This is a genomic window from Vibrio sinus (assembly GCF_023634645.1).
Taxonomy (GTDB): Bacteria; Pseudomonadota; Gammaproteobacteria; order Enterobacterales; family Vibrionaceae; genus Vibrio; species Vibrio sinus.
In genome coordinates, this window is the sequence record NZ_JAMKMR010000011.1 from 1 (window position 1) to 57,671 (window position 57,671).

At 43.3% G+C, this 57,671-nt stretch carries 51 protein-coding genes and 1 pseudogene (1 of these 52 running past the window's edge); 35 read left to right on the forward strand and 17 right to left on the reverse strand.

Translation table 11 applies throughout. The annotated features are described in order from the left end of the window. Nucleotides 1-76: 76 nt before the first annotated feature. From M9194_RS12525 to M9194_RS12535, 3 genes are all read left to right on the forward strand, one after another. A complete protein-coding gene (locus M9194_RS12525; RefSeq protein WP_250612989.1) occupies nt 77-931 on the forward strand; it encodes an AraC family transcriptional regulator in 855 nt (284 codons plus the stop codon). Nucleotides 932-976: 45 nt separating this feature from the next. Continuing rightward, entirely contained in the window at nt 977-1,183 is a 207-nt protein-coding gene (locus M9194_RS12530; RefSeq protein ID WP_250612990.1) for a hypothetical protein, read from the forward strand. Nucleotides 1,184-1,788: 605 nt separating this feature from the next. Next, complete coding sequence (locus M9194_RS12535) at nt 1,789-2,562, forward strand: substrate-binding periplasmic protein (RefSeq protein WP_250612991.1); 774 nt, start codon at nt 1,789-1,791, stop codon at nt 2,560-2,562. Nucleotides 2,563-2,635: 73 nt separating this feature from the next. On the opposite strand, the gene M9194_RS12540 is transcribed toward M9194_RS12535, so the two are convergent. Further along, complete coding sequence (locus tag M9194_RS12540; protein ID WP_250612992.1) at nt 2,636-2,908, reverse strand: hypothetical protein; 273 nt, start codon at nt 2,906-2,908, stop codon at nt 2,636-2,638. 466 nt (nt 2,909-3,374) lie between these two features. On the opposite strand from M9194_RS12540, the gene M9194_RS12545 reads away from it, so the two are divergent. Further along, a complete protein-coding gene (locus M9194_RS12545; protein WP_250612994.1) occupies nt 3,375-3,965 on the forward strand; it encodes a class I SAM-dependent methyltransferase in 591 nt (196 codons plus the stop codon). A 79-nt stretch (nt 3,966-4,044) separates the two neighbouring features. On the opposite strand, the gene M9194_RS12550 is transcribed toward M9194_RS12545, so the two are convergent. Next, nucleotides 4,045-5,025: a threonine/serine dehydratase gene (locus tag M9194_RS12550; protein ID WP_250612995.1), complete on the reverse strand. Its 981-nt coding sequence runs from the start codon at nt 5,023-5,025 to the stop codon at nt 4,045-4,047. 329 nt (nt 5,026-5,354) lie between these two features. On the opposite strand from M9194_RS12550, the gene M9194_RS12555 reads away from it, so the two are divergent. Beyond that, nucleotides 5,355-5,630, forward strand: coding sequence for a putative quinol monooxygenase (locus tag M9194_RS12555; protein WP_250612997.1), 276 nt, complete (start codon nt 5,355-5,357; stop codon nt 5,628-5,630). 50 nt (nt 5,631-5,680) lie between these two features. On the opposite strand, the gene M9194_RS12560 is transcribed toward M9194_RS12555, so the two are convergent. Then, nucleotides 5,681-6,010, reverse strand: a complete 330-nt coding sequence (locus M9194_RS12560; protein ID WP_250612999.1) for a YnfA family protein — start codon at nt 6,008-6,010, stop codon at nt 5,681-5,683. Nucleotides 6,011-6,266: 256 nt separating this feature from the next. Between M9194_RS12560 and M9194_RS12565 the strand changes: the two genes are divergently transcribed. The 3 genes from M9194_RS12565 to cfa all read left to right on the forward strand — a co-directional run bounded on the left by M9194_RS12565 (nt 6,267) and on the right by cfa (nt 9,172). Further along, nucleotides 6,267-6,887, forward strand: coding sequence for a LysE family translocator (locus M9194_RS12565; protein ID WP_250613150.1), 621 nt, complete (start codon nt 6,267-6,269; stop codon nt 6,885-6,887). Nucleotides 6,888-7,001: 114 nt separating this feature from the next. Next, nucleotides 7,002-7,379, forward strand: coding sequence for a response regulator (locus M9194_RS12570; protein ID WP_250613000.1), 378 nt, complete (start codon nt 7,002-7,004; stop codon nt 7,377-7,379). 650 nt (nt 7,380-8,029) lie between these two features. Then, on the forward strand, nt 8,030-9,172 hold the full coding sequence (gene cfa, locus M9194_RS12575) for a cyclopropane fatty acyl phospholipid synthase (protein WP_250613001.1): 1,143 nt from the start codon (nt 8,030-8,032) through the stop codon (nt 9,170-9,172). 52 nt (nt 9,173-9,224) lie between these two features. Here the strand turns inward: cfa and M9194_RS12580 are convergent, their stop codons facing one another. Together M9194_RS12580 and M9194_RS12585 are read right to left on the reverse strand one after the other, a co-directional pair. Continuing rightward, a complete protein-coding gene (locus M9194_RS12580) occupies nt 9,225-10,289 on the reverse strand; it encodes a nickel/cobalt transporter (protein WP_250613003.1) in 1,065 nt (354 codons plus the stop codon). Then, nucleotides 10,273-10,959: a DUF1007 family protein gene (locus M9194_RS12585; RefSeq protein WP_431769408.1), complete on the reverse strand. Its 687-nt coding sequence runs from the start codon at nt 10,957-10,959 to the stop codon at nt 10,273-10,275. The genes M9194_RS12580 and M9194_RS12585 overlap by 17 nt, the downstream gene beginning before the upstream one ends. Before the next feature lie 359 nt (nt 10,960-11,318). On the opposite strand from M9194_RS12585, the gene M9194_RS12590 reads away from it, so the two are divergent. The 14 genes from M9194_RS12590 (at nt 11,319) to M9194_RS12655 (ending at nt 31,473) form a co-directional block, all read left to right on the forward strand. Next, nucleotides 11,319-12,401, forward strand: coding sequence for an efflux RND transporter periplasmic adaptor subunit (locus M9194_RS12590; protein ID WP_250613007.1), 1,083 nt, complete (start codon nt 11,319-11,321; stop codon nt 12,399-12,401). Next, nucleotides 12,398-15,508 carry an efflux RND transporter permease subunit gene (locus tag M9194_RS12595; RefSeq protein WP_250613008.1) on the forward strand — a complete coding sequence of 1,037 codons (3,111 nt, stop codon included), beginning with the start codon at nt 12,398-12,400 and terminating at the stop codon, nt 15,506-15,508. The genes M9194_RS12590 and M9194_RS12595 overlap by 4 nt, the downstream gene beginning before the upstream one ends. A 616-nt stretch (nt 15,509-16,124) precedes the next feature. Continuing rightward, a complete protein-coding gene (locus M9194_RS12600; RefSeq protein ID WP_250613009.1) occupies nt 16,125-17,756 on the forward strand; it encodes an ABC transporter substrate-binding protein in 1,632 nt (543 codons plus the stop codon). Between the two features lie 104 nt (nt 17,757-17,860). Continuing rightward, a complete protein-coding gene (gene oppB, locus M9194_RS12605; RefSeq protein ID WP_250613011.1) occupies nt 17,861-18,781 on the forward strand; it encodes an oligopeptide ABC transporter permease OppB in 921 nt (306 codons plus the stop codon). Between the two features lie 16 nt (nt 18,782-18,797). Further along, nucleotides 18,798-19,700, forward strand: coding sequence for an oligopeptide ABC transporter permease OppC (gene oppC / locus M9194_RS12610; RefSeq protein WP_250613151.1), 903 nt, complete (start codon nt 18,798-18,800; stop codon nt 19,698-19,700). Nucleotides 19,701-19,717: 17 nt separating this feature from the next. Further along, nucleotides 19,718-20,689, forward strand: a complete 972-nt coding sequence (locus M9194_RS12615; RefSeq protein WP_250613152.1) for an ABC transporter ATP-binding protein — start codon at nt 19,718-19,720, stop codon at nt 20,687-20,689. Then, the gene (gene oppF / locus M9194_RS12620) at nt 20,686-21,678 is read left to right on the forward strand and encodes a murein tripeptide/oligopeptide ABC transporter ATP binding protein OppF (protein ID WP_250613012.1); all 993 of its coding nucleotides are present in this window, start codon (nt 20,686-20,688) and stop codon (nt 21,676-21,678) included. The genes M9194_RS12615 and oppF (M9194_RS12620) overlap by 4 nt, the downstream gene beginning before the upstream one ends. Before the next feature lie 674 nt (nt 21,679-22,352). Further along, nucleotides 22,353-23,981, forward strand: coding sequence for an ABC transporter substrate-binding protein (locus M9194_RS12625; RefSeq protein WP_250613014.1), 1,629 nt, complete (start codon nt 22,353-22,355; stop codon nt 23,979-23,981). Between the two features lie 772 nt (nt 23,982-24,753). Next, entirely contained in the window at nt 24,754-26,385 is a 1,632-nt protein-coding gene (locus M9194_RS12630) for a peptide ABC transporter substrate-binding protein (protein ID WP_250613015.1), read from the forward strand. A gap of 132 nt (nt 26,386-26,517) precedes the next feature. Further along, entirely contained in the window at nt 26,518-27,438 is a 921-nt protein-coding gene (oppB, locus tag M9194_RS12635; RefSeq protein WP_250613016.1) for an oligopeptide ABC transporter permease OppB, read from the forward strand. Between the two features lie 15 nt (nt 27,439-27,453). Next, nucleotides 27,454-28,356 (forward strand): oligopeptide ABC transporter permease OppC, encoded by a 903-nt coding sequence (oppC, locus tag M9194_RS12640; protein WP_250613018.1) that lies wholly within the window; start codon nt 27,454-27,456, stop codon nt 28,354-28,356. 17 nt (nt 28,357-28,373) lie between these two features. Beyond that, nucleotides 28,374-29,345 carry an ABC transporter ATP-binding protein gene (locus tag M9194_RS12645; RefSeq protein ID WP_250613153.1) on the forward strand — a complete coding sequence of 324 codons (972 nt, stop codon included), beginning with the start codon at nt 28,374-28,376 and terminating at the stop codon, nt 29,343-29,345. Then, nucleotides 29,342-30,334 (forward strand): murein tripeptide/oligopeptide ABC transporter ATP binding protein OppF, encoded by a 993-nt coding sequence (gene oppF / locus M9194_RS12650; protein WP_250613020.1) that lies wholly within the window; start codon nt 29,342-29,344, stop codon nt 30,332-30,334. Before M9194_RS12645 ends, oppF (M9194_RS12650) begins: the two co-directional genes overlap by 4 nt. Nucleotides 30,335-30,525: 191 nt before the next feature. Continuing rightward, nucleotides 30,526-31,473, forward strand: a complete 948-nt coding sequence (locus M9194_RS12655; protein WP_250613021.1) for a glutathione S-transferase family protein — start codon at nt 30,526-30,528, stop codon at nt 31,471-31,473. A gap of 71 nt (nt 31,474-31,544) precedes the next feature. Here the strand turns inward: M9194_RS12655 and pta are convergent, their stop codons facing one another. Both pta and M9194_RS12665 read right to left on the reverse strand, forming a co-directional pair. After that, nucleotides 31,545-33,695 carry a phosphate acetyltransferase gene (pta, locus tag M9194_RS12660; protein ID WP_250613023.1) on the reverse strand — a complete coding sequence of 717 codons (2,151 nt, stop codon included), beginning with the start codon at nt 33,693-33,695 and terminating at the stop codon, nt 31,545-31,547. Between the two features lie 125 nt (nt 33,696-33,820). Continuing rightward, nucleotides 33,821-35,020: an acetate kinase gene (locus M9194_RS12665; RefSeq protein WP_250613025.1), complete on the reverse strand. Its 1,200-nt coding sequence runs from the start codon at nt 35,018-35,020 to the stop codon at nt 33,821-33,823. Nucleotides 35,021-35,383: 363 nt separating this feature from the next. Between M9194_RS12665 and yfbV the strand changes: the two genes are divergently transcribed. After that, entirely contained in the window at nt 35,384-35,836 is a 453-nt protein-coding gene (yfbV, locus tag M9194_RS12670; protein WP_250613026.1) for a terminus macrodomain insulation protein YfbV, read from the forward strand. A gap of 112 nt (nt 35,837-35,948) precedes the next feature. On the opposite strand, the gene ald is transcribed toward yfbV, so the two are convergent. Further along, nucleotides 35,949-37,073, reverse strand: a complete 1,125-nt coding sequence (ald, locus tag M9194_RS12675; RefSeq protein ID WP_250613028.1) for an alanine dehydrogenase — start codon at nt 37,071-37,073, stop codon at nt 35,949-35,951. 156 nt (nt 37,074-37,229) lie between these two features. On the opposite strand from ald, the gene lrp reads away from it, so the two are divergent. After that, nucleotides 37,230-37,724 (forward strand): leucine-responsive transcriptional regulator Lrp, encoded by a 495-nt coding sequence (gene lrp, locus M9194_RS12680; RefSeq protein ID WP_250613030.1) that lies wholly within the window; start codon nt 37,230-37,232, stop codon nt 37,722-37,724. A gap of 240 nt (nt 37,725-37,964) precedes the next feature. Next, complete coding sequence (locus tag M9194_RS12685; protein ID WP_250613031.1) at nt 37,965-40,829, forward strand: DNA translocase FtsK; 2,865 nt, start codon at nt 37,965-37,967, stop codon at nt 40,827-40,829. A 63-nt stretch (nt 40,830-40,892) separates the two neighbouring features. On the opposite strand, the gene dsbB is transcribed toward M9194_RS12685, so the two are convergent. Continuing rightward, nucleotides 40,893-41,426 carry a disulfide bond formation protein DsbB gene (dsbB, locus tag M9194_RS12690; protein WP_250613033.1) on the reverse strand — a complete coding sequence of 178 codons (534 nt, stop codon included), beginning with the start codon at nt 41,424-41,426 and terminating at the stop codon, nt 40,893-40,895. An 81-nt stretch (nt 41,427-41,507) separates the two neighbouring features. Then, the gene (nhaB, locus tag M9194_RS12695) at nt 41,508-43,097 is read right to left on the reverse strand and encodes a Na(+)/H(+) antiporter NhaB (protein WP_250613034.1); all 1,590 of its coding nucleotides are present in this window, start codon (nt 43,095-43,097) and stop codon (nt 41,508-41,510) included. Between the two features lie 750 nt (nt 43,098-43,847). Between nhaB and fadR the strand changes: the two genes are divergently transcribed. Continuing rightward, on the forward strand, nt 43,848-44,687 hold the full coding sequence (gene fadR, locus M9194_RS12700) for a fatty acid metabolism transcriptional regulator FadR (RefSeq protein ID WP_250613036.1): 840 nt from the start codon (nt 43,848-43,850) through the stop codon (nt 44,685-44,687). An 88-nt stretch (nt 44,688-44,775) separates the two neighbouring features. Here the strand turns inward: fadR and M9194_RS12705 are convergent, their stop codons facing one another. Beyond that, complete coding sequence (locus M9194_RS12705) at nt 44,776-45,945, reverse strand: Card1-like endonuclease domain-containing protein (RefSeq protein WP_250613038.1); 1,170 nt, start codon at nt 45,943-45,945, stop codon at nt 44,776-44,778. Nucleotides 45,946-46,235: 290 nt separating this feature from the next. Between M9194_RS12705 and hinT the strand changes: the two genes are divergently transcribed. The 7 genes from hinT (at nt 46,236) to M9194_RS12740 (ending at nt 52,413) form a co-directional block, all read left to right on the forward strand. Next, complete coding sequence (gene hinT / locus M9194_RS12710) at nt 46,236-46,586, forward strand: purine nucleoside phosphoramidase (RefSeq protein WP_250613039.1); 351 nt, start codon at nt 46,236-46,238, stop codon at nt 46,584-46,586. Between the two features lie 159 nt (nt 46,587-46,745). Continuing rightward, complete coding sequence (locus M9194_RS12715; protein ID WP_250613041.1) at nt 46,746-48,143, forward strand: COG3014 family protein; 1,398 nt, start codon at nt 46,746-46,748, stop codon at nt 48,141-48,143. Further along, nucleotides 48,140-48,529, forward strand: coding sequence for a YcfL family putative periplasmic lipoprotein (locus M9194_RS12720; RefSeq protein ID WP_250613043.1), 390 nt, complete (start codon nt 48,140-48,142; stop codon nt 48,527-48,529). Before M9194_RS12715 ends, M9194_RS12720 begins: the two co-directional genes overlap by 4 nt. A 73-nt stretch (nt 48,530-48,602) precedes the next feature. Further along, nucleotides 48,603-49,193 (forward strand): penicillin-binding protein activator LpoB, encoded by a 591-nt coding sequence (lpoB, locus tag M9194_RS12725; RefSeq protein WP_250613045.1) that lies wholly within the window; start codon nt 48,603-48,605, stop codon nt 49,191-49,193. Between the two features lie 26 nt (nt 49,194-49,219). Then, complete coding sequence (locus M9194_RS12730; RefSeq protein ID WP_250613047.1) at nt 49,220-50,077, forward strand: phosphotransferase; 858 nt, start codon at nt 49,220-49,222, stop codon at nt 50,075-50,077. Between the two features lie 96 nt (nt 50,078-50,173). After that, nucleotides 50,174-50,713 (forward strand): alpha/beta hydrolase YcfP, encoded by a 540-nt coding sequence (gene ycfP / locus M9194_RS12735; RefSeq protein ID WP_250613048.1) that lies wholly within the window; start codon nt 50,174-50,176, stop codon nt 50,711-50,713. A 410-nt stretch (nt 50,714-51,123) separates the two neighbouring features. Beyond that, a complete protein-coding gene (locus M9194_RS12740; protein WP_250613049.1) occupies nt 51,124-52,413 on the forward strand; it encodes an NAD(P)/FAD-dependent oxidoreductase in 1,290 nt (429 codons plus the stop codon). Between the two features lie 302 nt (nt 52,414-52,715). On the opposite strand, the gene M9194_RS12745 is transcribed toward M9194_RS12740, so the two are convergent. From M9194_RS12745 to M9194_RS12755, 3 genes are read right to left on the reverse strand one after another with little or no spacing between them, the layout of a single operon-like run. Continuing rightward, nucleotides 52,716-53,024, reverse strand: coding sequence for a hypothetical protein (locus tag M9194_RS12745; RefSeq protein WP_250613050.1), 309 nt, complete (start codon nt 53,022-53,024; stop codon nt 52,716-52,718). Further along, on the reverse strand, nt 53,021-53,332 hold the full coding sequence (locus M9194_RS12750) for a hypothetical protein (protein ID WP_250613051.1): 312 nt from the start codon (nt 53,330-53,332) through the stop codon (nt 53,021-53,023). The genes M9194_RS12745 and M9194_RS12750 overlap by 4 nt, the downstream gene beginning before the upstream one ends. Before the next feature lie 11 nt (nt 53,333-53,343). Continuing rightward, the gene (locus M9194_RS12755) at nt 53,344-53,769 is read right to left on the reverse strand and encodes a hypothetical protein (RefSeq protein WP_250613052.1); all 426 of its coding nucleotides are present in this window, start codon (nt 53,767-53,769) and stop codon (nt 53,344-53,346) included. Between the two features lie 197 nt (nt 53,770-53,966). Between M9194_RS12755 and M9194_RS12760 the strand changes: the two are divergent. Then, a pseudogene (locus tag M9194_RS12760) lies at nt 53,967-54,551 on the forward strand (darcynin family protein); the annotation flags it as partial. A 92-nt stretch (nt 54,552-54,643) separates the two neighbouring features. Further along, nucleotides 54,644-55,009, forward strand: a complete 366-nt coding sequence (locus M9194_RS12770) for an MmcQ/YjbR family DNA-binding protein (RefSeq protein ID WP_250613053.1) — start codon at nt 54,644-54,646, stop codon at nt 55,007-55,009. 50 nt (nt 55,010-55,059) lie between these two features. Here M9194_RS12770 and M9194_RS12775 read toward each other — a convergent pair whose 3' ends face one another. From M9194_RS12775 to mfd, 3 genes are all read right to left on the reverse strand, one after another. Then, the gene (locus M9194_RS12775) at nt 55,060-55,608 is read right to left on the reverse strand and encodes a GNAT family N-acetyltransferase (RefSeq protein WP_250613155.1); all 549 of its coding nucleotides are present in this window, start codon (nt 55,606-55,608) and stop codon (nt 55,060-55,062) included. 172 nt (nt 55,609-55,780) lie between these two features. After that, nucleotides 55,781-56,560 (reverse strand): peptidoglycan binding protein CsiV, encoded by a 780-nt coding sequence (locus M9194_RS12780; protein WP_250613054.1) that lies wholly within the window; start codon nt 56,558-56,560, stop codon nt 55,781-55,783. Nucleotides 56,561-56,610: 50 nt separating this feature from the next. Then, nucleotides 56,611-57,671, reverse strand: partial view of a transcription-repair coupling factor gene (mfd, locus tag M9194_RS12785; protein ID WP_250613055.1) — the 3' portion only. 2,404 nt of this gene lie beyond the right edge of the window; only the last 1,061 of its 3,465 coding nucleotides appear in the window; the start codon falls outside the window, past its right edge — the gene reads right to left on this strand; the stop codon is at nt 56,611-56,613.

The window sequence follows — 57,671 nt, forward strand, 5'->3', positions numbered from 1 at the left end:
GCAATTTCAATCAAGAAAGCCATCACTTGCCCGTCTAGTATAGAGGCCAGATACAAATAAATCCGAAGGTAATATTTTGAATAGCCATGAAAAGCGCATCATAAGGGTATGTGATTATATTGACTCACACCTCGACCAAGACCTTTCTCTAGAGCTATTGAGTAATGTGTCCGCGTTTTCAAAATATCATTTTCATCGGTTATTTAAGGCATTCACAGGGTTAAGCTCGATGCAATATGTATTACTTGCGCGCATGAAACGAGCCTCGTTAAGCCTAGCGTTTAACAAAGATCAAAGCGTCCTTGATATTGCTCTGCAAGCTCACTTCGATAGCGCTGAAGCGTTTTCGCGGGCATTTTCCCGCACTTTTAAGCAATCGCCATCCCAATTTAGACGTTGTCCAAACTGGGAAAATTGGCACCGCACATATGATTTTGCTTTACAGGACAAAGAAATGATGAATTTAGATGTAAAGATAGTGATGTTTGATAAACGTCAAGTCGCATTACTTAGGCACCAAGGTACTGAAAGCCAAGTTTTTCAAACCGCAGAAAGGTTCGTGGAGTGGGCAACACAAAACCCTTTAAAAAAAGCGAGTCAAAAAAGGGAGATATATACCGTTACCCATAGTGAGCGTTCAGATCTTGGTGATGAAATGCAACTCGATATCTGCGGCACTCATGAGGGAGAGGTTTCGCCTAATCAATATGGCGTGGTTAAATCGTATATCCCTGAAGGGCGGTGTGCGGTTGTGAGACATACAGGCAGCTACGAAAGCGCGGGGAAAACTTGTCAGGAGATGTACCGATCTTGGTTACCGACGAGCCATGAAGAGTTGCGAGACTTTCCCTGTTTCTTCCATTACTTGAATTTTGCTCATGAAGTAGATGAATGTGAATTGATTACAGATATATATTTACCTATTAAGTGAGCAGTTTATACCTAGGATTTTCGATATTAATTTAGAGGTGATATTATGAACTATAAAAAACTATTAGGATCTACAATTGGCATTGGTTTCGGTGTGTCTGGGCTATTTGCGAGCCTATTCTCATGGCAAACAGGAATTAATTCAGGAGCAATGATAGGATACAGTGGTGGTTTATCAATTGTATTAGCGTTTTTATTTTCACGTGTCGCGGTTAAACTTTCGCGTCAATGTCAATATAGCGGTGAGCAGTAATACAACTTCAAATGATTAGACTTCATTGAGTTCCCAAGGATGGGAGCGAATACCCCAGACATCAATTCCAAGCGTTTTTTAATACCTATGAGAGCTCTATTGATACGAGAGCTGTAAGTTGCCAATAATTCTATCAAACGTTGGCAGGCTTGTGTTAGCTGGACCATATAACTATCTCAAAGCTTCATCAGGGCGAGTACCATACCACATGACATGCGATTGATGAGAAGCGTTTTATATTGATTATTTGAAAAAGTCTTTCCCGAAATAAAAGCTTAATATACGAAAATTTAACATCTACTATTATCCCGCATGAGTTTTCCGCATCAATGCTATGCACTTTTTCTTTTTGATCTGAAGAGTTCATAGCACGGCACTTTCTTGGTCAGAGTGCCGTACATAGCCAACTAACATTTTCCTTATATTTCTAAGGAGTGCGCCTGTTGCATGGCCTCACGCTGTTTATAGTGGGGCTTCTTTTTTTATCAGCTCTCAATATACCAAATGCTCGTCATTACGTTGCTTTCTGCCTGGCAATGGGTTTGCTATGTGAACATTCTCGCTCTACATTCTATATTGAATGAATGTTTACATGGAGGTGGGGTATGAAAGCGTGGTGTTGGCCATTTGTCTTGCTGCTTTCTTTCCCGAGCTTTTCTCAGACGATTAACCTAGGTTCCATTGAGTATCTACCGTATTACGGCCCGCAGTTAGAAAATAATGGTGTGGTCAGTGAATTGATTCAAGCTTCGTTTGAACAACAAAATATCAAGAGCAATATAGAATTTTTTCCTTGGGTCAGGTTGCTAAAAATGACACGAGAAGCGAAGGTAGATGCGATGTTCACGGTTTGGTGTACGTCAGAAAGAGCACGTGACTTTCTATACTCCCAATCTTTGTTTCCAAATGAAGTGGTATTTTTTAAACGAAAATCACTGCCGATTACTTTCCATTCAATGAAAGACTTACGTTCTTACCGAATAGGGTATGTTTTTGGCTATGCCTATGCAGATTCATTCTATCAAGAGCCTGGGCTCAAGCTTATCAAAGGGTATTCTGACCAGGAAAATGTCATCAAGTTACTAGAAGGTAAGGTTGATCTTGTGGTTTTAGATAAGTATCAAGGGCGTTATTTGATCAAGAAGCTCGCTCCCAATGGAGCACACTTATACGACAACCTGCCCAAGCCGTTATCGGTGGATCAGCAATACCTAATGGTGTCTAAAAAGCATGAAGAGGCTGAAAAGATTATTGACATGTTTAACCAAGGATTAATTGAGATAAAACGAAATGGTGAGTTCGCAGCGCTACTGAAAAAACACCAAATCAATCTCAATGAGAAATACTGGAAAAAAGGGGAAGAGTGTAACCCAAACTGAGTCTAATTTAGAATAGATACCCACTAACTTGGGCGGTTAGGTAGAAAAAACGAGTATGTAAAACTAGATAGTGCTAAATGTCTGATTCAGACACCTTACCCCAGTCTTTTAAGATGTCACGAACCACATCAATGGGTATGTACTTAGCATCAATACACTCATCATTTTCATCGCACAGAGCTAAAAAGAAAGGAGTAATGCCTTTATCTCGCTTAGTGATAAGCCATTGATACAAAGCCGACTGACGATCAATATTGTCTGATGAGGCTAAACTGACGCCTTCTCCATTCTCTTCTTTCTTAATTATCTTCAAGGTGAATTTTTTGTTTTTATGTTTGTTTGACATAAGCGTCCACCGCTATCTACCTGATCTTTAATATGTTGGCACAAAATTGACCAATTGACAGAATGACTCATTGAGTTGGTGATACTCGTCTCAGTAACTGGGTATACTTGTGAAAATCTCGGTCTATCTCAGTGGCGGTATACAATGACCGAGAGTGGGTGTGATGAATGGATGCTGAGACAGCAAGATATCAATATGTGTATATTTATTTATCGTTTATTTTTAACAGCGAACCCTGACAGTTTCTATTATTCATCTTCAGTTCATTGACGCCGTAATAGGATGTTTCCAAATAATATTGAATAGATTCAATACCGCTGAGTTTATTAACCAATATATGACTTTTCGATGACCGTAAATACTTCAAATCACTGATATGGTTAATTTAATATCGTCTATTAATTATCTAATCAGTCTTGTATTTCGGTATACGAAATATATGCCACAAATATAATAAGGAAGCAAAATGTCTTTTCAATCTTATACTATGTTTCTTAGAGCTTTTGCTACCAATCCGAAATCGGTTGGAGCCTTGCTGCCAAGTGCACCAGCATTGTCACAGGGAATGACAAAGCATTTAAATTTCCTGCCAAATGATCTTGTTGTAGAGCTCGGCCCTGGTACAGGTAGCTTTACTCGCTACATTTTGGCAAAGCTCGCCACTTCTAGCCAGTATTTGGGTGTGGAGGTTAACCCCAGATTTACCCGAGAACTCAAAAAACAGTTCCCGTATGCCGACTTTGCCTGTGCGCGCGCAGAAGAGCTTGAAAAGATTTTGATGCTACATGGACATACTACTAAAATCGATCATTTAATCTCCGGATTACCCTTTGCGTCTTTGCCTGCGGAAGTGACGACTAAGATTATTGATTCAGTTTCATCAGCGAGTAATGAGCAAGCTACGTTCACCACATTTCAATATTTACATGCGTATTACTTTGAAAATGCCAAACAGTTTCGTCAGCAAATGGAGTCAAAGTATGGTCCGTGTGTCAGAATCCGTTGGGTGATGATGAACCTATTTCCAGCAGCAGTCATCACTTGGCGAAAAGCTTGAGATAGTGATGTGGATACGCACTTAACTTGCCACTAGCCCAAGATAAAATAGGGCTAGTGACTCTGTAAAAATTGAGTATTTAAAGTGATATAACTTCGTGGAATTTTTGCTCAGGAATATTCCCACCACATAGAATAACAACCACGTTCTTCCCTTGGTACTTGGTACTGGTCTTTAATAAGCTAGCAAGCGCCACACCAGCTGCTCCTTCAATGATCCAGCCGTGATGGTCATAGACAAGTTTCATTGCTTGAGCAATCTCACTTTCGGTAACAGTGACTGTTACATCGATAACTTGCTGGCAAATTGGAAGAGTAATAGCACCGCTATCTAGTCCACCAGCGGTACCATCAGAGAGCGTTTCTTTTTCTTTCACTTCGACAACTTTGCCTGCTTTCATGCACTCAAGCATGGTTGGCGCGCTCTGAGGCCAACAACCCACAATAGTAGGGGAGTCTGATTTTGATTTAAATGTGCAACCCAGACCGCCAATCATTCCGCCTCCGCCGACACTCGCAAAGATGGTATCTACCTCTGGTAACTGTTGGTCGATCTCTACGGCCAAGGTCCCTTGCCCTGCCATGACATTTAAATCATTATATGGGCTGATATATGTCCGGCCTTGCGTTTTTGCATCGTGAGCGGCGGCTTGTTCGGCTTTTTCTGTCGCTCCCTCAACTTTTATTAATTGCGCCCCACAATCAACGATTTTCTTCTCTTTTGCTGCGTTTATGGTAGTAGGGACATAAATCGTTACCGGAATACTTAAAGCCTGAGCCGCTTTTGCTGTGGCTGCTCCATGGTTCCCAGAACTCGCGGTCAGAACGCCTTTTTGCTTATTGTCGCTGCTTAGACTTAGCATCGCAGCGGTTGCGCCGCGGATCTTAAAGCTCCCTGTGTTTTGCAGGTGCTCGCATTTTAAATAGACTTGGCATTGGCAACGCTCTGATAAGTGTTCAGAAAATACAAGTGGTGTATCAATAACCCCTTGTTGGTTATAAAACGTAGCTGGATTTAACGAGGCGGTAGTGCTGGCTATTTCTTCTATGCTGACTGTCATGATGCGGCCCTAGAGCAACTTAAAAATTTTGGAAGTTCATTATAGCGTAACACATAGACTTTAATGAATTTTTTATACTAAAAAATCTTAATTTTAGGTCGCTATATCAGGTAATAGCTTGTTAGACATACTCTTTTACAAATTGAAGCAATGTCTTAATTATTAACCATTGTGTGAGTATGCATATGAATATAGAGTGTAGTTTCACTCCTGTAGAAAACTTATGTTGTGTTTATAGCTAGTGCGGTGAGCGAGCTTCCCCCTAATTCGCTTACCGCATATTTTTTGTTACTCTGAGTATCGATTGAGATGCAAAGAGAGCTTATTTCATGAACGGTGTTGTACTTAAAGGCTATATTCTCGTTTCTGACCATGACTTACCAAATGTGCTTGAAGAGCTGCCAAACCATATTGCTCTGACCGAGCAAGAAGAGGGTTGTATTGTGTTCAGAGTAACGCGAAGTAAACAGAATCCAAATCGATTTGATGTTTATGAAGAGTTTACTGATATGTCAGCACTTGAAGAGCACAATGAGAGAATTCGTACTTCATCTTGGGGAAAAGTTACCCTTGATGTAAAAAGGTATTATAAAATTCTCTCATAGAAAAGTGGGTCACAATATACCCAGTCAATACTTGGGTATATTTTCAATAACTATTTATTGCCAAAGTAAATAATGGCGACGCCAAATAAGATCACCAAGCCACCAGTAATATCCCATCGAGATGGCATCACTCGCTCAATTCCCCATAGCCAAAGAATTGCTGTCACGACATATATTCCACCATACATAGCGTAGGTCCGACCAGCGTCATCGGGATGGAGTGTTAGCAGCCAAGAAAATACGGTTAGACTGAGTGCTGCGGGCAATAGTAGCCATACTGACTTATTTTGATTAAGCCATAAATAAGGAAGGTAGCATCCAATTATTTCCGCAATAGCCGTAAGGAAAAATAAGCCTATAAAATACGTACTTTTTATCATATATCAAACAAGATAAGGAAGTTAGGCGCAAACAATATAATGGCTTAAGGTTTCCTGTCAATTTTTAATTATTCTCATTCTCAAATAAAATATTAAGGGCTTGATGTACCTGAGGTAAAGTCATACGCTTGGTTGAAGTGCTGCCATAATTTATTAACTAAATCTTGAGCAAATAGTAACAATTCAGATAGTATGATACGTCGGTCTGTTAATTTGGGCACATCCCCAAAGTGAACTTGGATTACGTATTATGCTTATCAGCACAGCCACGCTCGGTATCTTTATCCCCACGTTCTTTTTTGTTTCAGCGACGCCTGGAATGTGTATGACATTATCGATGACACTGGGTATGTCTGTCGGGGTCAGACGTACCCTATGGATGATGATTGGTGAACTGATAGGGGTAGGTCTAGTGGCCATTGCTGCTGTGTCTGGCGCGGCCACTATTATGCTACTGTATCCAATGGTGTTCACCATAATGAAAGTGGTCGGTGGTATTTATCTTATTTATCTTGGTGTCCAATTATGGCAATCAAAAGGTAAAATGGCCGTCTCTTCTAGTAATGACACGAGCTTTAATAAGTCACGATATGAATTGGCGTTGCAAGGATTTATGACCGCCACTACCAATCCCAAAGGGTGGGCGTTCTTTGTCGCTTTACTCCCACCTTTTATAAGTGCTAGTACTCATGTTGTCCCTCAAGTTGCTAGCTTGGTCGTCATTATTCTCATTTTGGAGTTTAGCTGTTTGATGCTCTACGCTCTGGGTGGTCGTTATTTAAGCCAGTTTTTGCATCGCAGTGGCAATGTCAGATTTATCAATCGAATAGCCGGTACTCTGATGATAGGTGTCGGCATCTGGCTTGCGTTTGTATAAACTGTTGTGGCATTTTCCCACCTCATTCAAAACTTTTATCTATACTATTTAGGTACCGCTAATCCATAAGGTTTAGATTGCATATCCTGATGGTTTGTTTATGGTGAGGAACGGATGACACAACGTGCTTTGGTCGTGGATGACGATCGCTATATACGCCAATATGTTCTCGCTCTCTTAGAAGGAGAGTTTGGCGATCAGCTGTCGATTTCTACCTGCTGTAATGGCAAGGAAGCGTTAGAATGTTTGGCTAGCCAATCATATAACTTAGTGATTACCGATGTGATGATGCCAGAAATGGATGGCTATCAACTCATCGAACGCATACGCTTAAATCACGACTTGCCGACAATCGCTATATCCGCTGGATTTCGAAATGCTGATCCTCAATCTGTACTGAATATGGCTGACTCTTTAGGTGCGGACGCCATTGTGAGTAAAGAATACCTTGGTCAGGATTTGGTAAATACCGCCCGTCTTTTTCTAGGCTAGTTTTCTCAATACATTTGATTTAAGAAAACTTACAAATTAAGCAATAATGCTCATATCTAAGGTTTTATTTTTATCAATTACTTAAGTTAATATATTAATATTCCATGGAAGTATTTGTAATTTTTAATAACAAATACTTTAGTGTATATAACTTCTAATCAATTTTCTGTTGAATATAATGGCCGAATCTGTATAGATTTAATTGTTCAGTTTTTTATTTGATTCTATCATGGAATTACCTTGAATATTAATGGCTTACTAATTGTTGCAGATCTTCGAACAGTCTTTTCCAGATTTTCGGTTTTTATCCGGCAACTAGTTTAGTAAGCTCATTATTCAGTATGGTGCTCAATTAAATTTAATAATGGGTGGTATATGTACAAGAGGATTGTACCATATGAAATTACCGTTAATGATTATATATTTTTTCATTGTTTTCATGCGGTAAACTTTGCATAAATATTTCTTCAGTTGTTATAAATGGGATGATGTTCTTTTTATAAGTCATCATAGCCATATAGGCTGCTAGGTAAATTTATTTAGCCGAAGTAGGTAAGGATACACATTTTATTTTAGTCAGTTGTACTGCTAGATCTCTTAAAAATATTTTTATAAATCAAATATATAATAGCTGTAGCAAAGGGGTTAATATGACTACAAACGTGCTCAACTTACCTACTGATAAGTGGGAGTCTGTGATATTAGAATTGCTTTCCGATTCTCCAATCCAAATTAATGGTCCGAAGAAACACGATATTCAGGTGATAAACCCAGACTTTTATCAGCGTGTACTTGTTGATGGTTCCATAGGTTTAGGGGAAAGCTACATGGATGGTTGGTGGCAGTGCGCTGATTTGGATCAAATGTTTTATTACCTATTAAAGTACGAACTAGACGAAAAAAGGCCAGTGCGGCTAAGTGATACTTTCTTTGTTCTGAAATCCCGCCTTTTCAACATGCAAAGTAAAAAGCGTGCGTGGATGGTTGGTGAAGAGCATTATGATCTGGGTAATGATTTGTTCCAAGGTATGCTTGACCCATATATGCAATATTCATGTGGTTATTGGAAAGATGCCGATAATTTAGATTCTGCGCAAGAAGATAAGCTAAGGTTAATTTGCGAGAAGCTGCAGCTCAAGCCCGGTGAAACTTTGCTTGATATCGGTTGTGGTTGGGGTGGTCTCAGTGAATTTGCCGCTAAAAACTATGGTGTTAGTGTCACAGGGGTAACGATTTCTAAAGAGCAGCAGCAATATGGTATGGAGCGATGCAAAGACCTGCATGTGGATCTTAGATTGTGTGATTACCGAGACCTGGACGAACAATTTGATAAAATCGTTTCGGTTGGCATGTTCGAGCATGTGGGGCCCAAAAACTATAAAGCCTATTTCGATGTCGTGTCACGTTGTTTAAAACCTAACGGTTTATTTTTGCTGCATACTATTGGCGGCAACGAGACGATGGTGAATGTTGACCCGTGGATTAATAAGTATATTTTCCCTAACGGCGTGCTGCCATCAATTGAGCAGATCAGCCAAGTGAGTCAAAGTTCTTTGGTTATGGAAGACTGGCATAATTTTGGTCCAGATTACGATAAAACATTAATGGCTTGGAAAGCGAGATTCCAGCAAATCTGGCCGGAGATAAAGCATAACTACTCTCCTAGATTTTATCGCATGTTTGACTATTATTTGTGTTCTTGCGCAGGGGCATTTAGAGCGAGAAATATTCAGCTCTGGCAGGTTCTATTTAGTAAAGATGGAGTCGAGGGTGGCATTCGAGTGCCTCGATAAAGCAGGTATACAAGGGGTTAGCTTGAGCTAGCCCCTTAGTTTTCGTGTGGTATCAAGACAGAATCGGTGACATTCCATAGACGGGGACTTGCATGAGTAATAAACCAAACAAGACTAACAAGGTCCCACCTAAAAGCTGCAAGATCACCGCACCTGTTGAGGTCGAATGAGTACTTGCTCCTAAGTATTTCGCCACCACTTTTTTGCCTGAAATCGTCATCAATGCAATGGTCGATGTGGTTAATGCTGTACCGATTGACATGACAAACGCGCTAATGACCCCAAGCCAGTATGCGCCGACCACGTTGGCAAATAGTAGTGCCAGAATCGCACCAGTGCAGGGGCGAATACCTATGCTTACGATGATGCCTATGTACTCTCGTAGGCTGGATGCGTTGTTGATGTCTTCAGCGCTGGCGAAGTGGGTATGCCCACAACCACAATGACCGTTTTCGTCGTGTTGGTGGACATGTGTTTTGCTCACCGATTGCACTGGAGATAAACCCACTTCGCTATCATTATCAAGTTTGCTAAATGATTGGAATGGCCCATTTTCAACCGCTAAATCGGCAGTTTGAACTTTAATTTTAAACCTTTGCCATAGCTGTTTAGTACTGCGATAAACAATAATAGCGCCCAATATGGCCATGGCGTAGAAGCTTAAGCTCATAAAACGGTTGGCTTCACTATTGACTTCTCTCATGGTGGAGTTGAACAGCATCAACAATACGCTAACGAGAACAATGGCAACAATGGCCTGAAGAAAAGCGGATAGGATGGTCAGGACTAAGCTAACTTTTACTTTCGTCGGGTGGGTAGCAAGATAAGTCGTGACGATCATTTTACCATGCCCAGGGCCGATGGAATGCAGTGCACCATATAGAAAACTGAACCCTGCTAAATAAAGCCCAGCAGTCACACTGTGTGCTTTTGCTTGATAGAGCAAATCAGTCAATTGCATGTTGATTTCACGTTGCCATTGAATACTGCTAAGCAAGATCAGAGGCCAAGCTTTCCATAGCGCAAAGCCAATCCCGCCGAGAATAATAAACGCAATAGCGGCGCTTAGATAATAACGCAATCGAGAAGCATGAACGGTGTCATTTTTTATTATCATCTACCTTCTCCTTAGCTTGATTTTTAGAATCTTGCGATACATTACAGTGGAACTTTACGGTTTGGGTAAACAATTGACCTAACGTATTGTCTGGATCTGCATCCGGTGGTAGAGACATCGCATAGCTGACTTCTTCAGGGGTCGGATGGGCGGGGATGAGTTTGAACGAGCAGGTTTTGGCGAGCGCTGGTGCGAGTACGATATCACTGGCTTTGTCCCAGGTCATATCCATATAGTAAGTGGGTTCAAAAACGTGCAAAACAATTGAGTCAGCCGTTACTTTTTTGGGATGCGCTAATGGTAGCTCAAAGCTCAGGGTTGCTTTTGGGCCTTTCTTCGTGAGCTTGCCATTTTTGGCTACCAGATATTTGATTGGCGTATTGTGATCGTAAAAATACGTGTAGTAGTGGCTATTTAACAAGTTCTTCATGACAGAATCGGCCACTTTTTGCATGGTTGCTTTCTGGTGTGCTGGCGACATGTCTTCGCCATCAAACATATAAGCTGTGGTCATAGGGTCGAATGTCCACTCTTGCTTAAATCCAGTAATGGTATCTTTTGTTCCTTGCACATAAGTTTTCATGTCTACCCAGGAATGTGGGTGTGCATAACTGTGTAAAGGTGACAGCAATAACAACAAAGGTACGTATTTAATTGAGCGTGGTTTCAATGAAGTATAGCTTGGTAAGCGGAATCGCTGAAAAAGGTTTATCCCCATTTGAATGGTCTAACTCCGTTTTAGGTAAGGAAGCGGCTGATATTCTTAATTTGTCGCCAAGTGTTACAGTATTACATTAGCATTATTTTGCAAAGCAAAAACAATGTCAGTTATTCATAGCATTATTTGATAAACCTATCTATCTCGCTGAAACTCGCATCTCGAAGTAATTTGGGTATAAGCTAAGCTAGAAATTCTCGTCTGTAGCTGCAAATGTAAAGGAAAGTAAAAAAGGGAGAATATTAATTTCAACATGCGATAATTCTTCGCCTATTGAACCATTTGCTGAATTTATTTTCGGGATTTTCGTTATGAGACCTAAAAAGCTTGCTTTGTGTTTAAGTGCCATTGTGATTCTCACGGCAGCTGGTGTGAGCTATCGTTATATCGGAGAAACAAGTCCATCACGCCACCTAAGTGCGGCACAAGTAGAAACTCAGCCGATTAGCACTCGTACTCTCTATGATCAGGAATCTGGCTACGGCTCTATTTTATCGAAAGATTATGTCACGCTGACCAGTTTACAGACCAACAGAATTACTAGCATAAAGTTCTATGGTGGTGAAACTGTTAAGAAAGGGCAGGTGTTGTTAACTCAAGATACGCGCACAGCTCAGGCGCAAGTCGCTCAAGATCAAGCCCAACTCACACAAGCTAAAAATGAATGGACCCGTCAGTCCAATTTACGCGACAAAGGACTCATTTCTCAAAGCGACTACGATGACAGCTACAGTAGTTACAAACAAGCTAAAGCATTATTAGAACAAGATACGGCGCTTTTATCAGAACTTACCATTAAAGCGCCATTCTCTGGCGTCATTAGTAGCACAGATTTTCATGTCGGTGATCTTCTCAACTCTGGCACGACAATCGCTACACTTTACGATCCAGATAACCTAACGGTTCAATATCAGCTTCCTGCATCAGCTCGCGCTGAATATAAAGTCGGTCAACAAGTCGAAGTGCAATCGGAGTTAAACCCAAACAATAAAGCGATGGGTAAAGTGACGTATATTGCGCCGAGTATTGACACTGGACTCATTACCTTAAAAGCCGAAATGAAGGCGGGATCAGATTTTAAGCCAGGACAAAATGTCAAAGTGACCCAGCAAACCAAGGTTATGACGAATCAGGTAACAATTCCTACCGGGAGCCTGCTGACTAACCTCGGAGGAAACCAAGCTTATATCGTCGAAAATGGTAAGGCGGTCTTGCGCGATGTAAAAGTTGGCAACTTTTATAATGGTTACGTGCAAATACTTTCGGGATTGCAAGCCGGTGAGGCGTTGGTGACCAATGGACAAGATTATTTGCACACCGACGAGCCAGTGATTGTGAACAATAGTGGACATGTCCTAAGCAAAAGCTCGAAAGCACCGGGAGTTCAACAATGAAATTGACCGAACTCTGCATACGCCGTCCGGTTCTTTGCACGGTGCTTTGGCTTATTCCGGTATTTATCGGGATTTTGATGGTACAAAAGTTGTCACTGCGGTATACCCCTCAGCTTGCTCAGTCAAAAATCCAAATATCAGCAAAAGACAGCGCCCTTGCTGCGCAAAATATGATGACGGAAGTGTTGATTCCAATTCAAGATGAAATTGCTGGTACCGAAGGCATCGCTCATATGACGGCGACGGCCAGACGGGGCAAAGGTGACATTACAATTGATGTTGCCGATGGGGTAGATGATGCGGGTATTGATACCTTAGTAAGTGAAATCAATAACGATATCTCCAACATTTCCAGCACATTGCCGGATAACCTTTCGCCGACCGTGAGTAAGTCTGACGATCAAGGTATGCCTGCTATGCTTATTGGCTTAACGCCTGGGCCAAATCAGGCGCAATACGAATTCCGCCAGTACGGGATTAATACCTTACTCCCTCGCCTCGAACAGCTTCCTTCTGCTGGATCGGTTGATGTCGCCCCCAGTTCTTCGCAGTCGGTTTTGATTACGTTAAACCCGGATAAAATTCAAAGGTATGGCTTGGATCTTAATACCGTCATTGACAAAGTGAGTGATATCGATGATGTCACCGCAATCAGTGGCACCACTTCAGGTGACAAGAGCCAATATCAGCTGATATCAAGTGGGGCTATCGACAGTTTAAATAGCATCCGAGATATTGTTGTGGCGCAGTACGACGCTCAGCCAGTTCGGTTATCAGAGATTGCAAAAGTGACTATTGGTACGCCTGGTAACCAGCCAGATGTAGAGCCGCTGATCGATTTTTCTAAGAAAAACGCCATGCTGTTTGTATTGAACCCTCAATACACTGCGACAGCAAACGCGCTTGTTCTATCCAATCAAGTGCATGACTTGCTGAAAAATATTCAGTTACCAAGCGGCATGAAAGCGAGCATCTTATTGGATAAGTCAGATTTTATTAAGAGCTCACTACATGATGTCTATCTGGCTATTGGCTTAGCGGTGGTATTAGTTGCTGGTGTGATTTGGCTATTTTTAGGCAATCTACGGATAGCCTTGATTCCGGTGGTGACGATTCCGGTATGTTTGGCATGCTCCTTTGTTATTATGAAGTTGGCAGGCTTTAGTATTAACTCTCTCACGTTACTGGCGATGCTGCTGGCAGTTGGGTTGGTTGTTGATGATGCGATAGTAGTGACGGAGAATGTGCATCGGCAACTCAAATATCAATCTTCGATTCGCAAAGCGACCGTGATTGCATGTCGGCAAATTGGCTTCGCGATTATTGCCACCACTCTGACCTTAGCGGCTGTTTACATCCCTGTCGGGTTAGTAGACGGTATTACAGGAGAGTTGTTTAAACAGTTTGCCTTTACGTTAGCAGGAACGGTAATCATCTCAGGTATGGTAGCACTAACTTTATCACCAATGATGTGCAGTAATATGCTCAATCATAAACCCGCTGGACGTTTTGAAGTTTGGATAAACTCAAAGCTAGACGCTCTGGCAGATGCTTACCATAGCGTGCTTCGCTATAGCATAGACTATCGCAAGACGACGCTGGTTTTATTGATCGCTATTTTTGCTACTAGTTACTGGCCCTTGACTCGCAGCCCTTCGGAAATGATTCCAGCGGAAGACTCAGGACAAATTTTCATGTTCCAGCCTTTGTCTGGCGGCACGGATGATGCCGCTGAGCAAAAGATGATAGATACCATGAGTGCAAGGTTAAATAAGATACCCGGTATTGAGCACGTCGCTATTCTCGCGAGTACGGATTTTATACGCGGGTTTATCACACTAAAACCATGGAGCGATAGAACTCATAGCGCCACACAAATCAGTGAAATGATCGACACTGCTCTTCGTCAAGGGGGCAATATGGTGTTCACTGGCGTCATTCCTGCTGTGGATACCGGGAGTGGCAGTAAAGGGAACAGTGGTGGTATTGATATCAATGTTACCAGCTCAGCGAGCTATCAGATGTTGTCAAAGCAGATGGCTGTTGTAGCACGTAAACTCAGTGAATCGCCTATGTTCTCTCACGTAAGGAACGCACTGAGGTTTGATGAAAACCAGTTCCGAATTACGATCAATCGTGTTGCCGCTTCGCAGTATGGCGTGTCGATGAAAGATATCCAGGATGTACTGAAAGTCTCATTAAGTGGCAAAACATTTGATAATGATATGAGCTATCAAGGAGTGAATTACTCTTTATACGTGCAAATGTTAAAGAGCTACACTGAGATACCGTCTTCACTAAAAAATCTCAAGATTAAAAATGACGATGGAAAGCTTATCCCGCTTGGACAGTTGATTAGTATAAAAAGTGAAGTCGGCCCACATTCGATAGAACAATACGATCGCGCGACGTCGGCATCACTGTCTATACGACTCGCTAATGGTGTGAGTATGGGGCAGGGTATCGCAGAGGTGAATAAACTGTTGCCACAGATCATGCCTGCAGGTGCAAGTTATCACTACATTAATGACGCTGAGCAATATCTTCAAACCAATCACCAAATGCTGTTTGTTTTTGCTGCTGCCTTGATTTTTATCTACATGGTGTTGAGCGCGCAGTTTGAAAGCATTGTTGATGCGTTTGTTGTGATGCTGTCACTTCCGATAACCTTATCCGCAGCGCTCTGGGTATTATACTTCAGTGATTATTCACTCAACGTGTACTCAGAAATAGGCCTAGTCACCCTCATTGGATTGATATGTAAACACGGAATATTGATCACTGAATTTGCCAACGAGCTTAGAAGAGAGGGCAAGTCACCAAGAGAAGCGATACTCACAGCGACCAAAACTCGGCTTCGCCCTATTTTAATGACCTCTTTGACCATGATTTTAGGGGCTGTCCCACTGATAGTTGAAACAGGACCTGGCGCTGTTTCTATGGGATCGCTAGGTATTATCATTATCTCTGGAATGGCAATTGGTATTGTTGACCCATTATTCGTGGTGCCATGTATCTACTTAATGGTACAGAAGTTTAAAAAGCCAATGAAAAGTGACGATCAAGAGGAACCCTTGCCGTCAGTAACGTCACCGAAATCGATTTAACACATAATAAAGTGACTGAGTTTGCCCATTGTTGATATCAGCAATGGGCTTTTTGTTTCGGCCACTCACACTGCATTCCATCCCACCCCTTGAAATCACTAGGGTCTGTTTTCAGCCCTGCTTATCTTGCCTCCTGCACCCAGCCTAATTCCTTAGAAACACACAAACAGAACATTGTTCTGTTATTGATGACCTCAAATTTCGTACTTTTGCTGGGTGAGTAAACCCACAGTAATCAACTTTATTAGTTTTTAGTGTTAACTATAGGTTGTAAATTGGTTTAAAGTGTTGTTTTTTGATAGCTTTATAGATTATGTAAAACTATAAGCCAGCTCGAAACATATTTTTAGATTATGTTACTATTTTTTTGGCATAGAGTAGCGAATTTCGCTTGTTTGTTTCAAATTACGTGGAATTCTGCATCTTTTTGCTACATTTTTATGGCAAATTAGCACAATGATTGGTAACGTTTGCCGTCATCTTTGTGAGGTTTTAGATTTTTATGCTTATTTTTAGGTCTAATTAAATCTAAATCACTAGAGCCGTTCTAGTAGCCCTTGTTAAAAAAATTTACAAAGAATTCATGGATGCAATACATAAGACTGGAGTCAAAAATATGTATAAAAATAAAATAACCAAAGCCCTCCTACTAGGAGCGAGCTTGGCAGTGGCAGCTGCGTCGACGGCGTCGTATGCAGCGAATGTTCCAGATGGAACTAAGCTTTCTAAAGTACAGGAATTGGTTCGTGGTAATGGTGCTGAAGTGGCGTCCATCGATCCACAAAAAACAGAAGGTGTACCTGAATCCAACGTAATTCGTGATCTTCTTGAAGGATTAGTCAACCAAGATGCAGACGGAAATACCATCCCCGGTGTTGCTGAATCATGGGAAACAAAAGACAACAAAACCTATATTTTCCATCTACGTAAAGATGCCAAGTGGTCCAATGGCGATCCTGTGACCGCAGAAGACTTCGTTTACACTTTCCAACGTGCTGTTGATCCAAACACTGCCTCTCCATATTCTTGGTATTTAGAAATGACCACCATGGTCAATGCAGCAGATATCATTAAAGGCAAAAAGGATAAAAGCACTCTGGGTGTTAAAGCAGTTGATGATCACACACTGCAAATCGATCTAGAAACACCGCTTCCTTATTTCGTAAAAATGATGGGACATACCACGGTTAAACCTGTTCATCGCGCTACGGTTGAAAAGTGGGGTGAAGAATGGACTAAACCAGAACACTTTGTTGGTAATGGTGCGTACGTTCCAGAAAAATGGGTCGTGAACGAGCGTCTAGTGCTGAAACGCAACCCTAACTATTGGGATAACGAGCATACGGTAATTGATAAAGTAACGTATTTGCCGATTGAAAACCAAGTTGCCGAAATGAACCGCTTTCTCGCGGGTGAGTTACAAATGACAAACGAAGTGCCGATTGAACACTTTAGACGTCTAAAGAAAGAACATCCTGAAGATTTGAAGATATCAGGTAATCTGTGTTCGTACTATTATGGCTTTAACACTGCCAGAAAACCTTTTGACGATGTACGAATTCGTAAGGCGTTATCTTATGCCATCGATAGAAACATCATTACAAAAGCTATCCTAGGCCAAGGCCAGCTTCCTGCTTACAACTTTACCCCAGAAATTGTCGCAGGCTTTACTCCGGTTACCCCTGAATATGGAAAGTGGTCCGAGAAAGAGAGAATCGCGAAGGCGAAAGAACTGCTAAAAGAAGCGGGGTACGACAAGTCTAACCCTCTATCCATCACTCTGCTTTACAACACATCAGAAAACCACAAAAAAATCGCTACCGCGATTCAATCCATGTGGAAAAAAGCCTTGGGCGTCAATGTTACTCTAGAGAACCAAGAGTGGAAGACATTCCTAGATACACGCCGTGAAGGTAACTTCGACGTGACTCGTGCGGGTTGGTGTGGTGACTATAATGAAGCGTCTACGTTCCTTAACCTGATGATGTCGAATAATGGTAACAACGATTCGAAGTATCACAATCCTCAGTACGACAAAGTGATGAATGATGCGATGATCGTTAAAACGGATGAAGAGCGTGACGAGCTATACAACCAAGCTGAAGCCATGCTTGCACGTGATATGCCAATTGCACCGATCTATCAATACGTTCGAGTTCGCCTAGTGTCACCAACGGTAGGTGGTTATCCGATGCACAATGCAGAAGATAAAGTCTATTCGAAAGATCTTTATATCAAAGCTAAATAACCACAACACAAAACCAATAATAAATTAAAGCGGCCTGCATGACTTGGGATACCAAGCGTGCAGAGCCAGCATCATTTAATGTCACAGACTGAAAGAGTGAGTTTATGTTTAAATTCATAGCAAAAAGGATTTTGGAAGCGATACCTACCATGCTGGTGTTAATTACCATTTCCTTCTTTTTAATGCGTTTCGCGCCAGGTAACCCTTTCTCAACAGAACGCCCATTGCCACCTGAGGTAATGGCGAACATCAACGCCAAATATGGCTTAGACAAACCCGTTTGGCAGCAATACACCACGTATTTGACCAACATCATTACCGGTGACTTTGGTCCTTCTTTTAAATATAAAGATTATACGGTGAATGAGCTTATCTCATCGGCACTGCCTGTGTCGGTCAAAATTGGCTTTGCCGCGTTTATTTTTACCGTTGTAATGGGGGTCGGTGTAGGAACCTTAGCCGCGTTGAAACAAAATACCTGGCTTGACTACTGGATAATGGCGTCTGCAATGCTCGGGGTCGTGATGCCCTCATTTGTATTAGCGCCTGTATTAATTTATCTCTTCTCTATTAACTTGGGCTGGTTTCCCGCTGGTGGCTGGCTAGATGGTTCGTTTAAATACATGGCGTTGCCAGTACTTGGCATGTCTCTACTCTATGTCGCGACGTTTGCTCGTATTACCCGCGGCTCGATGATTGAAACCCTAAACAGTAACTTTATTCGTACCGCTCGAGCGAAAGGAATGAGTTACCCCTATATCATTGTCAAACATGCACTGAAACCAGCGCTTTTGCCCGTTGTTTCCTACATGGGGCCAGCGTTTGTGGGCATTATTACCGGGTCCGTTGTCATTGAAACCATTTTTGGTTTGCCAGGCATTGGTAAGTTATTCGTGAATGCAGCATTTAACCGTGACTACTCGTTAGTAATGGGAGTGACCATCCTCATCGGCTTCTTGTTTATTTTGTTTAATGCGGTTGTCGACGTGCTGTTGGCGTATATCGATCCGAAGATCCGCTATTAGGTTGGGGTAAATGAGTATGTTAGCGAAAAAAGAAAGCTTAGAAGCGATTGAAAAGTTCTCCGAAAGTTTGGAGATTGAGGGTCGAAGCTTATGGCAAGATGCACGCATTCGTTTTATGCGTAACAAAGCGGCGATGCTGAGCTTGTTCATTCTTATATTAATGACGTTGGCTGTTATCTTTTTGCCAATGATTGCCCCTTATACCTATGACGATACAGATTGGTATGCGATGCATGCTGCGCCATCAATGGAGCATTATTTTGGCACAGATAGCTTAGGCCGTGACCTGTACGTACGTACCTTAGTGGGCGGTCGAATTTCACTCATGGTCGGTATTTTAGGGGCACTAGTCGCAGTGTTAATCGGGACACTTTACGGCGCAGCATCTGGCTTTATTGGTGGGCGCACTGATAGAGCAATGATGCGTGTCTTGGAAATTTTATACGCTATCCCGTTTATGTTTTTGGTTATTGTACTGGTAACGTTTTTTGGCCGAAACATCATTCTTATCTTCGTGGCGATTGGTGCTATTGCTTGGCTTGATATGGCGCGAATTGTTCGTGGTCAAACCCTGAGCTTGCGCAGTAAAGAGTTTATTGAAGCGGCGCATGTTTGCGGGGTGAGTAAGTGGCGGATAATCACCCGTCATATTGTCCCTAACGTGCTCGGTATTGTGGCAGTGTACTCGACACTTTTGATACCCAGTATGATTTTGACCGAATCTTTCCTTTCCTTCTTAGGCCTAGGTGTACAAGAGCCGATGACCAGTTGGGGCGCGTTGCTTCAAGAAGGGGCGAACACGATGGAAGTAGCGATATGGCAGTTGGCTTTCCCGGCGGCCTTTATGATCGTGACTTTGTTCTGCTTTAACTATGTCGGCGATGGCTTGCGCGATGCGCTTGATCCAAAAGATAGATAATAAGAAAGGAAGTAATGATGAGTTTATTAGATGTCAAAGATCTGCGTGTCGAATTTACCACCCATGACGGGATTGTCACCGCAGTCAACGATTTAAATTTCTCCCTAGACCAAGGGGAAACCTTAGGGATTGTCGGCGAGTCTGGCTCGGGCAAATCTCAAACGGTGTTCGCCCTCATGGGCCTGCTGGCTAAAAACGGCATCATCAGTGGCAGCGCCACTTTTGAAGGCAAAGAAATCCTCAACCTGCCAGAGAAGGCGCTCAATAAAGTGCGCGCTGAGCAAATTGCGATGATCTTCCAAGATCCGATGACCTCACTCAACCCCTACATGAAGGTGAGCGACCAATTGATGGAAGTGTTGATGCTACACAAAGGCATGGGTAAATCGGAAGCGTTTGAAGAATCGGTTCGCATGCTCGAAGCGGTGAAAATTCCAGAAGCGCGTAAACGTATTACCATGTTCCCGCATGAATTCTCAGGCGGCATGCGTCAACGTGTGATGATTGCCATGGCGCTCTTGTGTCGCCCGAAACTTCTGATTGCCGATGAGCCGACCACGGCGTTGGATGTGACGGTGCAAGCGCAAATCATGGACTTGCTGAACGAGCTAAAAAGCGAATTCAACACCGCGATCATCATGATCACCCACGATTTGGGTGTGGTGGCAGGCTCGTGTGACAAAGTGCTGGTGATGTACGCGGGGCGTACCATGGAATACGGCACCGTGGATGAAATCTTCTACAACCCCAGCCACCCGTATGCCGAAGGGCTACTGAAAGCCATCCCACGTTTAGATACCGAAGGGGACATTTTGCCTACCATACCCGGTAACCCGCCGAATTTACTTCGTTTGCCTCCGGGCTGCCCTTATCAAGAGCGTTGTCATCGTGTGACTGACCGTTGTAAGTCAGAAGCACCGATATTGACACCGTTTGGTGATGGGCGACAACGCGCGTGTTTTTCTGATTGGGAGGCTTGGACAAAATGATGGCAGACAAACAACTCTTACTCGATGTAAAAGATTTAAAAGTACACTTCAGCATTGCATCTAAATCGGCATGGCCGTGGGCCAAACCGTCGAACCTAAAAGCGGTGGATGGGGTCAATATTCAGCTGTTTGAAGGGGAAACCTTAGGTGTTGTGGGCGAGTCGGGGTGTGGTAAGTCAACCTTTGCTCGCGCCATCATTGGTTTGGTGGAGTCCACCGCCGGGGAAGTGGTGTGGCTTGGGCAAGACTTAACCAAGATGCAAGAAGTGCAGCGCCGAGAAACCCGTAAAGACATTCAGATGATTTTCCAAGACCCGTTGGCTTCGCTCAACCCGAGGATGACGGTCGGAGATATCATTGCTGAGCCGTTGAAAACCTTCTACCCAAGTTTGTCCAAAGACGAGGTGAAGTCACGCGTTAAAGAGATGATGGCGAAAGTGGGGCTGTTGCCGAACGTGATTAACCGTTACCCCCACGAATTCTCGGGAGGCCAGTGTCAACGCATTGGTATTGCCCGGGCCTTGATTCTGAAACCGAAGATGATCATCTGTGATGAGCCCGTATCGGCACTTGATGTGTCCATTCAAGCTCAGGTGGTGAATCTCTTAAAAGAGCTGCAAAAAGAGCTGGGGTTAAGCTTGGTGTTTATCGCCCACGATTTATCGGTGGTGAAACACATCTCAGACCGAGTGTTAGTGATGTACTTAGGTAATGCCGTAGAGCTTGGGGAAGCGGCGTCACTGTTTGCCGATCCGAAGCACCCTTATACGCGCGCTCTAATGTCAGCGGTGCCGATCCCCGATCCCAAGCTCGAGCGTAACAAAAAGATAGAGATGCTAGAAGGGGACTTACCGTCACCCATCAGTCCACCGTCTGGGTGTGTGTTTAGAACGCGTTGTCCATTAGCGACCGATGAATGTGCGAAAACAAAACCTGTGATGACAGGCAGCAGCACACACGCAGTATCCTGCTTGCTAGTAGATATCTAGATACGATTCGGCCTGTGACAGGCTTAAGCGCGACCGCAGAACTGGGTCGCGCTTTTTTTGTGCATGCGCACCAATATGGTGCTAATTTTGAGTTAAACGCCAGTTAATAATATTGCCACTTGATTGGTTTTATCACTATATCTCCAGTATCTATATTTAAATTCTTATGTTTTGATTTTCTAGTTTTATTTGATGAGCCGAAACTTTTATATTCAAATCTATCCTACAAGTAATGAATAGAACACTGATATCAATGATGTTTAATGAATAAATAGTCAAATTTGTTTATTTTGTTCAATTTTTATATGTTAAGTAGAGCTGTAATTTAGATTAATTTATATATATTTATTTAATCGTTTTGTGACATCGATATTTGAATTGTAAATGATATGAGATTAAAAAATTAACGCTTGGTACTTGGCGTACATATTGCTATGCACAGAGCCGACTCTAGAGATATCCCAAAAAAGAGTGGATATTTCGCTTACAATTCAATTAGTATCTGAATTGTAAAATTTGTTACACAAACACAATAAAAGTAAACAGGACTCTCTTTGAGATACTCTTAAATCAATGATTAACTTCTCGGGAGTATTTGTATTACCAAGAGCCGTTTTGGTAATAACATCAAAGATATCATGCATGGATGTAGTACTTATAATTGGAGTGAATGCATGTACAAAAATAAAATAACCAAAGCAGTTTTGTTTGGAACAGGCTTGATTTTATCTGCAACATCAATGGTTTCATACGCTGCCAATGTTCCACCAGGAACAAAATTAGCTAAAGTGCAGGATCTCGTACGCTACAATGATGGTCAACCCGCATCGATAGACCCACAAAAGGTTCAAGGCGTACCAGGACAGTTTATTATTAATGATTTATTCGAAGGTCTCGTTACGCAAAATGCGGACGGTGATATTATTCCTGGAATTGCCACAAGTTGGGACACCAAAGATAACAAAACGTATATTTTCCATTTACGCGATGCTAAATGGTCGAATGGTAAACCCGTTACTGCCGGAGATTTCGTCTATGCGTTCCGACGCGCTGTGAATCCAGCGACTGCGTCTCCGTATGCTTGGTACGTGCAAATGACGACTATGAAGAACGCAGGTGCGATTATTGATGGTAAGAAAAAGCCTGATACTTTGGGCGTTAAAGCACTTAACCCACATACCTTGGAAGTCCAACTCAACGAGGCAATCCCATACTTCCTAAAAATGCTTGCAAGTGCGACCATGATGCCTGTCTACCCGCCAGCAATCGAGAAGTGGGGTGATAAATGGACACAACCAGCACATCTAGTAAGTGATGGCGCTTACACGTTGGATAAACGTGTACCGAATGGCCGTATCGTATTAAAACGTAACCCAGATTACTGGAACAATAACAAAACGGTGATCAATCAAGTTACGTATTTGGCCACGACCGATCCTGTGGCAGCGATGAATCGCTTCCTCGCTGGTGAAGTTCAAATGACTTATGAGACACCAGCGGATCAGTACAAAAGGTTGAAAAAAGAATACCCTCAAGACCTAAAAACAACGGGCAGTTTGTGCACGTATTTTTATGACTTTAACACTCAGAAAAAGCCATTTAATGATGTCAGAGTACGCAAAGCGCTTTCTTACTCCATTAACCGGGATATCATCGCTAACGCGATATTAGGTCAAGGACAGAAACCTGCCTACAATCTAACGCCAGACATTATTGCGGGCTTCAAACCAATCACACCAGCTTGGGAAAAAATGACTCAGGCACAGCGCGTTGCTAAAGCCAAAGAGCTATTAAAAGAAGCAGGCTATAGCAAGTCACACCCACTGTCCTTTACTTTGATTTATAACACAGACCAAAGGCATAAAAAGATAGCGACAGCGCTTCAGGCTATGTGGAAACAAGAATTGGGTGTTAACGTGACACTTGAAAACCAAGAATGGAAAACCTTCCTAAATACACGTCAACTTGGTAACTTCCAAATGGCACGTGATGGTTGGTGTGGTGACTACAACGAAGCGTCGACTTTCCTCAACACCATGATGTCGACCAATGTGCAAAATAATGCCCACTTCAAGAACAAGAAGTATGACTCTTTAATTAAAGAGGCTATGAAGGCGACGAGCACGAAACAAAGAAACGATTTGTATCATCAAGCAGAACAAATCCTAGCGAAATATATGCCGATAGCACCGATTTATCAGTATGTAAATACTCGACTAGTGTCACCCACTATAGGTGGTTATCCGATGCATAATGCTCAAGATAATATCTATACTAGAGAGCTTTATATTAAAGCTAAGTAAGCGATATTACTTGATGTATTTCTCCTTTAATAATTGATCAAATAATGCGGTTCCAGGTAATTATATGGAACCGCTAGATTTGTCATGCAATTGAAGCCTTAGCCGGGAAATTTAACCTCAATAATATCGGATGGAGTTAGGCGAGAGCTTGTTACTGCTTCAATAATTATAACCAATTGCTATTAGTTATGTCTTTTTGAGGGCTACTTAATAGGCTAGATGTCGGTTAGTCTCTTTGTTGGAGAGAAACCCCAAATTTAGCTAGAAGATAGATTAATAGTGAATGCGGTTTTCCGATGTTTGTTTTATAGCAGTATTGCTAATAAGTTTTTAAATAACAGTTGGTTATATATTTATAGTTAGGCTGGTTGACGATATAAAGACATAAACAGGATGTTTAGTACTTCTGATGTTGTCAAAATTGGAAAGTAAGATTTTAACTGAGACGAATCTGGATTTATTTGTTTTTAATATCTCAGTAACAAACTAATTATAGTATTTGGTTCGGTAAATATAAAAACAACACTGAAGCTTAATACGACATTGTCATATGCTGAAGAGCGATATGACAAGGTTTTAATATTATTAGCAGTTTGATAGCAAAATTTATAAAACTACGCTGGCTAATAATAGTGTGCGCAATGAGATAAGACTGGTCAAAGAAAGCGCCAAAAATAACGGGCCATTAGGTTCAAACAGCACCAAATCCGTTCTTGGTACTGTTACATAAAATCATGCATGGATGCGATACAAATACTACTGGAGTGAATTCATGTATAAAAAGAAACTGTCTACGGCTTTGATCGTAGGAGCTGGCTTGGCGCTTACAGCTGCATCCACAACATCATACGCTGCGAATGTTCCTGCAGGGACTAAACTTGCCAAAGTGCAAGACCTCGTGCGTGGCAATAGAGCAGAGCCTGCGACGCTGGACCCGGACTTGATCGAAGGGATTCCTGGAGCGAATGTTGCCTACGATTTGTTTGAGGGTTTGGTGACCCAAGATGCCAACGGCAATACCATTCCAGGTGTCGCCAAAAGCTGGCAAACCAAAGACAATAAAACCTATATTTTCCATCTACGCAAAGATGCAAAATGGTCCAGTGGCGCACCAGTTACGGCGCAAGATTTTGTGTTTTCGTTTGAAAGAGCTGTTAATCCAGACACTGCTTCTCCTTACGCTTGGTATCTGGAAGAAAGTAATATCAAAAACGCCTCTGCAATCATTGCGGGCAAAAAGAAGCCTGATACTTTAGGCGTGAAAGCGCTCAATGACCATACGCTGCAAATCACTCTAGAGTCGCCGATTCCATACTTTGTCAAAATGCTGGTCAATAGCGTGATGTCGCCAGTGTACCCGCCTGCAATAAAAAAATGGGGTGACAAATGGACCCAACCGGGACATATGGTCAGCAATGGTGCCTATGAACTTGAAAAAAGAGTCGTGGGTGGGCGCATTGTATTGAAACGTAACCCTTATTATTGGGACAACAAGCATACAGTCATCAATCAGGTTACCTACTTGCCTGACACCGATCAAACATCATCGATGAACCGCTATTTAGCCGGTGAAGAGCAGATGACTTATGCTATGCCTATCGACCAATACCGTCGCCTCAAAAAAGAATACCCAAATGCTGTTAAAACGACAGGCGAACTTGCCACGTATTACTACAGCTTTAACATGACTAAAAAGCCGTTTAACAATGTCGATGTGCGTAAAGCTATTTCTTATGCGATTGATCGAAACATCATTGCCGACGCGATTTTAGGCCAGGGCCAGCTGCCAGCCTATACGTTAACTCCAGATATTGTCGCTGGATTTACCCCAATTACCCCTACTTGGGAAACATGGACACAAAAAGAGCGCGTAGCGAAAGCTAAGAAGCTCTTGAAAGAAGCAGGTTATGATAGAGAACATCCTTTGTCATTCGATCTTCTGTACAACACTGATGCCAACAACAAGAAGATTGCCACTGCGGTTCAAGCCATGTTGAAACAAGAGCTGGGTGTCAATGTAACCCTAGTAAACCAAGAGTGGAAAACTTATCTACAAACACTTCATCAAGGTGATTTTGAAGTCGCACGTGAATCATGGTCGGGCGATTATAATGAACCTTCAACCTTCCTTAACTTAATGACAACCAGTAATGCGGAGAACGATCCAAAGTATCATAACAAAGAGTATGATGCGCTGATCCGCAAGGCGATGACGTTAACCAATGACAAAGAGCGTAATGAACTATATCACAAAGCCGAGCGTATGCTTGCACGTGATATGCCCGTTGCACCGATTTATCAGTTCGTCACGTCTCGCTTGGTATCACCAACAATTGGTGGTTATCCAATGCACAATGCTCAGGATATTGTTTACACCAAGAACCTTTATATTAAAAAGAGCTAAGCCGATTCATATAGGCATTGGCCGCAAATTATAAATATAAATCGTAGCATCAGCCCTGCATGTTAATCATTTCTAGCATGTAGTGGCTTGTTACACGCCATTTTTGTCACAGACTAAATAAAGAGTGAGTTTATGTTTAAATTCATTGTAACAAGAATACTCGAAGCAATACCGACGATGTTGGTATTAATTACTATTTCTTTTTTCTTAATCCGATTTGCTCCTGGTAATCCGTTCTCCAGTGAGCGTCCACTGCCCCCTGCTGTCATGGCAAATATTAACGCCAAATATGGCCTGAATAAGCCTGTGTATGATCAATACTTCACGTATTTGTCTAGCATAGTGAGAGGCGATTTCGGTCCATCATTTAAATACAAAGATTATACGGTGAATGAGCTGATTGATGCAGCATTGCCAGTATCAGCAAAAATTGGGGTGGTGGCCTTTATTTTCACCATATTGCTGGGGGTGTCCGTCGGGACCATATCCGCGTTGAAGCAAAACTCGATATTTGATTATTCCGTGATGTCGACGACCATGATAGGGGTGGTGATGCCCTCGTTCGTCATCGCGCCGATATTGATCTATTTCTTTGCGTTAAAGCTGGGATGGCTCCCAGCAGGTGGCTGGATGGGAGGGGCCGCCAAATATATGGTGCTCCCGGTGGTGAGTATGTCCATGCTCTACGTGGCGTCGATTGCTCGTATCACGCGTGGCTCTATGATTGAAACCCTAAACAGTAACTTTATTCGCACCGCCAGAGCGAAAGGCTTAAGCTATCGAAAAATCGTTATTAAGCATGCACTTAGGCCAGCTATGCTCCCGGTTGTTTCCTACATGGGGCCAGCGTTTGTCGGTATCATTACCGGGTCCGTTGTGATTGAAACCATTTTTGGTATTCCTGGAATCGGTAAGCTATTTGTACAGGCCGCTTTTGACCGAGACTATTCATTAGTAATGGGTATCACCATCATCATTGGTTTCTTGTTCATCATATTTAACGCTGTTGTCGATGTGCTGCTGGCATATATCGATCCGAAGATTCGCTACTAGGTTGAGGTAAAAAGCATGTTAACTAAAAAAGCAAACTTAGAAGCGGTTGAAAAGTTCTCGGAGAACTTGGAGATTGAAGGTCGAAGCCTGTGGCAAGATGCTCGCATTCGTTTTATGCGTAACAAAGCGGCCATGGTCAGCCTATTTGTATTGGTACTGATTACATTGGCAGTGATTTTCCTGCCAATGTTCTCTCAATACAGCTACTCAGAAACAAACTGGTCTGCCATGCAAGCAGCGCCGTCTTGGCAGCATCTATTTGGTACCGATAGTTTAGGGCGTGATCTATATGTGCGTACTCTAGTGGGTGGCCGAATCTCACTGATGGTCGGTGTCCTAGGAGCGGTAGTTGCGGTGTTAATCGGGACACTTTACGGCGCAGCATCTGGCTTTATTGGTGGGCGTACTGACCGTTTAATGATGCGTGTTGTGGAAATTTTATACGCTATCCCATTCATGTTTTTGGTCATTGTATTAGTGACTTTCTTTGGTCGTAACCTGATATTTATTTTCGTTGCGATTGGTGCCATCTCTTGGCTTGATATGGCGCGAATTGTTCGTGGTCAAACACTGAGTTTACGTGGTAAAGAGTTCATCGAAGCGGCGCATATTGCAGGGGTGAGTAAGTGGCGGATTATCACCCGTCATATCGTACCTAACGTACTTGGCCTTGTGGCTATTTACTCAACCTTGTTGATTCCAAACATGATTTTGACCGAATCTTTCCTTTCCTTCTTAGGCCTTGGTGTACAAGAGCCGATGACCAGTTGGGGCGCGTTGCTTCAACAAGGGGCAAACAACATGCAAGTAGCGATATGGCAGTTGGCTTTCCCGGCAGCCTTTATGATCGTGACTTTGTTCTGCTTTAACTACCTAGGCGATGGCTTGCGCGATGCGCTTGATCCAAAAGATAGATAATAAGAAAGGAAGTAATGATGAGTTTATTAGATGTCAAAGATCTGCGTGTCGAATTTACCACCCATGACGGTATTGTCACCGCAGTTAATGATTTAAATTTCTCCCTAGACCAAGGGGAAACCTTAGGGATTGTGGGCGAGTCCGGCTCGGGAAAATCTCAAACGGTGTTTGCCTTGATGGGCCTGCTGGCTAAAAACGGCATCATCAGTGGCAGCGCCACTTTTGAAGGCAAAGAAATCCTTAACCTGCCAGAAAAGGCGCTCAATAAAGTGCGCGCCGAGCAAATTGCGATGATCTTCCAAGATCCGATGACCTCGCTCAACCCCTACATGAAGGTGAGCGACCAATTGATGGAAGTGCTGATGCTACACAAAGGCATGGGCAAATCGGAAGCGTTTGAAGAATCGGTTCGCATGCTCGAAGCGGTGAAAATTCCGGAAGCGCGCAAACGCATTACCATGTTCCCGCATGAATTTTCAGGGGGCATGCGTCAACGTGTGATGATTGCCATGGCGCTCTTGTGTCGCCCAAAACTCCTGATTGCCGATGAGCCCACCACGGCGTTGGACGTGACGGTGCAAGCGCAAATCATGGACTTGCTCAACGAGTTAAAAAGCGAATTCAACACCGCGATCATCATGATCACCCATGATTTGGGTGTGGTGGCAGGCTCGTGTGACAAAGTGCTGGTGATGTACGCGGGGCGTACCATGGAATACGGCACGGTGGATGAAATTTTCTACAACCCCAGCCACCCGTATGCCGAAGGGCTACTGAAAGCCATCCCACGTTTAGATACCGAAGGGGACATTTTGCCTACCATACCTGGCAACCCACCGAATTTACTCCGTTTGCCTCCGGGCTGCCCTTATCAAGAGCGTTGTCATCGTGTGACTGACCGTTGTAAGTCAGAAACACCGATATTGACACCGTTTGGTGATGGGCGACAACGCGCGTGTTTTTCTGATTGGGAGGCTTGGACAAAATGATGGCAGACAAACAACTCTTACTCGATGTAAAAGATTTAAAAGTACACTTCAGTATTGCATCAAAATCGGCGTGGCCGTGGGCCAAACCGTCGAACCTAAAAGCGGTGGATGGGGTCAATATTCAGCTGTTTGAAGGAGAAACCTTAGGTGTTGTGGGCGAATCGGGGTGTGGTAAATCGACCTTTGCTCGCGCCATCATTGGTTTGGTGGAATCCACCGCCGGGGAAGTGGTGTGGCTTGGGCAAGACTTGACCAAAATGCAAGACGTGCAGCGCCGAGAAACCCGTAAAGACATTCAGATGATTTTCCAAGATCCGTTGGCCTCGTTAAACCCGAGGATGACGGTTGGAGATATCATTGCTGAGCCGCTGAAAACCTTCTACCCAAGTTTATCCAAAGACGAGGTGAAGTCACGCGTTAAAGAAATGATGGCCAAAGTGGGGCTATTGCCGAACGTGATTAACCGCTACCCTCACGAATTCTCGGGAGGCCAGTGCCAACGTATTGGTATTGCCCGGGCGTTGATTCTCAAGCCGAAAATGATCATCTGTGATGAGCCCGTATCCGCGCTTGATGTGTCCATTCAAGCTCAGGTGGTGAATCTCTTAAAAGAGCTGCAAAAAGAGCTTGGGTTAAGCTTGGTGTTCATCGCCCACGATTTATCGGTGGTGAAACACATCTCAGACCGAGTGTTAGTGATGTACTTAGGTAATGCCGTAGAGCTTGGGGAAGCGGCGTCACTGTTTGCCGATCCGAAGCACCCTTATACGCGCGCTCTAATGTCAGCGGTGCCGATCCCCGATCCCAAGCTCGAGCGTAACAAAAAGATAGAGATGCTAGAAGGGGACTTACCGTCACCCATCAGTCCACCGTCTGGGTGTGTATTTCGAACACGTTGTCCATTAGCGACCGATGAATGTGCGAAAACAAAACCTGTGATGAAAGGGGAAAATAAGCACTCGGCTGCATGTTTACTTGTTGATATATAAATAAGTTTGGCCTGTGACAGGCGTTAGCGCGACTATTGAACTGGGTCGCGCTTTTTTTATGTCTGATGGATAGGCGCTAGTCATCTCATTCGACAAATTGAAACATCTAGGTCAACTTCTTCTGCTTATTCTCTTTTAGGCGTTACTTATAATCAGTATTAAATTAAACGATTGATTATTAGGTGAGTTAGATGGGACAGTTAGTTGAAGGCGTTTGGCACGACACAGTAATTAAAACCAAAAATGGTGAGTATGTACGCGAAGATTCCGGTTTTCGTAATTGGATTGAAGATGCCCCTGGTGCTAAATACCAGCCAGAATCAGGTCGCTATCATTTATACGTTTCCTTAGCGTGTCCTTGGGCCCATCGTACCCTTGTTTTTCGTGAGTTAAAGCAGCTTACTTCGCATATCGACGTGACCGTTGTTTGCCCAGATGTTTTAAAAGAAGGCTGGCAGATGGGGTTGCCCGAACCTTTGTTTGGCCATACTCGCATGCATCAAATGTATACTCAAGCCAAGCCAGACTATACAGGCCGTGTTACCGTCCCTGTTCTTTGGGATAAGAAAACCAATACTATTGTCAGCAATGAGTCGTCGGAAATTATTCGCATGTTTAACTCAGCGTTTAATGGCTTAACAGGTAATGACACTGACTATTACCCAGAAGCTTTGCGTGGTGAAATTGATAAGTGGAATGATTTTATCTATCCAAATGTAAACAATGGCGTTTATCGCTGTGGCTTTGCGACCTCGCAAAGTGCTTATGATGAAGCATACGACTCGCTGTTTAATGCGTTGGACAAGATTGATGAGCACCTAGCTAGCCATCGATTCCTCGCAGGCAGTCAGGTAACTGAAGCAGATTGGCGCTTGTTTACTACCCTGATTCGCTTTGACGCGGTGTATGTGGGTCACTTTAAGTGCAACAAGAAGAGAATATCTGATTACGCGAATATTCAGAATTACCTAAAAGAGCTGTATCAAGTGGAAGGCATAAAAGGGACGGTAGATTTTTATCACATTAAGCGTCACTACTACTTTAGCCACACTCAAATCAATCCAACTCAGATTGTACCTGTAGGCCCAGAGCTAGACTTAGATAGCCCTCATAATAGAATTCAGAAGTTTGAACACTAATTCGAGATTATGAAGATATAAAAGCCCCTCAAGAGTTTCCTTGAGGGGCTTTTTCGTGCGTCACTGAAGCATTATTTTGATTCAGCTTGTGCTGCTTGAATCGCGGTTAGGGCGATTGTGTAGACGATGTCATCAACCAATGCACCACGAGACAGATCATTTACTGGCTTGCGCATGCCTTGTAGCATTGGACCGATGGAAACCAGATCAGCAGATCTTTGGACCGCTTTGTAGGTAGTATTACCAGTGTTTAAGTCTGGAAAGACGAACACTGTCGCTTTACCTGCTACTGGCGAATTTGGCGCTTTAGATGCAGCAACACTTTCCATAATGGCGGCATCGTATTGAAGAGGCCCGTCAATGATCAAGTCAGGACGTTTTTCTTTCGCAATACGAGTGGCATCTCTCACCTTGTCTACGTCTGCGCCTGAGCCAGATTCACCGGTTGAATAAGAAATCATTGCAACGCGAGGCTCAATACCAAATGCAGCGGCAGAATCTGCTGAAGAAATCGCAATTTCAGCGAGCTGTTCAGCATTGGGATCTGGGTTAACCGCACAGTCACCGTAGACCAACACTTGATCTGGGAGCAACATAAAGAACACCGACGAGACAACCGACACGCCCGGGGCCGTTTTAATAATTTGGAACGGAGGTACGATGGTGTTTGCTGTGGTATGTACCGCGCCAGAAACTAGGCCATCGACCTCGTCGTTTTCAAGCATCATGGTGCCTAAGAAAACGGAATCTTCGAGTTTTTCACGAGCAACGACTTCCGTCATGCCTTTCTTTTCACGAAGCTCAACCAAGCGAGCAACATAGTTATTGCGCACTTTTTCTGCGTCAATGATTTCAACGCCTGCACCAAGCTCCACACCTTGCTGAGCCGCGACACGACGTATTTCATCTGGGTTACCCAATAACACACACTGTGCGATACCACGCTCTGCACAAATAGATGCTGCTTTGACAGTACGTGGCTCATCACCTTCTGGGAGCACGACACGTTTGCCAGCTTGGCGTGCGAGTTCGGTTAATTGGTATCTAAATGCCGGAGGGCTAAGACGACGAGTACCTTGAGTCCCTTCGGTTAACGAGTTGATCCACGGCCCATCAATATGGCTAGCTACATGTTCGCTGATAAGCTCAATACGTTCTTTGTCATCTGGCGGAACTTCTAAGCTAAAGCTTTGTAGATTAAGAGACGTTTGCCAAGTGTTGCCATCCACTCTAAAGATAGGTAACCCCGTATCAATCGCAGGCTGACACAAGTGTTGCACTTCAGCAGAGAGCTCATAGCCTCCGGTGAGAAGAATCGCACCAATTTCGACACCATTCATTGCAGCTAAAGAGGCAGCAACAATCACATCCGGTCGGTCAGCTGATGTGACTAGAAGCGAGCCGGGTTTGAAATGTTGTAGCATGTGTGGCAGTGAACGAGCACAGAACGTAATGCTGCGAATACGGCGTTGCTTGATGTCACCTTCATTAACGATTTCAGCGTTTAGGTGAGTAGCGATGTCAATGGCGCGAGTGGCAATCAAATCGATGGTCCATGGTACACAGCCAAGCACTCGAATTGGACTCGAGTTGAAGATTTGCATTACCTCGAGATTGGTGTGAATCGCTTCATTGGAATCATCAAAAATCTCAGACAAATCAGGTCGGGTACGCCCTGCGCTATCCACTGGCGCGTTCAACTTATTAATGATGACGCCTTTGATATTTTTGTTTTTAGTACCACCAAAGTGCGAACAGGCGACCTCAATGCGCTCTTTCAGCTGCATAGGGTTGTCTGTCCCAGGGGTGGCAACCAAGACGATCTCAGCACCCAATGTTGCCGCTATTTCAGCATTGATTTGTGTCGCAAACGGGTGTTTGCGAGTCGGCACGATACCTTCGACTAAGGTCACTTCAGACTGTTTGTGAACTTTATTAAATCGCTCAACAATAGTCTCAAGCAACACATCAGTTTTATCTGCACCGATGAGATGTTCTGCTTCCACAATTGTGGTTGGTTCACCAATTTTTATGTCGCTGGTAGCGCGAATAATGGCAGAAGTGAGATCTGGATGGTTCGAATTATCTAGTCGAGGTTGCGCAATAGGCTTGTAGAAAGAAACGTTGACGCCTTTACGCTCCATCGCGCGAAGCACACCCGTGCAAACACTAGTTAAACCGACACTAGTGCTTGTAGGGATAAGCATGATTGTACGGGACATCTTATAGTACCTTAACGATTTACTTAAATAATGTTCAACTTCGACTAAACCGAAAAATCTTAATTGAAGTTGAGCCCCCTAAAATAATTATCAGGCCAGTGTGGGGGCACTGGCCAAAAAAAGAATTAGATCTGTGACAGGCGAGCCGTGTCTTCTGCAATGATAAGCTCTTCGTTGGTAGAGATAACCATAGCAGGAATTCGGCTATTTTCAGTCGTTATCACACCTTCACCACCAAAGCGAGCTTTAAGGTTTGCTTCGCTGTCGACTTCAATGCCGAAAATGCCGAGTCTATTGAGCACCAATTCACGAATAGGGCCTGAATTCTCACCAATACCACCAGTGAATACAATTGCGTCAAGGCGACCATCCAGTGTTGCTGTATAACCTGCGATGTATTTAGCCAGTCTGTGACAGAATACATCCATTGCACGAGTGGCCTCTTCTTTTGTACCGTAGTTCTCTTCAACATAGCGGCAGTCAGAGGTGACTTCTGTTAAACCTTGAAGACCAGACTCTTTGGTTAACATAGTGTGGATTTGATCGACGGAGTAACCCAAGTTGTCATGCAGGTGAAAAACGATAGCAGGATCGATATCACCACTGCGAGTGCCCATGACGAGACCTTCGAGAGGGGTTAGGCCCATTGAAGTATCGACACATTGACCATTTTTCACGGCACATACAGACGCACCGTTACCTAAGTGACAATTAATGATATTCAGTTCTTGCTCAGGCTTATCTAATTGTTTGGCCGTTTCACGAGTAATAAACAGGTGTGAAGTACCATGCATGCCATATCGGCGTATACCGTGTTCTTTATATAAAGCATGAGGTAGGGCATATAAAAAAGCTTCCTCCGGCATGGTTTGATGGAAAGCAGTATCAAATACAGCAGCCATTGGCAAACCAGGGAAAGCCTTTTGCGCGGCTTTAATGCCAGTAATTGCAGCTGGGTTGTGCAAAGGTGCCAATGTCGCGCAGTCTTCAATACCTTTGATAACGTCGTCGTTAATTAACGCAGATTGGGTAAACTTCTCACCACCGTGTACGACTCGGTGACCAATGGCTTTGACTTGCTCTGCAAGTTCTGGCTTGGAGGAGAGAATAGCATCAACAATAAAAGCTAGCGCATGATCATGAGCAGCCCCTTCACCTAACTGGGCTTCATGTTTGCCACCATCAAGTTTCCACTTGATGCGAGCTTCTGAAAGGTGTAAACATTCAGCAAGGCCCGTAAGGTATTCGTCGCCGGTGTTTGGATCGACAACAGCGAACTTGAGAGATGAACTACCGCAGTTTAAAACTAAAACTAGCTTAGACATGAGTGACTACCTGTGATTATCGGTTGTAACAAAACAGAGACTGAAGAAATAGTAAAAGGCTTTGTGAGCTTGTACTTAATCTCGGTCAAAAATACTTCTATCTCCATATAAAAAAAGGTTACCTTATGCAACTGAACCCAGTGTTTTCCTAACAAATCGATCACAAGGTTGCTCATATTGACAAAATAAGCAACAATGAGATTAGATACCCGCATATAGTGGGTTATTGATAGATTAATATAACAAAAAATAGAGCAAATTAAAAAATTTTGATGAATTGTCTATAAATGTAATTCATTACGTCATTTGTTTAGTTATTCAACTTTTTTTATAAAGCAAGCCAAATATCTGGCGGGGGTGGACATGACTGATAAAGTTGGTTTGATACGTAGCTTAAAAAGTGGCCAAAAGTATATGGATTCATGGCCAATGCGTAAGGAACTCAACCTGCTCTTTCCAGAACAGAGAATTATCAAAGCAACACGTTTTGGTATTAAGGTAATGCCAGCCATCGCGGCTATTAGCGTGTTAACACAAATGGTATTTCACAATGTTCACGCAATGCCACAAACCGTGGTGATTGCGTTGTTTGCGATCAGTCTTCCTCTGCAAGGTGTATGGTGGCTGGGAAATCGAGCCCACACACAACTGCCGCCTTCGTTGGCTGGTTGGTACCGAGAAATACACCAAAAGATCACGGAAACTGGCATTGCTCTAGAGCCTGCAAAAGCTAAGCCTTGTTACAAAGAACTGGCCAATATCTTAAATCGCGCATTCCGCCAGTTGGATAAAACCTCACTCGAACGCTGGTTCTAATATTACTTTAGCGAATTACCTTAGCGGACTTACCTTAACGAATTGTATCGATGTAAAAAAACTCACACCTAGGTGTGAGTTTTTTAGTAGTAAGGATTATGAATCCACTTACTTAGTTGAACATTGCAATCGCTTTTTCAGCGTCAACGTACTCTAAGTTAAAGCTTTCCGCTACTTCCTTACACGTTACTTTACCGTGAATAACGTTTAAGCCTTCTAGGAAGCCTTTGTCGTCAAGCAATGCTTCACGGTAACCTTGGTTTGCCAGTTTAATGATGTAAGGCAATGTCGCATTGTTTAAAGCAAAAGTTGAAGTGCGAGCGACAGCACCTGGCATGTTGGCAACACAATAGTGGACAACGTCATCAACGATGTAAGTTGGCTCTGCGTGTGTTGTAGCGTGCGAGGTTTCAAAACATCCACCTTGGTCAATCGCGACATCAACAACAGCGCTACCTGTCTTCATGCGTTTGATATGTTCTTTCGTGATTAACTTAGGCGCAGCAGCACCAGGGATAAGAACGGCACCAATCACAAGGTCAGCTTCAAGTACGTGTTTCTCAATTGCATCTTCAGTTGAGTATACGACTTTAGCTTGTCCTTGGAATTCTTCGTCGAGCTTACGTAGAGTATCAAGGTTTCTGTCTAATATAGTGACATCAGCACGAAGTCCAACCGCCATTCTTGCAGCGTTAGCACCAACGACACCACCACCGACAATCACAACTTTCGCTGGCTCTACACCTGGAACGCCACCAAGTAGTAAACCACGTCCACCGTGAGACTTCTCAAGTGTTTGTGCGCCGGCTTGAATAGACATTCTGCCCGCTACCTCAGACATTGGGGCTAATAGTGGCAATCTTCCCACATTATCTGTTACAGTCTCATAGGCTATACAGACAGCTTTGCTTTTAATCAGGTCTTCTGTTTGTGGAAGATCCGGTGCAAGGTGCAAATAAGTGAATAATATTTGCCCTTCACGTAGCATAGCGCGCTCAACCGCTTGCGGCTCTTTAACTTTTACAATCATGTCTGCTTTGGCGAAAACGTCAGAAGCAGCGGGAAGAATGGATGCACCGACAGAGATGTAATCATCGTCTGAGAAGCCGATGCCTAGACCTGCTTTGGTTTCAACGTAGACTTGGTGGCCAAGTGATACAAGCTCTCTTACGCTTGCTGGGATCATGCCGACACGGTACTCGTGGTTTTTGATTTCCTTGGGTACGCCAATGATCATCCTGACTCCTTAATAGTTTCTGGTTATATTAACTGTTTATATTGTATTTTTATCGAGTTAATATCTAGTATAGTAGTTGAAAGGCGATATTTGATACTGAATATTAAAAAATTGTAGTATATTTTTTTGCAAGGAAGTTATAAGGTGGAATAAAAAATGGTAGACAACTATAAAAAGCCGTCTAAAGATCTTGACCGCATCGATCGCAATATTCTAAATGAGTTGCAAAAAGATGGTCGAATCTCCAATGTGGAACTCTCAAAGCGTGTCGGCTTGTCTCCAACTCCGTGTTTAGAACGGGTACGTCGACTTGAGCGTCAAGGTTACATATTAGGCTATACGGCGCTTCTCAATCCTCAATATCTCGATGCATCATTATTGGTATTTGTCGAAATTACCTTAAATCGGGGCGCGCCAGATGTATTTGAGCAATTCAATACAGCCGTCCAAAAGCTTGATGATATTCAAGAATGCCATTTAGTCTCGGGTGATTTTGATTATCTTTTAAAAACTCGTGTATCAGACATGAGCGCGTATCGTAAACTCTTGGGAGACACATTGTTGCGTTTACCTGGCGTTAACGACACTAGGACTTATGTTGTAATGGAAGAAGTCAAGCAGACCAACCAGTTAGTGATTCGAACCCGTTAGGGCCTACATAGAATCCACTAGCCATAAACTGAAAATACCTTTCTATATTCTGACTTTTGGTAATTGGGTTTTGGACTCTGATATGTTTAAATCTTTCTGAGTGGCGTAAGGGCCTCTTTTTTGACTAATTAGTGTTTTTTAACTAATTGAATAGAAAGAAGTAGGCCTTAGCTGCTCAAATTGTATTTAACAGAGCCTATCCTTAATAAGGGATGGTGTCAGCGGATGATTCAATAACCTATGTTCAAAGAGAGCAAGAATAAAATCGAAACTACCATCAAAACGGGTGAAGCGCCTCGTCCTTTCCGTTTAAATGGTTCGCAACGCCTTAAAGAGTGCGGGCTGATTCTCGCCGTACTGATTTCCATGTTGCTACTTGTAGCGCTTCTCACTTTTAGCCCAGCCGATCCATCGTGGTCTCAAACTGCGTGGGGCATGCATATAAAAAACGCCGGAGGCTTCGTTGGAGCCTATGTCGCCGATACGCTATTTTTCACATTTGGCGTGCTAGCTTATCTTGTCCCATTTTTGTTGATCATCTCTTCTTGGGTGTACTACAGAAAAAAAGACTCGGGTGAACCAATAGACTTTATGCTTTGGGGTACGCGAGTATTAGGCCTAGTTATTATTGTCCTTACAAGCTGTGGGCTCGCGAATATCAACGCCAACGATATCTGGTACTTCTCATCCGGTGGCGTGATAGGGGATGTACTCACTAACCTTGCTTTACCCACTCTCAATGTTTTGGGCTCCACCTTAGTATTTCTCTTTTTGTGGGGGGCAGGATTTACTCTACTTACAGGCATCTCCTGGTTGAGAGTGGTAGAGTGGTTAGGTGAAAAGGCGATTGGTGGGCTTACTTCTCTGGTCAACCGGACCCGAGGAGAGCAGGATGAGCTGATAGAGCCGATTCATAATATTGGTGTCGCTAAAGATGATTGGTTAGAGAATTCGAACCAACAAAACAGTTTGCCTGAAGAGCCTGCTCTCGAAGAGAGGCAAGCCGTCGATCCGTTGATGGAATCTACTTCGTCAGCAGGGACGTCTAAGCGCAAATTTAATATTCATGTTCCTGAAGCGTCTAAGCAAGAGAGAAAAGAGTCAGTACCAAATTTCTTGAAAACTGGAACAGATTCAGCTCCTGACGAGTTTGCCGTAGAGGTGGTGAGCCAAGAGGTCGATCTTGGTAAACAAAATTTAACCGCAACGATAGAAGAGCTTGAGAGAGCCGCTGCGGTTCAAGAAAACCTAGCGGTTGTCGATCCTTTGAACAACGAAGAGCTAAGCAGTATTCATCAAGATCTTGAGTCGCAAATTACGCCTCAAGAGCCAGTTGTCATTGAAGAAACACCTTGGAATATTGAAAACGACGCTGAACAACCAGCTTTTGATGACACTCAACTAGACCAGATTGAACCTGATGATAAGCACATAGAGCCAGTGATTTCATCGTTTGATATTGAAGAAGAGCCATTAGAAATAGGAAGCTCGGAAACCGATGCAGATGTACAAGCCTTTCAAGACATGGTTTCGGAAGCGAAAAATGCGGTTAAAGAAAAACAAAACCCGTTCTTGATGCAAAAAGAAGCTGACCTTCCTGTGCCTGAAGAGCCGATGCCGACGCTTGAATTGCTCTATCACCCAGAAAAAAGAGAAAACTTTATTGATAGGGAAGCGCTAGAAAACATAGCTAGACTGGTCGAGGCTAAGTTAGCCGACTATAAGATCCACGCGGAAGTGGTGGATATTTTCCCAGGTCCAGTCATTACCCGTTTTGAACTTGATCTTGCTCCGGGTGTAAAAGTAAGCCGAATTTCCAGTTTGTCGATGGATCTAGCACGTTCTCTTTCTGCTATGGCAGTGCGGGTGGTCGAAGTCATTCCAGGTAAACCATATGTTGGGTTAGAGTTACCTAACATGAGTCGTCAGACCGTGTACTTTTCTGATGTGGTGGGCAGCCCGCAGTTCGAAGATGCTAAGTCTCCAACTACTGTAGTACTTGGGCAAGATATCGCCGGTGACGCTGTGGTTGCTGATTTGGCAAAAATGCCGCATGTGTTAGTCGCAGGTACCACAGGCTCAGGTAAGTCAGTTGGTGTCAATGTGATGATTCTGAGCATGCTGTACAAAGCGACACCGGAAGAAGTTCGGTTTATTATGATTGACCCTAAGATGTTGGAGCTTTCAGTCTATGAAGGGATCCCACATTTGCTCTCAGAGGTTGTCACCGATATGAAAGACGCATCAAACGCGCTTCGTTGGTGTGTCGGTGAAATGGAGCGACGATATAAACTCATGTCAGCACTGGGTGTGAGGAACATCAAAGGCTTTAACGATAAGCTGAAAATGGCAGCAGAAGCTGGGCATCCTATCCATGATCCTTTATGGCAAGAAGGCGATAGTATGGATCAAGAAGCGCCATTGCTGACAAACCTGCCTTATATCGTGGTTATCGTTGATGAATTTGCTGATTTGATGATGGTAGTCGGCAAAAAAGTGGAAGAGCTTATTGCTAGGCTGGCACAAAAAGCCCGTGCTGCGGGTATTCATTTGATTCTTGCAACACAAAGGCCGTCGGTGGATGTCATCACTGGTCTTATCAAAGCAAATATTCCAACTCGCGTTGCCTTTACCGTGTCAACCAAGACCGATTCCAGAACCATTTTGGATCAGGGTGGCGCTGAGTCATTGTTAGGTATGGGTGACATGCTGTATCTGCCGCCTGGTTCGAGTCATACCGTGCGAGTTCACGGCGCGTTTGCTTCTGATGATGACGTTCATGCGGTCGTGAATAACTGGAAAGCACGTGGCAAACCGGAATATGTCGATGGCATAACCAGTGGTGATCAGTCCCCTGAGACGTTGTTACCGGGTGAGAAAATGGAGACAGAAGAAGAAATGGATCCATTGTTTGATCAAGTGGTTGAGCACGTAGTAGAAACGCGACGAGGCTCAGTTTCTGGCGTGCAGCGTCGATTTAAGATTGGTTATAACCGCGCCGCGAGAATTGTTGAGCAGCTTGAAATGCAAGGCATCGTTAGCGCACCGGGTCATAACGGCAACCGAGAGGTGTTAGCGCCAGCGCCGGGCAGAGATATGAACTAACCAGCCAGAAACGAAAAACCCCGCGAAAAATCCGCGGGGTTTTTTATTCGCGCCAAATTATCTTTAGCGGAAGGTCAATCCAGTTTTACGAGTAAATTGGCTAACAAAGACCAAGACCAGCGCCACAAGGTTGCCTGCAAATATTACGATAAGCCATTGAGGCATAGATAATGTTAGGAATTGCCATTTAATATCAGAGCACTGAGCGCCAGCGGAAAACATCCAAGGGAACCATTGATGCAATGGAAGCCAGCTTGGGAACTCAGGAATCAAGCTACACGTTGCAAAAATGTTTGGATGAAGCTGCATGCCAACATGCTCAATAGATAAAGACAGTCCTTTCGCAGCGCTAATGCCCCATACGATCATACCTAACCAAACAAAAAACGAATTCTTGGGATTAATTAGCCCGATCAGTGCGCCTAAAGCAATACCCAGCACGGCTACTCTTTCATAGATGCACATCACACATGGAGTGAGTTGCATGACATGTTGAAAGTAAAGGGCGGTGCCATCGATTAATAATGCGCAGAAAAGTAAAAGTGCCCAAGAACTCCGACGTTTAGAAAATTGCTTGATTGATGAAAGTAAAGTCACAAATTGTCCCTTTAATAATGGAAAAGCTCTGATGTATCAGAGCTTTTTATCTTGTATTGGCTGGATATTCAAATCATTTTTCTAATGACCTATTGCTTTGGTTGCTTCTAGCGCATTTGAGGTCACATCAGAGATCCAGCCAATGTGTTGAAAATAGGCGGTCATGGGTTCGATAAAGAACAGAATACCTATAAAGCCAACAATGGATAAAACGATGGTATAGGGCAATGCCATGATAACCATTCGGCCGTAAGATAAACGAATCAGCGGGGCTAGCGTGGATGTAAGCAGGAAGAGAAAGGCGGCTTGGCCATTAGGTGTCGCGACAGATGGAAGGTTGGTTCCGGTGTTGATTGCCACGGCGAGCAAGTCAAATTGTTCTCGTGATATTAGGCCTTGAATTAGCGCCTCTTTGACTTCAAGAATATAAACCGTTCCGACGAATACATTGTCCGACACCATTGATAGTAATCCATTCGCCACATAGAAGAGCGCAAGTTGAGCACTTTCATTTTTTACGTTTAGCACCGCATCGATGACCGGAGCAAACAAGTGCTGGTCTATGATGACTGCGACGATTGAGAAGAAAACCGCCAGAAGCGCAGTGAAAGGCAATGCCTCTTCAAATGCCTTACCAATCTGATGTTCTTCAACAATACCAGTGAAAGAGGTGGCCAAGATAATGACAGAGAGTCCAATTAGCCCCACCGCCGCTAAATGGAGAGCCAGTCCAACAATTAACCAAACAGCAATGATTCCCTGCACATACAATTTCACAACATCTTGCTTTGTCCGTGATTTTTTCTGCGCGTTGTCAAAATCGACCAAAATCTTTTTAACGTTACTTGGTAGTTCTGCACCATAACCAAACACTTTAAATTTTTCGACTAAGACACAAGTGATAAGGCCGAAGATAAACACAGGGACGGTAATAGGAGCCATGCGTATAATGAAGTCACCAAACTGCCATCCAGCTTGATCAGCGATAATCAAGTTTTGTGGTTCTCCCACCATGGTCATCACGCCACCTAAAGCAGTACCAACGCCCGCATGCATCAAGAGTGAGCGTAAAAAGGCGCGGTATTTTTCTAAATCGTCACGAGTTAAATCGCAAAGGTGTTCATCTTGTGTGTGATCATGTGATGTTGTGCTGCCTTTGCCAGAGGCGACTTTATGATAGATGGCGTAGAATCCTACCGCGACACTGATGACCACGGCAATCACGGTCAGCGCGTCTAAGAAAGCGGATAAAAATGCTGAGACAAAGCAAAATGAAAGTGACAGTAGAACTTTTGAACGTATACCGAGTAAGATCTTCGTGAAAATAAACAGAAGAAGCTGCTTCATAAAATAGATGCCTGCCACCATAAAAATTAGTAGCAGTAGTACTTCAATATTAGCAACCAATTCATGCTTTACTTGCTCGGGGCTCGTCATACCAATGGCAATGGCCTCAATTGCCAGCAAGCCACCAGGTTGAAGTGGGTAGCATTTCAATGCCATGGCTAGAGTAAAGATGAATTCTATGACTAACAGCCATCCAGCAACAAACGGGTTGATGTGGAAAACGATAGGGTTGATAACCAGAAATACGACAATGGCCGTTTTATACCAGTTAGGTGAATTGCCAAGAAAATTTTTGACAAAAGCGTTTCCGAGTGACATCGGCATAAATAATACTCTTCTTGTTTAAACCAAACATGGCCTGCATTATTTACGGGTTCTATCCAGTCGATTCACTAGATAACTGCTGCACAGCGAGACATTCAATTTGAAAAACGAGCATTGTCGGGACGATGCTGTGCAGTGCTTCCCTGAAAATTAATGACAAGCGCTCCTTGCTCAGCGCAAACTGTACTGATGAAAGTGATAGAGTCAATAGTAATCTCAGTTCAGGGCTGAATCTGAGTGCGGTTTTGTTGCGAAACGAGATCGATACAGCGATTTCACACCTTTTTCGTAGACGTTTTGCCGATTTTAAGCTGAAAGGGAGAAAATTAGCGGGTGATTTAAGTTATATGCATTAATTGACGGTAAAAATGCAAACTTGATGCAGAGCTCATTTATTTTCTACACTAGTTGATCTTCTCATAATTGACTGTCTTTAATAATTTTTAATTGTAAGTGAGAATAAAATCAGCAGATTTATGATGCTAATAAGATGATTTTTATTGTTAAGACACTTTATGAGGTGTTGTTCATATTAAATTTGATGAAATGAAACTCATAGAGCAAATAGTGTCAATGAGAAAACGAATTTTTCTTAGAATCTTTGTTTTGTGTAATACAAGTTTTTATGCATTTTATTTTTATCGTGCCAAACTAGTGGTATGATGAGTTGTATTAGGTCCTTATACCCAAGCAACCTGACGCCGTTGAAGCCAGGTTGCTTGGGTATATAACAAACTGGAAAAGTAATTAATGGTCATAAAGGCAAAAAGTCCGGCTGGATTTGCAGAAAAATACATTATTGAGAGTATATGGAATGGTCGTTTCCCGCCGGGTTCCATTTTACCAGCTGAACGAGAACTGTCTGAACTCATTGGTGTGACTCGTACAACCCTAAGAGAAGTATTACAGAGGCTAGCTCGTGATGGGTGGTTGACGATTCGCCACGGTAAACCAACGCAAGTGAATCAGTTTATGGAAACTTCTGGGCTTCATATCCTTGATACCTTGATGACGCTAGATGCGGATAATGCCACTGCTATCGTAGAAGATCTCCTCGCCGCTCGCGCAAATATTAGCCCGATTTTTATGCGTTATGCCTTCAAAACCAATCCAGAAAGCTCCGAGCGCACGATAGTGAATGTGATTGAGTCTTGCCAAGCCTTGTTGCAAGCGGAATCATGGGATTCATTCATGGAATCATCACCTTATGCTGATAAAATTTCGCAGCATGTCAGCGACGACGGGGAAAAAGACCCTGAGAAACGTGAATCGAACTTAATTGCTAAGACATTCAATTTTTATGATTATATGTTGTTTCAACGACTCGCTTTTCATTCCGGAAATCAAATCTACGGCTTAATTTTTAATGGCCTGAAGAAGCTGTACGACAGAGTAGGGAGTTACTACTTTTCTGATGAAACGGCCCGCTCTCTGGCTTTAACGTTTTACCAAGAGCTACTTGATGTCTGTCGTTCGGGAGAACGAGAGAAGCTTCCTCTTGTTGTTCGTCATTATGGTATGGAAAGTTCCCAGATATGGAACAAAATGAAAAAGACCTTACCGACTAATTTCACTGAAGATGAAAGTTAAAGAGTTTGTCATTTAGGTCGGTATAGCCCACTTTATAGAATTGAAATGAGAAACCCCACCGCTTGTTAAAGCGATGGGGTTTAATATTTTAATGAGACTCCTCATTTTCATGGCCTTCCGCCGCCCAAAACCACTGTGTTAGATGAGATTCTAGATCGCCTAACTCGTCTGGCCCTATAAGGGCTAAACCAAGATCTTCTGCCCGAGTGATATCGTTGTACCTCAAAGGCCGGAAGCTAACCAACATTGCCCTTGCTTGTAATCCACCAAGAAGATCTCTAAGTGACTCTAACTTATATAGCGTATCGTCTCCATCATCGCGCATCCCTTTGGTTTTGCACTCAATGATATGCAGTTTATTGTTTACGACGCAGGCTACGTCAAGCTCGTTGCGAACTTCTCGATCACCTAGCTGACGGTACACCTGAACGCCCAGTGATTGGTCTTGTATCGTGGGCATTTTGCGCTGAACTTGCTTAACGGTATTGTGAACTAAGTTTTCAAGCCACTCACCGTTTGAAAAGCGGCGAGCGTTTTCATCTGCAAACGTTAGGACACCTTTGGCATACGTTGCGATATTGGCGTTAACGAGATCAGTAATGAGCTGGTTTAGCTCTTTGTAACCTTGTTGCTTTTCTGTGAGCTGTACATTCAGTTTTTGTTCTTTACGACAGGTGGTTGCAAGGTAGTTCAATGTCGCAAGACCTGGTCCTAGTTCAAGGGCCTGACTCGCCCATCTCTGGCCGATATAATGCAACCGATCATTCAGCTCAGCTGGCAGTTCTTGGTTGTTAAACTCTCCTCTAGCGCCAAAGATTGTCAAGTAATCCGCGATGGTGATTTTATCTTGGACTTGGCCTTCTGCACGAGATTCTGGATATAACCAGCAGAACTTGTCGCTGTTGGGCTCTACGACGAAAACAGGCCACTGGTGGTCTCGAAACACGTCATAAACTGACAGTAGCCTATGGCGTAGGCCACAGCTTGCATTGAGAATCACTTCATCATCTAGTTGCCCAAGCTTTTTCGCGAGCTCTTGGGCCGAACGTTTGATATGTAAGGTACTTGCGTCTTCAGGTATTTCGAAAAACTCAGAATGAATGCTCCTACGCGAAAGCACTTGGCTTAACCGGTGAAATATTTCTTTTTGACTATTGTCACCTATGAAGATCATTTGCGTGCTCTTTACTCGATTATCAAGCAGTGGCGTTACCAAGCGAATAGGATCTGAATCAATAATACCGACATGAATGGTCATAACGTTACCTCATTATTGGGCATGTAGGCCCTAAACCTGGGGCTATGATACTGGGTTAAATCAGCAGGTTTCATTTGAAATTCTGCATATAAGGTTAATTGGGTAATAAAATAACCCTTATGACGATATAGCGATGAAATTCCCAAAAACAAGGTGAGATGGAGAATATTTGAAGAATTCTAGCCATATTTACAGCACGCTGACTTATACCCGCGCATTGATATTATTGAGCTTTTTGCCACCTTCAAGCATACTGGCGGCAATCATTTAAAAGTGTAACGGAGCATTTTATGTCTGAGGAAACTATCTTTAGTAAAATTATTCGCAAAGAGATCCCTGCCGATATCGTGTATGAAGACGAACTGGTGACGGCATTTAGAGACATTAGCCCAAGAGCACCAACTCATATTTTAATAATTCCTAACAAACTTATTCCGACGGTTAACGATGTGACGCTTGAAGATGAAGCAGCAATGGGCAGAATGTTTACTGTTGCAAGGAAACTTGCAGAGCAAGAAGGTGTCTCAGAAGACGGCTATCGCCTATTAGTGAATTGTAATGCCCATGGCGGTCAAGAAGTCTACCACATTCATATGCACTTAGTTGGTGGTAGAGCTTTAGGGCCAATGTTATCTAACTAACGAATTGGATGGTTTGTTTTGTAATCAAACAGGCAATATCACGACAAAGGTCAACACGTCTTAAAATGGGCGTGTTGACCGTTTGCATTATCCCCAAGTAGGCTAAAATTTAGGTTTATGGGGCAAATTAAGATCTTCAGAAAAGAACGGAAAGCTATAGTGCGAAAATCCATTCGACTCGTCGCGGCGATGTCTACAGTTATGTTGCTGACTTCCTGTGCCAATATGTCAGCTGGAAATCTTTTCAGTCATTATAGTGCTCAGAACAAAGACGTCTATCAAGCGGTAGAAGCTGGCAGATACAACAAAGCAGTTGATGCTTTACCTGATCATAACATCGCAGGCCCTATTTTAGATAACATGGAAAGAGGGCGTGTGTATTATCTAGATAAAAAGTACCCGCAAAGTATGTCCAGTTTGAAGGCGAGCGATCAGGCCGTTAAGAAATTGCAAAACCAGCCAGTCATATCCATATCCGACACGGCCACGGATATTGGTTCGTTAGCGGCAAATGACAATTTAAACCAATATCAGCCAGCGGACTACGAGCTTGGCTTTTTACATTTATATCTTGGACTAAACTATCTCAATAAGAATGACTTATCTGGCGCATTGGTTGAGATGAGGCAAGCTAACCAAGTCCAAATGAAAGCTAGGCAAGATAGGGCGAGTGAACTTCGTTCGGCGCAGAAGCAAATGCAAAGCGAGGGGATTTCACCCAATTTAGGAAGTGTGCTAGCGAATTACCCTAATGCAGGGAAAGTGTTGGGCGAAGTACAAAATGCATACTTGTTCTATTTGTCGGCTTTGCTGTATGAAACTTCGGGTGACTTGAATGATGCCTACGTGGATTACCGTCGTGCTTTGGCGGTGATGCCAAATAACCAACAGGTGATTAACGGCACGATTCGAGTTGCTAACATGGCAGGCATGAACCAAGATTTACAGTTGCTTATCAAGCGCTATGGCGAGCCCAAGCAAATGCAAAAAGATCAGGCTCGAGTCATTGTTATTGAGGAAGAAGGGGAAGTTGAAGCAAGGCAAGAGTGGAAACTGTCTGTGCCTTTGGCCAGCAGTTCTGGAGGCGCTATTTACTCCTTGTCTTTGCCATACTACCCGAAAGATACGCCGGAGCGTTTCGCACCACTGAACTTAAATGGTCAATCGCTTCCTGCTGACAAGTTAGCTGATGTAAACGCTATGGCTAAAAATGATTTGTCAGAGCGACTGCCCACCATCATCATTCGTCAAATTTTACGCATATACGCGAAAGATCAAATTCGACGTGAAGCAGCGGCCAAGGGAGGGGACATCAGTAATTTGCTTCTAAACTTATGGAATACATTTACCGAACAAGCAGACACTCGCAGCTGGCAAACGTTGCCAAGGAATGTGTACACCGCGAGTCGCTTTGTGGAAGCGGGTGAGCAAAGTATTAATGCTGGCGGGCATAAATATACGTTCAATGTGCAAGCGGGCCATACGGTGTTAGTTTGGATATCACGCCAAGGTGGTAGCGCGGTTATTTGGCATAAACAACTAGGAAGATTGGAATGAAAAAGTGGCTTACTTTTATCGTGGTTGCTCTGTTGGTAACTGGGTGTGCGCAAAACACAGCCGGGTTACAAATTGATGGGCAGACTCATAAGGTCTTATTTGGAGATAAGGTGCTTGGATCTAGGCTAATCGTTAATGATATTTCAACGACACAAGTGGATGGACGTGCTCGTGGCGTTGTGAGACTAACCAGTAACTATAAGGCCAACCTTCACATCTTGTATCGATTCTCTTGGTATAACGACCAAGGATTAGAAGTTAACACCAATGCTGGACCATGGCGTCAAGCTATCGTTTATGGCGACGAAACGGTCTCTCTGTCTGAAGTGACTCTGAACCCGAATGGGACTCAGTTCCGACTTCAAATACGAGAAGCGAATGATTAATGGGCGTTTATATCGTAAAATGATGCGTCTTAATATTATGATTAATAAATTAGAAAACTGAGGAACCACCAATATGAAAAAAAGTGCTATTGCATTAATTGGCTTGGCTGTTCTTCTTGGTGGCTGTACCAATAAAGTCACTTATGAAGATCCGAATGCTGTAGATACAACGTCTGTGGACTTTAACTCAACCGATTTACAAAAAATCGCCAATAACATGGTCGATAGCATGTTGATGTCGCCATCCATCGCTGCGATTACTAAGAACAATCGTCCAATTGTGTTTGTTGACGGCATTAAGAACAAAACCAGCCAACATATTGATACGGAATCCATTACTGATTCAATCAGTACAAAAATGCTGAACTCAGGTAAATTCCGCTTTGTCGATATGAGCCGTGTTAACGACGTTCGTAAGCAGTTGAACTTCCAAAATCACGATGAGTTGGTGGACCAAAATACAGCGATCAAATTCGGTAACATGGTCGGTGCTCAGTACATGCTGTATGGTAACTTGTCTAGCATCGTTCAAAGTAATGGCGATGACAAAGACGTGTACTACAAAATGACCATGCGTTTGATGGATCTTAAAACGGGTCTAATCGAATGGGCCGATGAGACCCAAATACGCAAACAGGAAAGTCGAGCTCTGATTGGTTTCTAACCACTGATGCTCAATAGGAGTGATTTATGGCGAGAATGCCTTGGCGAGACGCTTGTCGTCTAGACAATTCTTTGGCTTCTCTGGATCACTTCTTTCAAATCCCTCCAGATTACGCTCAGACGTTACCTGGAGGGTTAACCAACCATTGTTGGAAAATCGCCCTTGTGAGTGGCGAACAATACGTTTGGCGACCTGATAGCCAAATGCTAAAAGCCTTTTCCATATCTCGATATCAAGAACATCGCATTTTATCTTCCCTTGCTGACTCTAATCTTGCCCCAAAGCCTTTTTTGGTTAATGCGGCGGGTTTACTGGTGGAATGGATAGAGGGAGAGAATGCACAAGAAGACTTCAGCAATGACGCGCTACTCACCCTTTATGCTCAAGTTCATAGCTTAGAAACATCTAATATAGCGATAGCGCCTTTTAATTATACCGCCAGAGTAGATCATTATTGGATTCAAATTAAACCAGAGCTTAAGTCAACAACACTTGAGACACTATATCAGCAATGGCGAGCATCTCCTGCGATTCCAGAAGTCGATCTCTCTCTATGTCATTTTGACCTTGGCCACTACAATATTGTCCAAACTCCTGATGGCGACAAAATCATAGATTGGGAATACGCTTCATTGTCTGACCCTAGGCTGGATTTAGCGTTAGCGCTTAACCTAACCTCACAGCCGACGATGGACTCTGTGTATCAATATTGCCAACTCAGGGGAGTGGAAGGTGTTGATGATTGGGTGGAAGGGGTACTGCAATGGCAACCTCGAGGACAATTGATGGCTCTGTTATGGTATCTACTTGCTTATCAACTTAAAGGCGAACAACAATACCTTGATAGTGCTGGGGAGCTAGAGCAATTGTTGGTAGCTGAGTAAATAGGTCATTAATTTTGTGTGAGAAGTTTGCCTCCTTCACGCAATAGCCTTACTTTTTGTGGTAGATTTGCGTGAGCTGTCAATCATGGAGGCGTTATGATTATCTATTTGCATGGGTTTGACTCTTCGAGCCCTGGAAATCACGAAAAAATTCTACAGTTTCAATTTATCGACAAAGACGTCAGGTTTATTAACTACAGCACGTTACACCCCAAACATGACATGCAACATCTACTTAAAGAAGTCCATAAACTGGTAGCGCAGCCTGATAGTGAACCCGTGATTATTTGTGGAGTGGGGTTAGGGGGTTATTGGTCTGAGCGGATCGGTTTTTTGTGTGGTATTAAGCAGGTTATATTTAACCCAAGTTTACACCCTGAAGTGACTATGCAAGGTAAGATTGACCGACCTGAAGAGTACGACGATATTGCAACAAAATGTGTCAGTCAGTTTAGAAAGAAAAATGAAAGCAATTGCATGGTCTTTCTCTCGGTTAACGATGAAGTGCTAGACAGTCAACAAACGGCATCTGAGCTTGAACCCTATTACAACGTGGTTTGGGATGATGCTGAGTCACACAAATTTAAAAAGATATCTCAACATTTACAGCAAATTAAGGCGTTTATGGACGCTTAACTCACGTTGTTATCTCTATTCTACCTAATATCCCAGTTGTTTGGCTCGTCTGTGAACGATGAGCCAACCCCGTTTTTCTCTATCCTCCATCCAAATGTAAATCCCTCTTCTTGAACAAATTTTGAGTTGCACCTGCTAAAGAGTTATATAATGATATGAGTTAAAACGTTGATTGATATCAATGAAAAGTAAGAGTAAGCACTAACTTACCTAAACTATTTTTTCGTCCAGTAGCATTCGTGTAACTCATATGGTGGAAAGGAAACAGAACCTAGAGTAAGCCCAGTACGTAGAATTTTTCGATACGATATGTTTAGGATGGTAAATCCTAGCAAGATTTTGAAATGACGATTAGTCTTAAATGAACAAGTCGTATCGGTCATTTTTATCATTCTTAGAGGATTTATATTTTGACACGAATTGTCGTTGTTGGTGGTGGAGCTGGAGGACTTGAGCTAGCTACCAAATTAGGCCGTACACTCGGCCGAAAAAAGCGCGCGAAAATTACACTCGTCGATCGTAAAGCCAGTCATTTGTGGAAGCCACTCCTTCACGAAGTGGCGACGGGATCGCTCGATGAAGGGGTCGATGCACTAAGTTATCGCGCTCATGCAAAAAACCATTATTTTGATTTTCAAATTGGTAGCCTGTGTGATCTAGACAGGGAACGAAAGACCATCACGCTCGGCGAAATGAGAGATGAGCACGATGAGTTACTAATGCCCAGCCGAGAAATCGAATATGATTTATTGGTGTTGGCGATTGGCTCAAAATCCAATGACTTTAATACCCCGGGTGTCAAAGAGCACTGCATTTTCTTAGACAGTCCAGAACAAGCCAGTCGCTTTCGAACTGAGATGAATAACGAATTCTTGCGACTGCATGCAAAACACGGAGAAGGCATCGTAGACATCGCTATTGTGGGAGGTGGGGCAACGGGTGTTGAGTTGTCAGCGGAGCTTCACAATGCCATTAAACAGTTACATAACTACGGCTTTGAAGACCTCGACTCGAGTAAGCTAAATATCAACTTGATTGAAGCAAGCGAACGGATTTTGCAAGCACTCCCTCCAAGACTTTCCTGCTCGGCGCATAAGGAGCTAGCCAAATTGGGCGTCAAAGTTCGTACCTCCACCATGATCACGCGAGCAGAAAAAGATGGCCTGATGACTAAGGATGGGGAAAAAATTCCGGCACAAATCATGGTGTGGGCGGCTGGCATCAAAGCGCCTGACTACATGAAAGAGATTTCTGGCTTGGAGACGAACCGAATCAATCAGCTTGTGGTCACTGATACATTACAAACCACTCGCGATGAAGATATCTTTGTCATCGGTGATCTTGCGCAATGTACCCAGCCCGATGGCTCTATCGTGCCGCCGAGAGCACAAGCGGCGCATCAAATGGCGAGCCGTGCTTTCAGTAATATTGTGGCTAAAATAAATGGGCGAGAGCTCAAGCCATATATCTACAAAGATAAAGGTTCGCTTATCTCACTAAGCCGTTTCTCGACAGTGGGAAGCTTGATGGGTAATCTAACAAAAGGCTCGATGATGGTAGAGGGGCGTGTAGCACGCGTGGTGTATATTTCCCTGTATCGAATGCACCAAATGGCGCTACATGGCGTGTTCAAAACAGCGCTAATCATGTTAATGGGCCGAATTAATCGCCTGTTAAGACCTAATTTGAAGTTGCACTAACTTTATAAAGAAGCCCCTTTATAAAAATAAGGGGCTTTTTCGTAGCCTGTTTTATGTGAGGATGTTAGCTGCCTTTTTGACCCTACGCCTAGGAGCGGAGTAGAGAGATTTGTCGGAAGATAAAAAGTTTGAGCCGTTTCTAACGTAGTTTTGGATAAAAATGAGCTAGAAAGTGCCTTTCATTTGCTGAACCTCAAATTAGAAAATCTAAGGCAACTGGAGCACGATCTAGTATTAAATTCCCAATAAAAATCTCGGCAAGGTACTATCTGAAGATATTCAACGCTAGCGAAAGACGATTTTCACTTTAAATCACACTGCGCCTTAACTCGAATAATGTTAGTCCAGTGTAGGAATCCATGTTTAGTGACATATTCCACATTGACCATAGACGCCCCCGTTGGGCATCGTTCCATTATCTGAGTATAAGCCTTGTCCACATAATTTGTATCAAATGCAAACCCCATTACTACGTCTTGGGATGTTTCAACCTCGACCATTTTGGGGCTTTTCAAGTGGATGTTTGGGTCACTGTTCACCTGAGATAGGTGAACGCTGCTGCTACAAGCAGTCAGGAAGAGCGCAATGAATAGAAGAATAAGATTTCTCATAATGAAGCCTTATTACAATAACCAGTTGCGATTATTTCACGCTTAAAGAAAAGCACATAACCGGTAGTCTGATGTTTGGTCAGAACGCCTTCGATGTTTCCTTTTGGACACTGTTTTTTGAGGTTGGCTACCGCTTCATTAACAATATCGTTATTGAAGTTTATACCAATAAAGTTCCAATCGGATGCAGAAGCAGCTATCTGTTGGCCCCGTTGTGCTGGAACAGACGTAAGTGATACCGTGTTGAGCTGAACACACCCTGTTAAGATTATGCCTACAGTCGCAAGTAGAAGTATTCTATTTAACATGTCATTCGTTCCTATTTAATACAGTATCCGTCAACTCGAACAATTTCACCGCTGATGGTTCCGTAATCGCTTGATTCACGAACAGATGTGAGACCGGTAATCTTCTGACCCGGGCATTGAGCTTTGACGAGTTGCATTATTTTATCTGCAAAGTGGCTATTCCAAACGGCATTACCTGTCGTAGGACCTAGATTCATCAGAGCAAAAATCTCACCAAAATCCTGCATGTTCTCCGAAGCCGCTTCACTGGTTGCAACACTTGAGCCGATTCGTGCTGTTGTCGAAACATCCAAGCCAAATTCATTCACCTTGACGCTAAAAGGGGCTAACTCACCCTGCGTTTGGTCTATTTCACCCAATTGCACATGGTAAAGTTGAGAACATGAGCAAAGAAAAACCGAGCTTATAACGGACAAAGCAAGTGTTTTTAATTTCATTGAACATTTCCTAATTAATCGTATTGACTAGTACAATATTAGTAGGGATTTGACACTTTGCACTCCTTTGCAAAGTCTAGTGCCGGCCAGATTCTCCTTCTCGGTCATTGCTTAAGAAGTAAAGCGACTTATTCGAAATAATTGCATAGCCCTATGATGCTGTATTTCCGATTTACATTAAAAACGAACGTTAATAAGATGATGTGTATTTGGAGCTTTCGTATACCAATAACACGCCTCTACCGGCCAAGCACCATGACACCGATGGCTACATTTCATGGTGTGGCTCAATCTCCAAAAGTGTGTCACCAAGCTATCGACTAGGTTGGTGTTTACCCGGTCGATATCTTGAACAATATCGCCACAATTTCGCTGCTGGTTGTTATGGCGTCAATGTTATTCTCCAACTGGCCATTTCAGATTTCATCGACTCCGGTCGTTATGGAAAGCTGATTAAATCCAGACGATCTCGCTTGCTAGAATTACGGCATGAATATCTGGCCTATTTGTCTCTTCACTTACCCCAAAATGCGAAGATGAGCGACCCACAAGGACGATATGTATTGTGGATACAGATCCCAGGTTTAGATACTCAAGCATTCACAACAAAATGCAGTGATATCGCTGTATTCGAAACAGAAAATATTCAAGATTACTACTTCCTAATTGAAGAGCTGAGAGACAGCAAAATCTTTTCTGAGCCTTACTTTGAAATAGTAGATATATTCCCCGCAATTGAAAATGGATTTGTAGAGTTTGAAGCTAGATTGGCTAGTGTTTGATAAAAGTGCCATACGAATTGTCTTTATAGATGTGTTTGGTTACAAATAGCTTACAATCCATAATACCCGCTTAACTTTATCAAGGTATCAAAATGACCTACGCTGAGTTCAACGCGTTTTGCGAAAGCCTGCCAGCGACCACGTACGTGGTGCAATGGGGTGGTGCTCATGTATGGAAAGTCGGAGGAAAAGTCTTTGCTATAGGCGGTTGGGGAGAAGAGGACAAACCCGCTTTTACTTTTAAAACCTCAGAGCAAAACTACTATTTCTTGGAAAGCAAACCTGGATATAAGCCTGCTCCCTATTTGGCGGCGAGAGGCATGAAATGGATACAGTACTATGAAGCGAGTGATTTAGAAAATGAAGAACTTGAATACTATCTAACTGAGTCACATAGGATTGTTTCGTTGGGGCTCACGAAGAAAAAGCAGAAAGAATTAGGACTTAATCAAGGCTGAATGTAAAGCTGCTGACGCTGAACTCAAAGTGGGCGGGAATAATCCGGAAACTAACACGTATCTCCGGGAATAATTGAAAACACCATGCCTGCTTTTGGGACGCCTTGATAGACGTAGCGATTTTTCGCCAGTACTTCAAATTGGGCATTGCACGCGATGGCCAATTTCTGACTGGGTAGGTTATCTGGGTCACAGACAATTTCAATACGAGTGACACCGAGCTTGCCGAAACAAAACTCAATCACAGCACTGAGAGACTCTTTGCCAAGGCCCTGATGTTGATACCTATCGGCTATCCAGTAGCCCAGACTCACCATGTTGAATGTATGGTAAAGTTCATTGACTGACACCATGCCCAGTAGCGCATTATCACTTTTTCTGTAAACGCCAAATCCATAAGACTGCGCTCTTACCCAGTTCAATCGAGTATTTAGTAAAAACTCATCTGCTTCATCGGTACTAAAATTTGCTGAACACCAATCTACCCACTGATGGAGAGACGGAGATTGGCGTATGCAGTCGCACAAAGTCTGTGAGTCGTTGGAATCCACGAGCTTTAATACTAGGCGAGGCGTAATTATTTGAAAATCTAAAACCATGTGTTTAACACCGTTGAATTGATAGCATACCCAGGAGGCTGTTGCCATTATATCGGTGAGCCCCTAGCTTGTATTTGTTCCATCTTTGGGGTGTGATCTGGGTATGCATGGTATAGAAAAAGCCCTCGCTTCGGACGAGGGCTTTCGCTTCTATCAACACTGTATTGGGCGATTATTTGACTTTACGTACCTGAATGATCATACCCATCAATGGGTTGTCCAAATAATAAGTATTTGAACTTCTCATTCTTCGTTTTTGTTTCATTTGGTAAGTCTTCAGTATGGTTTCCACTTTAACTGGCGGTTTCACTTGCTCTAGATGACCAACCTGCACCTCAGGTGAGTTTTGGCCTTGGTCGAGCTCTGAGTTGAGACCAATTTGAGGATCGCTAATGATGGTTGTCTTGGTGCTTGGTTCACGTAAATCTAACGTGGTGTCTGCATATAAATAATGCTCTACATAGATTTGCAACTTACCATCTAGTTCGTAAAGGGGTTTTGGCACTGAATGCTCAGTGACACCGTTTAGCACCTGTTGTCCAACCACTTTTTGCTTTTCTGTGCCGTCTGGATCGAACTGAGAAGAGTAGTCTTTACCAGCTTGGATTTTAAAGACGGGTGCAGACCATCTGCCTTGATCACCCTGCCTCCATGCTACGTGCATAAGCACTTGAAAACCTGCATGGTTTTGTAAAGCTTTAACCTGCTTGTCGAGTTTATAAGCGGAAGGTGGCAACATGGTCACGCCTTTCTTGGCAAGATAAGCGGCATTGTAAAAGCTACCTACACCTTTCATGTCGATAGGTGGTAGGTTGTTCGGCCAAGATTCGTTGACGCTTTGTGGATTGACTTCGCGCTTAAATATTATCACTTCTATGTCGAATTGCCTCTTTGCCGCGAATGCAGGCGCAGAAACAACAATCAGCAGTAGTAGTGGGAGCAGTTTTTTCATTATGACTCCGTCGTCAGATAAAAATAGAGTTGCCAAACAAACATACAGTATTATGTTGTTGCAGGTATTAGGTTTTTTCGGAACTCAGCCAACATATCGGTGACGAACTGAGTTCGTTTTCGTCTATCAGCCAATGGTACAGCAAACTTAAGTTTAGTTGGCCCTTCCATCGCGAATTTTTGTGGTTGAGATTGCAAGAGTGTAACCAAATAGCTCGGGTTTATGTCAGCATTTGGATAGAACTCAATGTAGCCACCTTTTTCATGTGCCTCAATTTTCTTCACTTTAAGTGAGCCTGCGTTAATTTTCAGCTCCGACATAGATAACAGGTTCTTCGCGGCATCAGGGAGTAATCCAAATCTATCGATCAGTTCGACTTTTATTTCTGACAGCTCTTCTTGGTTTTGTACGCTAGCGATTTGCTTATACATGGATAAGCGCGTGTTAATGTCTGGAATATAACTATCAGGTAGCAGGGCAGGGATGCGCATTTCGATTTCGGTTTGCTCTCGAAGCAGTTCATCAAGTGACAGCTCTTTACCGTTTTTCAGCGCGTCTACTGCTTGTTCCAGCATTTCCATATACAAAGTGAAGCCCACCGAGTGAATTTGGCCACTTTGCTCTTCACCAAGCAATTCTCCAGCCCCACGAATTTCTAGGTCGTGCGTGGCTAAAGTAAAACCTGCCCCCAAATCTTCCAATGAAGCAATGGCATCAAGGCGTTTGATGGCATCTTTAGTCATCGCTTTAGGGTGAGGGGTCAATAGGTAGGCGTATGCCTGATGGTGAGAGCGGCCAACGCGCCCACGTAGTTGGTGTAGTTGGGCCAAGCCAAGATTATCAGCTCGGTTCATTATGATGGTGTTGGCTGTTGGAACGTCGATCCCGGTTTCAATAATTGTGGTACACACTAAAAGGTTGAAACGCTGGTGATAGAAATCGTTCATGATGCGCTCAAGCTCTCTTTCGCGCATTTGCCCGTGTGCAACGGTCACCCTCGCTTCGGGGATCAATTTTTCTAAATCTTGTGCGACTTTCTCTATTGTCTCTACTTGGTTGTGCAAAAAGTAAACTTGTCCACCACGCATAATTTCGCGCAACGCTGCTTCGC

What these genes read in the sequence shown, in the direction of transcription:
- M9194_RS12530 (WP_250612990.1), top strand. Translation starts at nt 977, where the DNA reads ATGAACTATAAAAAACTATTAGGATCTACAATTGGCATTGGTTTCGGT.
- M9194_RS12535 (WP_250612991.1), top strand. Translation starts at nt 1,789, where the DNA reads ATGAAAGCGTGGTGTTGGCCATTTGTCTTGCTGCTTTCTTTCCCGAGC.
- M9194_RS12540 (WP_250612992.1), bottom strand. Translation starts at nt 2,908, where the DNA reads ATGTCAAACAAACATAAAAACAAAAAATTCACCTTGAAGATAATTAAG.
- M9194_RS12545 (WP_250612994.1), top strand. Translation starts at nt 3,375, where the DNA reads ATGTCTTTTCAATCTTATACTATGTTTCTTAGAGCTTTTGCTACCAAT.
- M9194_RS12550 (WP_250612995.1), bottom strand. Translation starts at nt 5,025, where the DNA reads ATGACAGTCAGCATAGAAGAAATAGCCAGCACTACCGCCTCGTTAAAT.
- M9194_RS12555 (WP_250612997.1), top strand. Translation starts at nt 5,355, where the DNA reads ATGAACGGTGTTGTACTTAAAGGCTATATTCTCGTTTCTGACCATGAC.
- M9194_RS12560 (WP_250612999.1), bottom strand. Translation starts at nt 6,010, where the DNA reads ATGATAAAAAGTACGTATTTTATAGGCTTATTTTTCCTTACGGCTATT.
- M9194_RS12570 (WP_250613000.1), top strand. Translation starts at nt 7,002, where the DNA reads ATGACACAACGTGCTTTGGTCGTGGATGACGATCGCTATATACGCCAA.
- cfa (WP_250613001.1), top strand. Translation starts at nt 8,030, where the DNA reads ATGACTACAAACGTGCTCAACTTACCTACTGATAAGTGGGAGTCTGTG.
- M9194_RS12580 (WP_250613003.1), bottom strand. Translation starts at nt 10,289, where the DNA reads ATGATAATAAAAAATGACACCGTTCATGCTTCTCGATTGCGTTATTAT.
- M9194_RS12590 (WP_250613007.1), top strand. Translation starts at nt 11,319, where the DNA reads ATGAGACCTAAAAAGCTTGCTTTGTGTTTAAGTGCCATTGTGATTCTC.
- M9194_RS12595 (WP_250613008.1), top strand. Translation starts at nt 12,398, where the DNA reads ATGAAATTGACCGAACTCTGCATACGCCGTCCGGTTCTTTGCACGGTG.
- M9194_RS12600 (WP_250613009.1), top strand. Translation starts at nt 16,125, where the DNA reads ATGTATAAAAATAAAATAACCAAAGCCCTCCTACTAGGAGCGAGCTTG.
- oppB (WP_250613011.1), top strand. Translation starts at nt 17,861, where the DNA reads ATGTTTAAATTCATAGCAAAAAGGATTTTGGAAGCGATACCTACCATG.
- oppC (WP_250613151.1), top strand. Translation starts at nt 18,798, where the DNA reads ATGTTAGCGAAAAAAGAAAGCTTAGAAGCGATTGAAAAGTTCTCCGAA.
- M9194_RS12615 (WP_250613152.1), top strand. Translation starts at nt 19,718, where the DNA reads ATGAGTTTATTAGATGTCAAAGATCTGCGTGTCGAATTTACCACCCAT.
- oppF (WP_250613012.1), top strand. Translation starts at nt 20,686, where the DNA reads ATGATGGCAGACAAACAACTCTTACTCGATGTAAAAGATTTAAAAGTA.
- M9194_RS12625 (WP_250613014.1), top strand. Translation starts at nt 22,353, where the DNA reads ATGTACAAAAATAAAATAACCAAAGCAGTTTTGTTTGGAACAGGCTTG.
- M9194_RS12630 (WP_250613015.1), top strand. Translation starts at nt 24,754, where the DNA reads ATGTATAAAAAGAAACTGTCTACGGCTTTGATCGTAGGAGCTGGCTTG.
- oppB (WP_250613016.1), top strand. Translation starts at nt 26,518, where the DNA reads ATGTTTAAATTCATTGTAACAAGAATACTCGAAGCAATACCGACGATG.
- oppC (WP_250613018.1), top strand. Translation starts at nt 27,454, where the DNA reads ATGTTAACTAAAAAAGCAAACTTAGAAGCGGTTGAAAAGTTCTCGGAG.
- M9194_RS12645 (WP_250613153.1), top strand. Translation starts at nt 28,374, where the DNA reads ATGAGTTTATTAGATGTCAAAGATCTGCGTGTCGAATTTACCACCCAT.
- oppF (WP_250613020.1), top strand. Translation starts at nt 29,342, where the DNA reads ATGATGGCAGACAAACAACTCTTACTCGATGTAAAAGATTTAAAAGTA.
- M9194_RS12655 (WP_250613021.1), top strand. Translation starts at nt 30,526, where the DNA reads ATGGGACAGTTAGTTGAAGGCGTTTGGCACGACACAGTAATTAAAACC.
- pta (WP_250613023.1), bottom strand. Translation starts at nt 33,695, where the DNA reads ATGTCCCGTACAATCATGCTTATCCCTACAAGCACTAGTGTCGGTTTA.
- M9194_RS12665 (WP_250613025.1), bottom strand. Translation starts at nt 35,020, where the DNA reads ATGTCTAAGCTAGTTTTAGTTTTAAACTGCGGTAGTTCATCTCTCAAG.
- yfbV (WP_250613026.1), top strand. Translation starts at nt 35,384, where the DNA reads ATGACTGATAAAGTTGGTTTGATACGTAGCTTAAAAAGTGGCCAAAAG.
- ald (WP_250613028.1), bottom strand. Translation starts at nt 37,073, where the DNA reads ATGATCATTGGCGTACCCAAGGAAATCAAAAACCACGAGTACCGTGTC.
- lrp (WP_250613030.1), top strand. Translation starts at nt 37,230, where the DNA reads ATGGTAGACAACTATAAAAAGCCGTCTAAAGATCTTGACCGCATCGAT.
- M9194_RS12685 (WP_250613031.1), top strand. Translation starts at nt 37,965, where the DNA reads ATGTTCAAAGAGAGCAAGAATAAAATCGAAACTACCATCAAAACGGGT.
- nhaB (WP_250613034.1), bottom strand. Translation starts at nt 43,097, where the DNA reads ATGCCGATGTCACTCGGAAACGCTTTTGTCAAAAATTTTCTTGGCAAT.
- fadR (WP_250613036.1), top strand. Translation starts at nt 43,848, where the DNA reads ATGGTCATAAAGGCAAAAAGTCCGGCTGGATTTGCAGAAAAATACATT.
- M9194_RS12705 (WP_250613038.1), bottom strand. Translation starts at nt 45,945, where the DNA reads ATGACCATTCATGTCGGTATTATTGATTCAGATCCTATTCGCTTGGTA.
- hinT (WP_250613039.1), top strand. Translation starts at nt 46,236, where the DNA reads ATGTCTGAGGAAACTATCTTTAGTAAAATTATTCGCAAAGAGATCCCT.
- M9194_RS12720 (WP_250613043.1), top strand. Translation starts at nt 48,140, where the DNA reads ATGAAAAAGTGGCTTACTTTTATCGTGGTTGCTCTGTTGGTAACTGGG.
- lpoB (WP_250613045.1), top strand. Translation starts at nt 48,603, where the DNA reads ATGAAAAAAAGTGCTATTGCATTAATTGGCTTGGCTGTTCTTCTTGGT.
- M9194_RS12730 (WP_250613047.1), top strand. Translation starts at nt 49,220, where the DNA reads ATGGCGAGAATGCCTTGGCGAGACGCTTGTCGTCTAGACAATTCTTTG.
- ycfP (WP_250613048.1), top strand. Translation starts at nt 50,174, where the DNA reads ATGATTATCTATTTGCATGGGTTTGACTCTTCGAGCCCTGGAAATCAC.
- M9194_RS12745 (WP_250613050.1), bottom strand. Translation starts at nt 53,024, where the DNA reads ATGAGAAATCTTATTCTTCTATTCATTGCGCTCTTCCTGACTGCTTGT.
- M9194_RS12750 (WP_250613051.1), bottom strand. Translation starts at nt 53,332, where the DNA reads ATGTTAAATAGAATACTTCTACTTGCGACTGTAGGCATAATCTTAACA.
- M9194_RS12755 (WP_250613052.1), bottom strand. Translation starts at nt 53,769, where the DNA reads ATGAAATTAAAAACACTTGCTTTGTCCGTTATAAGCTCGGTTTTTCTT.
- M9194_RS12770 (WP_250613053.1), top strand. Translation starts at nt 54,644, where the DNA reads ATGACCTACGCTGAGTTCAACGCGTTTTGCGAAAGCCTGCCAGCGACC.
- M9194_RS12775 (WP_250613155.1), bottom strand. Translation starts at nt 55,608, where the DNA reads ATGGTTTTAGATTTTCAAATAATTACGCCTCGCCTAGTATTAAAGCTC.
- M9194_RS12780 (WP_250613054.1), bottom strand. Translation starts at nt 56,560, where the DNA reads ATGAAAAAACTGCTCCCACTACTACTGCTGATTGTTGTTTCTGCGCCT.